The organism is Chitinophaga sp. S165 (assembly GCF_003182155.1).
Classification (GTDB): domain Bacteria; phylum Bacteroidota; class Bacteroidia; order Chitinophagales; family Chitinophagaceae; genus Chitinophaga.
On sequence record NZ_QGTG01000001.1, the window covers coordinates 1,835,348 to 1,893,018 of the forward strand.

42 protein-coding genes and 2 riboswitches (2 of these 44 running past the window's edge) are annotated in these 57,671 nt (G+C 44.7%); of the genes, 22 read left to right on the top strand and 20 right to left on the bottom strand.

All coding sequences use genetic code 11. The annotated features are described in order from the left end of the window. Positions 1 to 22: riboswitch (cobalamin riboswitch) on the bottom strand (it extends 176 nt beyond the left edge of the window). Positions 23 to 110: 88 nt separating this feature from the next. Continuing rightward, a riboswitch (cobalamin riboswitch) is annotated at positions 111 to 315 on the top strand. Between the two features lie 102 nt (positions 316 to 417). Further along, positions 418 to 2,430: a TonB-dependent receptor gene (locus tag C7475_RS06720; RefSeq protein ID WP_110052523.1), complete on the top strand. Its 2,013-nt coding sequence runs from the start codon at positions 418 to 420 to the stop codon at positions 2,428 to 2,430. A 26-nt stretch (positions 2,431 to 2,456) separates the two neighbouring features. Beyond that, a complete protein-coding gene (locus C7475_RS06725) occupies positions 2,457 to 3,608 on the top strand; it encodes a YncE family protein (protein WP_110052524.1) in 1,152 nt (383 codons plus the stop codon). A 13-nt stretch (positions 3,609 to 3,621) separates the two neighbouring features. Here the strand turns inward: C7475_RS06725 and C7475_RS06730 are convergent, their stop codons facing one another. After that, on the bottom strand, positions 3,622 to 4,539 hold the full coding sequence (locus C7475_RS06730) for a VOC family protein (protein ID WP_110052526.1): 918 nt from the start codon (positions 4,537 to 4,539) through the stop codon (positions 3,622 to 3,624). A gap of 118 nt (positions 4,540 to 4,657) precedes the next feature. Here C7475_RS06730 and C7475_RS06735 point away from each other — a divergent pair, with 118 nt between their 5' ends. The 5 genes from C7475_RS06735 (at position 4,658) to C7475_RS06755 (ending at position 10,819) form a co-directional block, all read left to right on the top strand. Beyond that, positions 4,658 to 5,491 carry an ion transporter gene (locus C7475_RS06735; protein WP_110052529.1) on the top strand — a complete coding sequence of 278 codons (834 nt, stop codon included), beginning with the start codon at positions 4,658 to 4,660 and terminating at the stop codon, positions 5,489 to 5,491. Positions 5,492 to 5,733: 242 nt separating this feature from the next. Continuing rightward, positions 5,734 to 8,025 carry an FG-GAP-like repeat-containing protein gene (locus tag C7475_RS06740; RefSeq protein ID WP_233259776.1) on the top strand — a complete coding sequence of 764 codons (2,292 nt, stop codon included), beginning with the start codon at positions 5,734 to 5,736 and terminating at the stop codon, positions 8,023 to 8,025. A gap of 141 nt (positions 8,026 to 8,166) precedes the next feature. Then, positions 8,167 to 8,742, top strand: a complete 576-nt coding sequence (locus C7475_RS06745) for a Crp/Fnr family transcriptional regulator (RefSeq protein ID WP_110052533.1) — start codon at positions 8,167 to 8,169, stop codon at positions 8,740 to 8,742. Positions 8,743 to 8,808: 66 nt separating this feature from the next. Beyond that, complete coding sequence (locus C7475_RS06750) at positions 8,809 to 9,645, top strand: acyl-CoA thioester hydrolase/BAAT C-terminal domain-containing protein (RefSeq protein ID WP_110052536.1); 837 nt, start codon at positions 8,809 to 8,811, stop codon at positions 9,643 to 9,645. 112 nt (positions 9,646 to 9,757) lie between these two features. Continuing rightward, on the top strand, positions 9,758 to 10,819 hold the full coding sequence (locus tag C7475_RS06755; protein WP_146217497.1) for a DUF5700 domain-containing putative Zn-dependent protease: 1,062 nt from the start codon (positions 9,758 to 9,760) through the stop codon (positions 10,817 to 10,819). Here C7475_RS06755 and C7475_RS06760 read toward each other — a convergent pair whose 3' ends face one another. Continuing rightward, positions 10,820 to 13,213, bottom strand: a complete 2,394-nt coding sequence (locus tag C7475_RS06760) for an ABC transporter permease (RefSeq protein ID WP_110052540.1) — start codon at positions 13,211 to 13,213, stop codon at positions 10,820 to 10,822. 199 nt (positions 13,214 to 13,412) lie between these two features. Here C7475_RS06760 and bla point away from each other — a divergent pair, with 199 nt between their 5' ends. Then, positions 13,413 to 14,291, top strand: coding sequence for a subclass B3 metallo-beta-lactamase (gene bla, locus C7475_RS06765; protein ID WP_110052541.1), 879 nt, complete (start codon positions 13,413 to 13,415; stop codon positions 14,289 to 14,291). Positions 14,292 to 14,327: 36 nt separating this feature from the next. On the opposite strand, the gene C7475_RS06770 is transcribed toward bla, so the two are convergent. Continuing rightward, the gene (locus C7475_RS06770; protein ID WP_110052542.1) at positions 14,328 to 15,419 is read right to left on the bottom strand and encodes an endo-1,4-beta-xylanase; all 1,092 of its coding nucleotides are present in this window, start codon (positions 15,417 to 15,419) and stop codon (positions 14,328 to 14,330) included. 326 nt (positions 15,420 to 15,745) lie between these two features. On the opposite strand from C7475_RS06770, the gene C7475_RS06775 reads away from it, so the two are divergent. Continuing rightward, positions 15,746 to 16,288, top strand: a complete 543-nt coding sequence (locus tag C7475_RS06775; RefSeq protein WP_110052543.1) for a glycosyl hydrolase family 28-related protein — start codon at positions 15,746 to 15,748, stop codon at positions 16,286 to 16,288. A gap of 31 nt (positions 16,289 to 16,319) precedes the next feature. After that, the gene (locus C7475_RS06780) at positions 16,320 to 16,796 is read left to right on the top strand and encodes a hypothetical protein (RefSeq protein WP_110052544.1); all 477 of its coding nucleotides are present in this window, start codon (positions 16,320 to 16,322) and stop codon (positions 16,794 to 16,796) included. 68 nt (positions 16,797 to 16,864) lie between these two features. On the opposite strand, the gene C7475_RS06785 is transcribed toward C7475_RS06780, so the two are convergent. Beyond that, positions 16,865 to 18,631 carry a RagB/SusD family nutrient uptake outer membrane protein gene (locus tag C7475_RS06785; RefSeq protein WP_110052545.1) on the bottom strand — a complete coding sequence of 589 codons (1,767 nt, stop codon included), beginning with the start codon at positions 18,629 to 18,631 and terminating at the stop codon, positions 16,865 to 16,867. A gap of 8 nt (positions 18,632 to 18,639) precedes the next feature. After that, complete coding sequence (locus tag C7475_RS06790) at positions 18,640 to 21,654, bottom strand: TonB-dependent receptor (protein ID WP_110052546.1); 3,015 nt, start codon at positions 21,652 to 21,654, stop codon at positions 18,640 to 18,642. 444 nt (positions 21,655 to 22,098) lie between these two features. Here C7475_RS06790 and C7475_RS06795 point away from each other — a divergent pair, with 444 nt between their 5' ends. The 4 genes from C7475_RS06795 to C7475_RS06810 all read left to right on the top strand — a co-directional run bounded on the left by C7475_RS06795 (position 22,099) and on the right by C7475_RS06810 (position 27,526). After that, positions 22,099 to 23,406 (top strand): GLUG motif-containing protein, encoded by a 1,308-nt coding sequence (locus C7475_RS06795; RefSeq protein WP_158286440.1) that lies wholly within the window; start codon positions 22,099 to 22,101, stop codon positions 23,404 to 23,406. Positions 23,407 to 23,734: 328 nt separating this feature from the next. After that, positions 23,735 to 24,535 (top strand): hypothetical protein, encoded by an 801-nt coding sequence (locus C7475_RS06800; protein ID WP_110052548.1) that lies wholly within the window; start codon positions 23,735 to 23,737, stop codon positions 24,533 to 24,535. 185 nt (positions 24,536 to 24,720) lie between these two features. Next, positions 24,721 to 26,058, top strand: coding sequence for a GLUG motif-containing protein (locus tag C7475_RS06805; protein WP_110052549.1), 1,338 nt, complete (start codon positions 24,721 to 24,723; stop codon positions 26,056 to 26,058). A gap of 154 nt (positions 26,059 to 26,212) precedes the next feature. Then, positions 26,213 to 27,526, top strand: a complete 1,314-nt coding sequence (locus C7475_RS06810) for a hypothetical protein (protein WP_110052550.1) — start codon at positions 26,213 to 26,215, stop codon at positions 27,524 to 27,526. A gap of 75 nt (positions 27,527 to 27,601) precedes the next feature. Here the strand turns inward: C7475_RS06810 and C7475_RS06815 are convergent, their stop codons facing one another. The 6 genes from C7475_RS06815 to C7475_RS06840 all read right to left on the bottom strand — a co-directional run bounded on the left by C7475_RS06815 (position 27,602) and on the right by C7475_RS06840 (position 39,021). Next, on the bottom strand, positions 27,602 to 29,041 hold the full coding sequence (locus tag C7475_RS06815) for a TolC family protein (protein WP_233259777.1): 1,440 nt from the start codon (positions 29,039 to 29,041) through the stop codon (positions 27,602 to 27,604). Then, positions 29,028 to 32,201, bottom strand: coding sequence for an efflux RND transporter permease subunit (locus C7475_RS06820; protein WP_110052551.1), 3,174 nt, complete (start codon positions 32,199 to 32,201; stop codon positions 29,028 to 29,030). Before C7475_RS06820 ends, C7475_RS06815 begins: the two co-directional genes overlap by 14 nt. Before the next feature lie 27 nt (positions 32,202 to 32,228). Continuing rightward, positions 32,229 to 33,311: an efflux RND transporter periplasmic adaptor subunit gene (locus C7475_RS06825; RefSeq protein ID WP_110052552.1), complete on the bottom strand. Its 1,083-nt coding sequence runs from the start codon at positions 33,309 to 33,311 to the stop codon at positions 32,229 to 32,231. A gap of 164 nt (positions 33,312 to 33,475) precedes the next feature. After that, positions 33,476 to 33,871 (bottom strand): hypothetical protein, encoded by a 396-nt coding sequence (locus C7475_RS06830; RefSeq protein ID WP_146217498.1) that lies wholly within the window; start codon positions 33,869 to 33,871, stop codon positions 33,476 to 33,478. Positions 33,872 to 34,091: 220 nt separating this feature from the next. Further along, the gene (locus tag C7475_RS06835) at positions 34,092 to 35,903 is read right to left on the bottom strand and encodes a RagB/SusD family nutrient uptake outer membrane protein (protein WP_110052554.1); all 1,812 of its coding nucleotides are present in this window, start codon (positions 35,901 to 35,903) and stop codon (positions 34,092 to 34,094) included. 10 nt (positions 35,904 to 35,913) lie between these two features. After that, entirely contained in the window at positions 35,914 to 39,021 is a 3,108-nt protein-coding gene (locus C7475_RS06840; RefSeq protein WP_110052555.1) for a TonB-dependent receptor, read from the bottom strand. A 460-nt stretch (positions 39,022 to 39,481) separates the two neighbouring features. Here C7475_RS06840 and C7475_RS06845 point away from each other — a divergent pair, with 460 nt between their 5' ends. Beyond that, positions 39,482 to 40,117 (top strand): DUF4157 domain-containing protein, encoded by a 636-nt coding sequence (locus C7475_RS06845; protein WP_110052556.1) that lies wholly within the window; start codon positions 39,482 to 39,484, stop codon positions 40,115 to 40,117. A gap of 57 nt (positions 40,118 to 40,174) precedes the next feature. Here C7475_RS06845 and C7475_RS06850 read toward each other — a convergent pair whose 3' ends face one another. The 5 genes from C7475_RS06850 to C7475_RS06870 all read right to left on the bottom strand — a co-directional run bounded on the left by C7475_RS06850 (position 40,175) and on the right by C7475_RS06870 (position 45,251). Then, the gene (locus C7475_RS06850) at positions 40,175 to 40,969 is read right to left on the bottom strand and encodes an ATP-binding cassette domain-containing protein (RefSeq protein ID WP_110052557.1); all 795 of its coding nucleotides are present in this window, start codon (positions 40,967 to 40,969) and stop codon (positions 40,175 to 40,177) included. Next, complete coding sequence (locus C7475_RS06855; protein WP_110052558.1) at positions 40,966 to 41,742, bottom strand: ABC transporter permease; 777 nt, start codon at positions 41,740 to 41,742, stop codon at positions 40,966 to 40,968. The genes C7475_RS06850 and C7475_RS06855 overlap by 4 nt, the downstream gene beginning before the upstream one ends. Positions 41,743 to 41,809: 67 nt before the next feature. Then, entirely contained in the window at positions 41,810 to 43,576 is a 1,767-nt protein-coding gene (locus C7475_RS06860; RefSeq protein WP_110052559.1) for an OmpA family protein, read from the bottom strand. 44 nt (positions 43,577 to 43,620) lie between these two features. Further along, a complete protein-coding gene (locus C7475_RS06865; RefSeq protein WP_110052560.1) occupies positions 43,621 to 44,610 on the bottom strand; it encodes an MFS transporter in 990 nt (329 codons plus the stop codon). An 11-nt stretch (positions 44,611 to 44,621) separates the two neighbouring features. Continuing rightward, positions 44,622 to 45,251: a hypothetical protein gene (locus C7475_RS06870; protein ID WP_110052561.1), complete on the bottom strand. Its 630-nt coding sequence runs from the start codon at positions 45,249 to 45,251 to the stop codon at positions 44,622 to 44,624. Between the two features lie 696 nt (positions 45,252 to 45,947). Here C7475_RS06870 and C7475_RS06875 point away from each other — a divergent pair. The 7 genes from C7475_RS06875 (at position 45,948) to C7475_RS06905 (ending at position 51,020) form a co-directional block, all read left to right on the top strand. Further along, positions 45,948 to 46,523: a Crp/Fnr family transcriptional regulator gene (locus tag C7475_RS06875; protein ID WP_110052562.1), complete on the top strand. Its 576-nt coding sequence runs from the start codon at positions 45,948 to 45,950 to the stop codon at positions 46,521 to 46,523. A 120-nt stretch (positions 46,524 to 46,643) separates the two neighbouring features. Next, positions 46,644 to 47,162: a YceI family protein gene (locus tag C7475_RS06880; protein ID WP_110052844.1), complete on the top strand. Its 519-nt coding sequence runs from the start codon at positions 46,644 to 46,646 to the stop codon at positions 47,160 to 47,162. A 32-nt stretch (positions 47,163 to 47,194) separates the two neighbouring features. Beyond that, entirely contained in the window at positions 47,195 to 47,413 is a 219-nt protein-coding gene (locus C7475_RS06885) for a 4-oxalocrotonate tautomerase family protein (protein WP_110052563.1), read from the top strand. A 4-nt stretch (positions 47,414 to 47,417) separates the two neighbouring features. Then, on the top strand, positions 47,418 to 48,152 hold the full coding sequence (locus C7475_RS06890; RefSeq protein WP_110052564.1) for an SDR family NAD(P)-dependent oxidoreductase: 735 nt from the start codon (positions 47,418 to 47,420) through the stop codon (positions 48,150 to 48,152). Between the two features lies 1 nt (position 48,153). After that, positions 48,154 to 48,606 carry a nuclear transport factor 2 family protein gene (locus C7475_RS06895; protein WP_110052565.1) on the top strand — a complete coding sequence of 151 codons (453 nt, stop codon included), beginning with the start codon at positions 48,154 to 48,156 and terminating at the stop codon, positions 48,604 to 48,606. Between the two features lie 9 nt (positions 48,607 to 48,615). Continuing rightward, the gene (locus tag C7475_RS06900; protein ID WP_110052566.1) at positions 48,616 to 49,704 is read left to right on the top strand and encodes a nitronate monooxygenase family protein; all 1,089 of its coding nucleotides are present in this window, start codon (positions 48,616 to 48,618) and stop codon (positions 49,702 to 49,704) included. A 131-nt stretch (positions 49,705 to 49,835) separates the two neighbouring features. Further along, positions 49,836 to 51,020 carry an acyltransferase gene (locus C7475_RS06905; protein WP_110052567.1) on the top strand — a complete coding sequence of 395 codons (1,185 nt, stop codon included), beginning with the start codon at positions 49,836 to 49,838 and terminating at the stop codon, positions 51,018 to 51,020. A 67-nt stretch (positions 51,021 to 51,087) separates the two neighbouring features. Here C7475_RS06905 and C7475_RS06910 read toward each other — a convergent pair whose 3' ends face one another. The 4 genes from C7475_RS06910 to C7475_RS06925 all read right to left on the bottom strand — a co-directional run. Next, on the bottom strand, positions 51,088 to 53,487 hold the full coding sequence (locus tag C7475_RS06910) for a discoidin domain-containing protein (protein WP_110052568.1): 2,400 nt from the start codon (positions 53,485 to 53,487) through the stop codon (positions 51,088 to 51,090). Positions 53,488 to 54,000: 513 nt separating this feature from the next. Then, a complete protein-coding gene (locus C7475_RS06915; protein WP_233259778.1) occupies positions 54,001 to 55,233 on the bottom strand; it encodes a CehA/McbA family metallohydrolase in 1,233 nt (410 codons plus the stop codon). Between the two features lie 486 nt (positions 55,234 to 55,719). Continuing rightward, complete coding sequence (locus C7475_RS06920; RefSeq protein WP_110052569.1) at positions 55,720 to 56,460, bottom strand: SDR family NAD(P)-dependent oxidoreductase; 741 nt, start codon at positions 56,458 to 56,460, stop codon at positions 55,720 to 55,722. 193 nt (positions 56,461 to 56,653) lie between these two features. Further along, on the bottom strand, positions 56,654 to 57,671 hold the 3' portion of the coding sequence (locus C7475_RS06925) for a M48 family metallopeptidase (RefSeq protein ID WP_110052570.1). 59 nt of this gene lie beyond the right edge of the window; only the last 1,018 of its 1,077 coding nucleotides appear in the window; its start codon lies beyond the right edge, outside the window — the gene reads right to left on this strand; the stop codon is at positions 56,654 to 56,656.

Consider the following 57,671-nt stretch of genomic DNA (forward strand, 5'->3'; position numbering starts at 1 on the left):
AACCAATTGCAGGCACGAACTTACACCAAATTTATATAACACACAACTTAATGGATGAACAGCACCACTACGAGCTATGAAACACTGCTCTCCTTTTAACGAAAAAAATATACCTTCGCCACGTCTTTGGTTCCGTTCTCTGCCCGGGAGAACAGGATTAATAGGGAATCAGGTGTAAATCCTGAACAGACGCGCTGCTGTAAGCTCAATCAAAACGTCTGGAACAAAAATATCCACTGTAAGCCATAGGCGGATGGGAAGGATGTTCCAGCACGGGAGTAAGTCAGAAGACCTGCCAGAAACATGAATACGAGGCTTTCGCGAAATGAAGCCAGGGTATAACGATCTGCTTGTGTTTACACAATCTGTTTTGTTTTACTGTACCATCCTTTTGCGATAGCCGTACAAACGGTTATTATGAGGTTTTTAAAAGCTGTTTCCTGTTTACTTGTATCGCTCGCGCCAGCGAGGTCTCTTATTGCGCAGCAGGCTGATACCAGCAAGATCAAACAACTTGGTGAAGCAGTCATATATGCAGATAAGATATCGAAACAACTTATCCCTGTCCAAACTTTATCAGGCACTGCTTTAAAGCAACTCAGCGTCTATTCTGTAGCTGACGCCATCCGCTATTTCTCCGGCGTACAGGTAAAAGACTATGGCGGTATTGGTGGTTTAAAGACCGTAAACATCCGCAGCCTGGGCACGCAACATACAGGAGTGTTTTATGATGGTATCGAATTAGGAAATGCACAAAACGGCACTGTGGACCTCGGCAGGTTCTCTCTTGACAACGTGGAAGCTGTATCGCTTTATAATGGTCAGAAAAGTAACATATTCCAATCGGCGAAAGACTATGCCTCTGCAGGTGCAGTGTATATGGTATCGCGCGTGCCGGCCTTTGATAACGTGAAACGTGATAATTACAAGGCTACTTTCAAGACAGGCTCCTTTTCATTGATCAATCCTTCCATTCTTTGGGAACATAAACTGAGCAGGAATGTCAGTACGTCCGTCAATGCTGAATACCTGTATACTGATGGCCGCTATAAATTTAGCTACAGTAAAAAAGACGGCTATGATACAACAGAGTACCGCAAGAATGGTGATGTGACCACTCTGCGCCTGGAAGCAGGGCTTTTCGGGAAGATCAAAGATGGTGAATGGAAAGCCAAAGCATACTTCTATAGTTCTGAAAGAGGATATCCAGGGGCTGCTGTACGGGAAGATCCGGGAAAGTTCAGACACCAGGACAGGCAATGGGACCAGAACTTCTTCGCACAGGGCAGTTACCGCAAAAGCTTCAGTAAGTTATACAGCCTGCAGCTGAGTGGTAAATATGCTTATGACTACCTGCACTATCTCTCAGACCCACGACAGGATGTTACTACCATGTATGTTGACAACCACTACCATCAACAGGAAGCCTATTTTTCATCGGCTAATTTATTTTCTATACTACCATCCTGGAGCATCAACGTTTCTACAGATATATTGTACAATACCCTCCGTGCTGATCTCGTGGACTTCGTTTACCCCAGCCGTTATACGGAATTGGCTGCTATAGCCACATCCCTGCAGCTCGGCAGACTGAAGATGCAGGCCTCCCTGCTGGGCACCTTCGTACATGAGCGTACAAGAACAGCCGCAGACGCTGCGAGCGACAAAAATGAATATACGCCTTCATTTATCCTGGCCTTTCAGCCGTTCAAAAATCCTGACTTAAGCTTACGAGCTTTCTATAAACGCATCTTCCGGATGCCCACCCTCAACGACCTGTACTATACATTCATCGGCAATAAACTGCTGGACCCGGAGTATACAACCCAATACAATACAGGCGCTACTTACATCCATCAATGGGAAAATGGTACTCTGCAAAAACTCGAAGTACAGACAGATGCTTATTTCAACCAGGTAAAAAATAAGATCGTAGCAATGCCTACTTCTAATCAGTTCCGGTGGACAATGGTCAATCTCGGGTATACAGAGATACGTGGACTGGATGTAGCCGTACAAACGGATCTCAGGCTGGGACAGGCAGGGTTACTAGCTTCCCGGTTAAGCTATACTTACCAGCGTGCGCAGGACTTCACAGACCATACAAGTCCTTACTACGGGGGACAGATCCCTTACATACCGTGGCATAGCGGCTCTGTGGTGATAAGCCCTGCGTATGCCGGATGGGGTATTCATTACAGCTTTATCTATACAGGAGAACGTTATGAATCTGAGGCCAACATTCCGGAAAATTATTCGAGGCCATGGTATACACATGATATATCATTATCAAAAAACCTCCGTCTCAAACAGGGCGAATTAAGGCTGGCGGCAGAAGTGAATAATCTACTTAACCAGCAATATGAGGTTGTGCAATGGTATCCTATGCCGGGAATTAACTTCAAAATAACGGCAGGCATAACACTATAGTACATTACAATACAATAACCATAAGCATGAAACATACATATAACATTTCCTTTCTGCTCCTAATGTGCGCATTGATGCTTCATGCATGCCGCAAAGACGAAAAAGCTGTACCTCCTACCGTTACTCCTGTTGCACCAGGCATAACAGGACAGGTAAAAGGGTTTTATCTGCTTAATGAGGCCAATATGGGCAGCAACAAATCAACGCTTGATTATTTCGACTATGAGACCGGTATCTACCATAAGAACATCTTCCCTACCGTCAATCCCGGCGTAGTAAAAGAATTGGGAGACGTGGGCAATGATATCGAGATCTATGGTAGCAAACTGTATGCAGTTATCAATGTGTCCCACCTTGTAGAAGTGATGGACCTTACAACAGCCAGACACATCGCGACAATTTCCATTCCCAACTGCCGGTATATCACCTTTGATAAAGGATATGCCTACGTCAGTTCTTATGCAGGTCCTGTGCTGATCGATCCTAATGCGCGTCTCGGTTATGTGGCACGGGTGGATACAACTACGCTGACCGTAAAAGATACCTGCGTGGTGGGCTATCAGCCGGAAGAAATGGTGATACGGGATAACAAACTGTATGTCGCCAACTCCGGTGGTTACCGTGTTCCCAAATATGATAATACTGTTTCTGTGGTCGACCTTAACTCTTTTAAAGAAACGAAGAAGATCACCGTAGGTATTAATTTACATCGCATGGAAAAAGATCATTACGGCAATATTTACGTCACATCGCGTGGCGATTACAAAAACACCCGTTCCAATACCTATATCATTAATGCAGCAGATGAAGTATCAGATGTACTGGACCTTCCTGCCAGCAACATGACACTTAGCGGTGATTCAATTTATATGTACAGCACAGAATGGAGTTATGTTACAAACAGCAATACTATCAGTTACGCGATAGTCAACACCAAAACTAAAAGCATTGTGACAAGGAACTTCATCACGGATGGTACCGATAAAAAGATCAAAATACCTTACGGACTCGCCATCAATCCGGAAACGAAAGAAATATATGTAACTGATGCTAAGAATTATGTTACGCCTGGCAGGCTGTATTGTTTCACTCCTGATGGAAAATATAAATGGGACGTAGCGACAGGCGATATTCCCGCGCATTTTGTATTTACGACAAGGAAAGTGACAGGCCTGTAGGCCTGTCTGTATTTCATCTTCCTTCAAAAGCCGCTTCCAGCCTTTCAAGATCAAACTTTTTCATCTGCATAAAAGCTTTCATCACACGTTCCGTTTTCTCCTTATCCGGGCTTTTCAGCATATCGATCAGCTGTACCGGCTCTACCTGCCAGGATACACCAAACTTATCTTTCAGCCAACCGCATTCGCTTTCCTGGCCTCCACCTGCTGTCAGCCGATCCCAATAATAATCTATCTCCTCCTGGTTTTTGCAATGTATTACGAATGATATCGCCTCATTGAAAGAAAAATTATGTGCTGCGGTGCTATCCATTATCATAAACTCCTCTCCTGCCAGGTTAAACTGTGCGTGTTTCACCATGCCTTCCGGATTCTCTTCTCCCGGCCCGTTCCTCAATATGCCACGCGTAACGGAATCTCTGAAGACAGCAGAGTAGAACCGGATAGCTTCTTCCGCTCTGCCTGCCTGCTCTTTGACGAACATCAACGAAGGCGTGATAATCTGTCCGTTAGTGTCAGATAATTTCCCCAGGGAGACCTGCCAGGAAAATCCATACCGGTCCTGTACCCAGCCATACTTTTCACTCCAGGGATATTTATCTATCTCCATCAGCACCATCCCTCCTTCCGCCAGCTTTTTCCAGAGTGCCTCTGTCTCAGCCTCCGTTTCACAAACAACGAAGTAAGAGATCGAAGGATTGGGCGTGAATACCGGACCACCATTTAACCCAAGAAAGGGCGTACCACCCAAACTGAACTCAACGGTCATTACAGTGCCTTCTGGTCTTTTGTGAATTTCATACCCTTCCTTGCCATACTTTGTAATATCACCTATACCTGATTGCGGAAAGATGGAGGTATAGAATTTCGCTGCTTCTTCAGCCTGGTTATCAAACCAGAAACAATTAGTGAATAATTGGTGGTTAGTCATAACGGACGATTTAAGTGATAAATTTAGTATTATAAATTTAAGCTTGTTATAGATAACAACGAGCATCCTTTGCACTTTACCTTTAAACTAAGGTGACAGAAAAGATGTATATTCAGGTATGGAACAAAAAGCCCCTGATAATGATGAGCTGCGCCCCTGGCAATCCAGGCTGCATGAGGTTATTTATGAATCTCATACCACTGCGGGAAAAGCATTCGATATCACGTTGCTTGCTTTTATTCTTTTAAGCATTGTTGTTGTAATGCTCGACAGTGTAGCATCGTTACATGCACGGTATGGCATGATCTTTTTCATACTGGAATGGTTTTTCACGCTGACCTTTACGGTGGAATACATCCTGAGACTGATCTGTATCCGAAAGCCTTTAAAATACATGTTCAGCGTATTGGGCATCATAGACCTGCTGGCCATTATTCCCAGCTATCTCAGCTTTGTTTATATTGGTTCTCAGTCATTGCTGGTATTCCGCGCGCTGCGCTTACTACGTGTATTCCGGATCTTCAAGCTGGTTCATTTCCTATCGGAAATGCGCTTTTTATATATTGCCATTCTTAACAGTATCCGTAAGATCAGCATTTTCATTTTGTTTGTAGTAAGCACAGTTGTTATTCTGGGCTCCATCATTTACCTGGTAGAAGGCCCTCACAATGGCTTTACAAGCATTCCACAATCTGTTTACTGGGCGATTGTCACCATTACCACAGTAGGTTATGGCGATATAGCGCCGGTTACTCCTTTGGGCAAGTTTATCGCCAGTTTTATCATGCTATTGGGATATGGCATTATTGCTGTTCCAACAGGCATTGTTACGACCGAAATGGCGCTTGCCGCCAAAAGTCAGAAACAGGATAGTCAGGCATGTCCGTCTTGCGGAAGAGAAGGGCATGATCATGATGCCCGTTATTGTAAATATTGCGGCACTGCACTTTAATAAACAGATAAATCACTTTAAATCACTGGCATATAAAACACCAGATAATAAGTCCTGACCTATAATTCAGGCTATCGCGAAAATATTGCCGGTTCTTCACGTGGAGGGTGCAACAGGTATAAATAAAATACATTATCTTGTCTTGATAGCAACCTATAAACTGTAAACATTTCCTTATACCCTCAAATACTATGTAAATATTCTATAACCCAAAATCCCTTTTGTTTATGAAAAAACGCTACATGAAAACACTACTTTTCTTTGCTTCCCTATTTCCCTCATACCTGTCGGTAGCCAAAACTACAGATCCCGTTATTGAAAAGGCAAAGCTGGAAAGCATTAAAAAAGTTATTACACGAAGTGAATACTTCATTCGCTGGCAAAATACAGCCGCCGCCTACCAGAGCCCTAACCGCAACAACAATTTAGATGCTACTTACACCGGACAGCAAATGAGTGTCGTACCCGCCGGAAGCAACACTGACTGGTCTTTCGGACTCACCGTACAAAATATCACCGCTGATGGAAAGCAGATCGGCAGTCTGGTAAAAGACCCATTGATATCTTTGAATGATAATACTATCCGGTTCAACCACAACGGAAAGTTTACGGTTGAATATTCGAACAGCGAACAGGGTATACGGCAGAATTTCATCATACAACAGCCTTCATCTGCAACCAGGAAGATAAGTGTCCAACTGGATGTTTCCGAAGGATGGATTGCAGAAAAACATAGCAACACCAGTTTGTTGTTTAAAAACGGAAAACAACAGCTTTCTTACAGCGGTCTTGCTGTCTGGGATGCAAAAGGGAATTGCCTGCCTGCTTATTTTTCTCTGGTAGATGATCGTATCCGGATAGAGGTCGATGTACAGCATGCGACCTATCCTGTTACCATCGATCCCTTACTGGCTAATTCCACTCCACAAAATGCCAATTCCTTTTTGCAGAGTAACCGTCCGGAAGCACTGCTTGGCTGGAGTGTATCTGGTGCCGGTGATCTGAATAATGATGGCTACGATGACGTTATTGTGGGCGTACCACGTTATAAAAACGGGCAGGAAGAAGAAGGTGCCGCATTCATTTATTACAGCAGTTCAAATGGCATCAATCCAAACGTTTATACCATACTGGAATCCAATATTGAACACGCCCAATTCGGGTATACTGTAGTAGCGGCCGGCGATATCAATGGAGATGGATCTCCTGATATTGTGATCGGTGCTCCTCAATATGATCAGGCGCCTTTGTCAGGCTTCAGAGGACGGTTTTATGTTTACAAGGGAACACCGGTTGGGTTGACGACAACACCTTCCGAGATCATTGATGGTTCTACCGACAATGCCTTCCTCGGTGAAGTTTTGTCGGCCGCAGGAGATGTAAATGGTGACGGTTATGATGACATCATCGCCGGTGAATATTATGCCATAAACCAATATGGCGATCCGGGTATCGTCTGGATCTATTATGGAAGTCCTTTCGGACTAAATGGAATGGCCCCTACAATGCTTGAGGGATCTGTACACAACGGTACATTCGGCAGAAGTGCATCGGGTGCTGGTGACGTAAATGGCGATGGTTATGATGATATTATACTTGGATCAATTCATGCTTTAGGGCCGCTGCCATTCCAGGGAAACGTCCAGATCTACTATGGCAGCATTTACGGGATAGATATGAATCCAAATGTTGTACTGAACGGACATACAGAAAACTTTGGCTATAAAGTAGCTTCTGCCGGTGATATCAATCATGATGGTTTTGATGATGTATTGGTTAGCGCTCCCAGATTTTTTCTTCCGTTCGGAGATACTGTCTTTGTTTATCATGGCAGCGGCAACGGCGTTGATGCTATTCCTGAAGCTGCACTCCCTAGTCCCCAGGACAATGTTGGCTATGGCGCAAGCATTGCCGGTGCAGGAGACCTGAACGCTGACGGCTTTGCTGATATTGTTATTGGTTCCTGGCTCGAGTCAAACGGACAAAGTATGGAAGGAACGGCTTATGTTCACTATGGCCGCGCAATAGGCCTTAATCCAATACCAGGAGCCACCATCCAGAGTAATCAGGTGAATGCGAACCTCGGTACAGGTGTTGCGTGCGCTGGTGATGTTAATCATGATGGCTTTGATGATCTCATTGTTGGCGCTCCCAATTATGCCGTACCTGCAGCCCAGGTCCGCGAGGGAGGCGCCTTTATTTATCATGGCATTTCGGTCAATCCAGGTCTGACAGCCGGCAATCTTGCTGCTGAAAGCCTCCTGCCGTCAACTGCTTCGGCTATCGCTACAGTCAAAGCGTTTCCAAACCCTGTCGTTGATAACCTTTCCATTCAGTTCGATGGATTAGACACTAAACATAACACCACCATACAGCTATTAAATACACAGGGAGCTACTGTTAAAAATATCTCTGTTGGAAAAATAAAAGGTGGCAGTGAGCAGATAAATATTGATGAACTTACGCCGGGATTATATTTAATGATCGTACAGAATGGTACTAACACATTCCGCGAAAAGATAATCAAGCAATAAACTTATATACATACTTCAACAGAAAAGGCGCTATCGATCGCGCCTTTTCTGTTGGCATAAGCCCCTACGACATTTACCCATATTCCATTTTCAAATGCTGGTGTCGTTTAAAATTGTACATTTAAAGAAACAGCCCCGGCAATGATGGACCAATTTGAGACTATCCTAAGTCATTTCAGACAATATATCAAAGTAAGTGAGGAACTAGAACAGGACCTGCGAAGCAAGCTTGTTTATAAAGCGTCCCACAAGGGCGACATTATCCAATATGCAGAGAAGGTTTGCACCAAAAGCTACTTTATTATAAAAGGCCTGACAAGGACATACTATCTCAAAGACGGCGTGGAAATCAGTGAATACTTCTCCTGCGAATCAGAATGGGTCAATTCTCCGAAGAGTTTTATTGAGAGAACAACAGACATTTATAGTATCGATTGCCTGGAGAACACTGAGGCATTCTGTATCGATGTTAACGACCTTGTGTATCTTTTCAACGACTACCCTGAGATGGAACGGTATGCACGTCTATCAATGGGAAGTGTATTCGGACATCTGATGGAAAGGATCACCTCATTGCGGTTCACCTCTGCAAAAGAAAAATACGACCACTTCATAAAGGTATACCACGACATTCACCACAGAATACCATTGGGAATGGTTGCTTCCTATTTAGGGATTACACAATCCACATTGAGCAGATTAAGGGCCGGGAAGTAAGTTTTTGATCCAGGACAAAATTTCCCTCTACCCCTTTCCGGAAATTTGTCATAAATTAAATGAGATATGAAACCGTTCTGTAAAATCCTGTACATCCTTTTATTCATTGGCAATAATGTTTACGGGCAGGATACCTTGAAACTGAAAAACATAGATGCTATTCTATATACCGGAGGGAACAGTCGGCAGCCGCTGGTCGTGGGGCTGGGAGGATCTGAAGGAGGTAACGCATGGGCAAGCAGGCACTGGAAAAACACCAGGGATTCCTTCATTGAAAAAGGCTATGCCTTTCTGGCTATCGGATATTTCAAAACAAAAAACTCTCCACCGCTATTAGAGAAGATCGCTATTGAGGATGTTTACAATGCTATCTCAACAGCAAAAAAGAACAAAAAAGTAAACCTGGGAAAAATTGCCATCATCGGCGGGTCCAGGGGTGCTGACCTGGCATTGCTTGTTGCCAGTTGTTATAAGGACATTTCCTGTGTTATCGGGCTCTCGGCAAGTCATGCTGTTTTTCCGGGAAATACCTCCCATTTGAGCACTTCCAGCTGGACATATAACAATAAAGAGTTGCCCTTTGTACCGGTAAATGAAGACGCGGTCCCCTATATGATGAATGGCAAGCTAAGAGGCGCTTTCGAAGCCATGCTGAAAGATACTGTTGCTGAACAACTTGCGCTGATCAGGGTCGAAAACATTAAAGGGTCCATCCTGCTCATTTCAGGAACAAAAGACGAAATATGTCCTTCGAGTGAGATGTGCGACCGGATGGTACGGCGGCTAAGAGATAAGCATTTCCCGTATCGTTTCGAGCATCTGAAGTTTGAAGGAGGCCATGGCGAGCCGTTAAAACATTTTGATAAAGTATATGAGTTCCTTGAAACAAACATGAAGAACTAAATGCGTCGACTAACTAAAATGATTCGGCCCGGAATTAAAATCTGTATCAGACAATGTAAAAAATATCGGTCAAATTCATTAAACTGCAGATGTTATCCTTACCTGATCTAAGATGAAAACATTTGCCGGCATCATTTTATTCATTTGTTGCAGCACTGTATGTATGGCTGCATATAACGTCCAGTCCTGCTATAAATTCTGGGATATAACAGAGATGCTAAGAAAGGGTACACTACCCTCTGATGCGGATTGGTCGGCACTGAAACAATCAGAAGGTTATAAAAGAAAAAATATTCCAGACGCCAGGTGGAAGGAGTTTGTTGATAATGTAATCCTGGTGTATTCAGCCGGCAATGAAGAAAAGATCCGGGAGAAAATGGGCAATGACATTTCTCTCCGATGGATCGTGAGGTTTGCAACAGAAGAGGACAAGCTGAAGCGATACATAGCTGATATTGCAAAGACAGATCTGATGGATATCGCACTGGTGCACACCAGGAGAATGCTCCCTCAAAGCTATAAAAACTGTTTTCCGGAGCCCACTGTTTATTTCATACTCTTCGACTATGATGCGAATGGAAACAGTAATGGGGTTGTCATGGACCTGCTGGTATCCTTCGACATGGACACATACAAACCCGGCATATTTCTCGGGCATGAAGTTTTCCATTATGCGCTTGCGTACTGCAGAATTAAACTGAAGAGATTCAAGTACATACCCGAACAATACGCCGCAGTCTTTACTTCCATAAACGCCATCAGCGAAGAAGGAACTGCTGATCTGATCGACAAAGCGTCTTTGCTCTTTGAACAGCACTCGCCCTATCTGTTAAAAGATACTTTCTTTAATATCTACACTTCACAGTCCACGGCATGCATCTTAAAAATAAATGAGACGTTAGAGCATTTATCTGATAAGCAAATTGAACCTTATACCCAGTATAATTACTGGCGGCAATTTATGCCCGTATCCGGGCATATCCCTGGTTTGTTTATGAGTAACGTCATCAGGCAACGAAATCTGGAGAATGAATTACAGGCCAACCTCAGTAATCCTTTTTCTTTCTTTTACCTATACAATGAGGCAGCTAAAAAGGACACCACCGGTTTGCCCATGTTTTCAAAAAAATCAATCAGGTTCCTACGCTCACTGGAACATCGTTACCTGAAATAACTATTCACTCTTTAACGATTGCACAGGGTTCGCCAGTGCAGCCTTTATAGCGTGGAAACCAACGGTAGCCATGGCTATGAATATTGCTATAGCACCCGCCAGCAGGAAGATCCACCAGCTTATATCAATACGGTATGCAAAATTATCGAGCCATCTGTTCATCAGGAAAAAGCTAAGCGGCGATGCTATCAGTAATGCAATAACCACCAGTTTCAGAAACTCTTTTGATAACAAACCTGCTATACCAGCAACACCTGCACCTAATACTTTACGTATGCCTATTTCACGCGTACGCTGGCGGGCCGCTAAATAAGACAGCCCAAATAGCCCCAGGCAGCAAATAAAGACAGACAATACTGTAACGTAGCCGACAATCTGTTGCCAGCGCTTTTCTTCGCCATACTGCCTGGTTATATCATCATCCATAAAGCTGAACTGGAAAGGACTGTCAGGCAAATGATCTTTGTAGATCCTTTCAATTGCCACTAATGCCTCTGGCAATTTGCCTTGTTGGGCCTTTACGAGGATCTTTTCATAATGCCTCATCACTAACACCTGTGGTCCGATCTCTTGCTTCAACGAATTATAATGGTAATCTTTCACTACTCCTGTCACCGTCATATGCAGATCTCCTTCCCATTCGCCCATCAGTTGTACCCGCTGCCCGATAGGGTCCGTCCATCCGGCTTGTTGTACGAATGCCTCGTTTACAATAACAGACAGCGAATCTGATCCGAAGTCGGCCGAGAAATTCCTTCCCTGTTTCAAAGGAATTTCCAGTCCGGGAATATAAAACTCGTCTACCCTGAATTTCAGACTGGGTATCGTCTTATCGCCCACTTTCATCATGTTATTATCACCCCAGGAATTAAAACCGGACACCTGTGCAACAGCAGTTGATGTTGCCAGTTCGGAGCGGAAAAGCCGTACTAACTGATCAGGATTCCGCTGCGGAGGCAGCTTGATACTGATCATATCAGAAGGGTTATAACCCAGTTCTTTATTCATGATAAAATTCATCTGGAGATAATACACCAGCGAAGCGGTTACAAAACCAATAGCCAGCGTAAACTGGAAAACCACCAGGCTTTTACCCAGCCAGCCCTTTCCTGTACCTGTTTGCTGTTTGCCATACAAAACGGCTACGGAATTAAAACGGGAAAGTACAAATGCAGGGTACAATCCTGTCAGTATTATGCTTAAGGCGATAACCGCTATTCCCGTAGCCCATATCATCGCATCTTTTATGATATCCAATTCTATGTGCCTGCCGGTCAAAGAATTAAATACAGGCAATAACAACCAGCTAAGAAGAGCTGCCAGCAGGAAGGCGGCTGCACACAACACAGTCGCCTCAACCAGGAACTGTGCAATGATCTGCCACCTGTTACTGCCATTCACTTTTCTGACGCCGATCTCTTTCGCTCTTTGTAAGGAATGTGCAATGCTGAGGTTCACAAAGTTAATGCAGGCCATAAGCAATATAAATGCTGCTATACCTGACAAAATATATAGTGTGGTATTCAGGCTGCCATCGAATATGCCTGTTTCACTTTGTACGCTTCCGCTATGGAGATGTACATCGGCTAATGGCTGCAGGCCGAACGACAGCTGTGTTGGAATATCATCCTTACCCTTTGCATCGCGGATCTGTTCCCTTGCGCCTGCCTGAAAAACAGTGGCAAACTTTTGCTCTACCTTTTTCGCGTCCGATAACGGATGCAGCAATACAAATGTGCTCAGATATTGATTGAGCCAGCTACCATCTTTAAAGAATGTTTCGACAAACCGGAACGGCAGCACCACATCAAAGCGAATGGAAGAATTCGCCGGTATCGCTTTTGCCACTGCTGTTACGGTAAGCGTTTGAATACCTTGTTCTTCTATTTTCAATGTTCTTCCTACTACGTCTGTTTTCCCGAAGTATTTCATCGCAGTTTGCTCTGATAAAACTATGGAATGTGGGTCGGCTAATGCTGATGACGCATTACCATGCAGTAGCGGAAAAGAGAAGAGGTTGAAAAAACCGCTATCGGCAAATAGCCCTTGTACATTAAGCGCCTTTTCATCACCGATGATATTAAAGCCCCCTACATTCCAGAAACGTACATAATCTACTATTTCAGGGATAGCGGCTTTAAAAGCAGGCCCTTGTACCTGTCCGGAGGCGTTTATGGTTTGCCTTTCTCCCCGGTTATCCTTGATCGTGGTAGTAATACTATATAATTGCGCCCCCTTTTCATGGAAGCGATCAAAGCTCAGCTCATTTTTCACAAAGAGCACGACAAGCAGCACACAGGTTAGCCCTATGGCCAGTCCGGCTACATTAATAAACGAAAACAGGGGATTCTTGCGGAAATTCCTCCAGGCCAACTTGAGGTAGTTGCTTATCATGATATAAGGTTGATACTGTTAATATAACGAAATCCCTCAGAACATCCGGCTCCATTTATTTATTCGGTTTAATTAACCAATAACAGGCAAGCATTCAATTAGTCCGGCGTTCAACGTCTTCACTTGATAACGACGCCCGGAAAATATCTCAATGATATTAACTGATGAAATACCTTTGCACTTCAACTTATATCAAATAATGAACAGCTTATTGAAAAACACCTTCCTCGCCGCTGTTTTGTCGGCATCCACGGTGCTGGCCCATGCGCAACACGTACACGAGCCCAACTTGAACAAACCCGAATGGTCCGCAGCGTACCAGCCTTTCAGGATCGCCGGTAACCTCTATTACGTAGGAACATATGACCTTGCCAGTTATCTTATTACGACCAGCAAGGGCAATATTCTTATCAATACCGGTCTGGCGGCTTCAGCACCTATGATCAAGGCTAATATAGAAGCACTTGGATTCAAATTGGCGGATACTAAGATCCTTCTCACCACCCAGGCCCACTTTGACCACATGGGTGCAATGGCAGCTGTCAAGAAGATGACCGGCGCTAAAATGATGGTGGATGCGGGCGATTCTGTCGTATTAACTGATGGGGGAAAATCAGACTATGCAATGGGGAATGACACAATGCTTTACCAGCCGGTAAAAATTGACCGTATCCTACATGATAAGGATGTGATAAAACTGGGAGATATGCAGCTCACGATGCTGCATCATCCTGGTCATACAAAAGGCTCCTGCAGTTTTATCTTTTATGTAAAGGATGATCAGCGTTCGTACAAGGTCCTGATCGCCAATATGCCGACCATCGTTACAGAAAAAAGCTTTTCAGCTATACCGGCGTATCCGCAGATCACAAGCGATTATGCCTACACGCTGAAGTCAATGAAAAGTCTTCAGTTCGACCTGTGGGTGGCTTCACATGCCAGTCAGTTTGACCTTCATAAAAAGCACAAACCAGGCGATGCCTACAATCCGGCTGTTTTCATGAACAGAAAGGAATACGACGAACAACTGGATTATCTGCAAAAGGAATTCGACAAGAAAATAGCTTCAGGAAAGTAATTACATGAGGGGCACAATTACGATTGTGCCCCGTCCTTAAAAACTCACAACTTCCTTAAAGGCCTTTTTAGGCTGAAAATCCCTGTCAAACAGCAGCGGATAATCCTTCCTGCCCCGCACGGGGAAATCGTCCAGCCAGCTATGCCTGTCTGATACATTCCAGAAAGTCACGCCAGTCAGTGATGCTTTATACTTACGAAATATTTCAAAGACGGCCCTGTATTGAGCTGCCTGGGCATTTTCCCGTTCGCTGGTAAAACTGGTGTCATTATCACCAGCGCTCCGCGTCCTGGCCTCATGTTCTTTTGGATAAACAGAAATATCCAGCTCTGTGATCTGTAATGGAAGTTTCAATGCAGCAAAATCGGCGAAGGTATTTTCCAGCTGTTCCGTCGTAGGCTCGTTGATAGCCCAGTGCCCCTGTAACCCAACCGCTTGTACCGGCACTCCTTTACCTCTCAGTTCTTTTATCATCCGGATGATCTTTCCTCTTTTGACAGGATTTATCTCATTATAATCGTTGTAAAAAAGCACTGCCTCCGGGTCTGCGGCATGCGCCCATTGAAAAGCCTTTTCTATAAACCCGGGGCCGCATATACGCAACCATGCCGAGTTACGGTAAAACTCATCCTTCTTGTCGCTGATCGCCTCATTGACCACATCCCAGGCATATATCTTTCCCTTGTACCTTGTAACAACTGTGGTAATATGCTCTTTCAGCCGCTGTAACAGTATTTCTTTGGATACCGTATCGCCCTTCTTATCTGTAAACATCCAACCCGCCACCTGGTTATGCCAGCAAAGCGTATGACCTCTCATCTTCATCCTGTTCCGCACCGCGAAATCGACAATAGCATCCGCCTTCCTGAAGTCATATTCATCCTCTTTAGGGTGAATTACGCCCATTTTCATATCGTTCTCCGGCGTCAGGCTATTGAATTGCGTAACTATAAATTGTCCTTCATTTCCCTGTAGTGCACGGGGGGAAACAGCTACGCCGATGGGAAACAGAGAACGGTAGTAATCCTTTAAGCCTTTCCCCGGTTGATCCTGACCTATACAGGACCCGGCAAAAAAAACGCCTGTAACAGCTGGTAACAGTAGCTTCGTTATCTTTTGGAAATTCATTTGTTTAAGTTTTAAAGCATTATGCAGCCGACCAGCACCGCCCGGAAAAGGACAATGTCGGTGCAGTTAAAATATTAATAGCTTCGTCTTTGTGGTTGCGATTATACAGGCGAACTTTCAGGACAATCAAACAACGTGGACTAGATACATGGCGGGTCAATCCATAATAAAAATGGCACATAATTTCTTAATTGTCAAATTTTCCGGTGATTATTTTAGCAGTATTTACTACCAGTCAAACCCATCTTGTTTATTACGCAGAACCACTGCGTGGTGATGCCCTATTTTTGTATCATTCATTGATTTTTTAACAGTGTATTTGCATCATGGCAATTATTGATTTAACCATTAGCGCTCTCAAAAAGCTCAACCCTCCATCTTTAAACAACACTTATTATGTAACAGACAACGGCCGGGAAAGCGAGTGGAAATGTACGTCGCTGACCGGCAATCCCCCCGGCGAGAATACTACAGATAATATACTTATCGGCGATCACGGCGCAAAATTCGTCCGCATCTATTCAGGCGGCGTAAACATCTTATGGTTCAAAACCACCAGAAATACGTGGACAGATGCGATCCAAAAGGCCGTTAATGTATCGGACGAGATATACTTTCCTTATGGCACCTACCAGGTATCCCGTACCATCACCATTTCGGGCAATAAAAGACTGTTTGGAAGCGGCACCATTACCAGGGAGAAAACCGCTAACGGCTTCTTTGAGTTCCTTAAAATTACAGGATCAGATACCAATGTAAAGATCGAAGGATTGACGTTCTACGAAGATATCAATCCCGATATTGCTGAAGATGACTTTTTTACGGTTAACTTTGGTTCCGATTCGATAACATATGAAACTACGAGATGAACTCCTAAAAGAACATAGCAAAGCAAACTGTATGCGCATCGTAGCATGGATCGGCAGTTCAGAAAAAAGGTTTGCCCAGCTGGTCCATATATTCATTCACGATGAATACCGCGTTGTACAAATGGCTGCATGGCCCTTAAGTTATGTATTGGAGACACATCCTGAACTGGCTGAAAAACATCTGCCGGTATTGCTGGACAACCTGGAAAAGCCAGATCTGATATCAGCAGTGAAAAGAAATACCATTCGTGCTTTACAATCGGTGCCTATACCGGAAAAGTATCATGGCATGGTGATGAACCACTGCTTTAACTATATCAGCGATCCGACAGAGAAAGCAGCAGTGAAAGCGTTCTCGCTGACCGTCCTGGAAAATCTTTCAAAGATCTATCCGGATATTAAAGGAGAGCTCAAACTGATCATTGAGAGTAATATAGAGAACGAAACGCCGGCGTTCATTTCAAGAGCCAAAAAGATCCTGACCAGAATGGCCCGCGGCCGATGGTAAAAAAATATCTTGTTATAAAAGTAAAGGTCCGCCGAGGCGGACCTTTACTTTTATAACATTCAGTATTATCAGTATTTATCATTCTGCGTGAACGCATCTGATGCATCCATTGCAGACTGCGGGATCGGGAATACCCTGCGGAAAGGCTGGGATACAGGTTTAGCTGTACATGCAGCCTCAAATTTTCCAAAGCGGATCATTTGTTTCCTCCTGTACATCTCCCAATACATCTCGAAACCTATTTCATTATAAAGTACCTGCTCGTTAATGGCAGTCAGCGCCTTACCTGGCACTTCATTGTAAAGCTTCTCACGGGTCCTGCTGGTACGCAGTTTATTCATGTCTCCCAGTGCCAGATCGGTCTGACCTTTGCGGAAGTAAGCTTCTGCACGCATACAATAAATACCCCCTAAACGGTAAAGCGGAATATCTACGCTGCTGAAACTATTTCCTCTTCCGGGATCATATTCATACTTGAACACGCGTACGCCCTGATTGATCTGTGCCTGTGTAAAAATAGCCTGTGCCGGGTTGTCGAAATGAATTTCCGGTGTGTAATCTACTGGCTGTGCAGCATACTTGTCGCAGAACAGTTTGAATACTTTGATACGGCCGTCCGGCGTTCTTTCGAAATCAGTTGTACCGATTTTCTTAGGTCCGTATTGTTGGCCTTCCTGGAAACCGCGGTTAAAGTGGAACCACAGCAACGCCGGACTAATGTTTGGCACAAAACTGGTTGCAGGTACGCTGACATCGCTACCGTCATTCATGAACCAGGTACCATCTTCATACTGATATTTTCTGGAATAACGCGGGTCATCATGATTACCATCCCAGGTATGATAATACTCTGGTGTTATACAGGAAGCGTTAGTTCCCCTCGTTGCCGGAGAAGGCGTCTGGCTTCTTTCCATTGACATATAAGCGAAGTCGTTATCGCTGTTACGTCCGATGTTGACATCCTGGCTTACCACGAAGATCAGTTCCGGTCTACCGTTATTTTTTATACTAAAGTTCTCGAAGTAGTTGCTTTCCAGGTGGAACCTCGAATCGTCAATGATCTTGGATGTATAGGAGATCACCTTGTCCATATCGGTACCCTGATTGTCTACCGCTGTCTCCAGGAAGTTGAAGGTAGCAGCATAACGGTTTTTCAATACCGCACGGTTCAGGTACATATCGGCCAGCATCGCATAAGCAGCCTGCTTGGTGAAACGTCCGTTGTGGGTATTTTGCTCTTTCAGATCAGCCAGATCAGGCAGGATCGTTTCCACTTCTTTGATCAGCTCATCGATAGCAACATCCGCTTTCTTTACTTCCAGCTCTGCATTTGGATTATAAGGGTCCTTATATGGCGCCTGTCCGAAGAGGTCCAGCGTATGATAGGTATAAAAAGCCAGCATAGCTCTTGCCTCGGCAAGGAAGAGTTTCTTGTTGGTAAAATCAGGCTTATTGTTAACAGTACTGATAGCAGTCAGCGACTTAATAATACCTGCGTTCAGTGCATTCCAGGCCTCGTTCACCCTGCCGTTGTCCGGTCCCCAGGTAAACTCATGGAGCGCACGCCAAACACCACCATCTCCCCAGTCACTACCACGGGTCGGGAGGAATGCTTCATCTGTCGAATATTCCTGTAATGCGAACACGTTACCATGATCAACAAAAGTAGCGTCGCCCATTTGGCCATATGCCGCAGCCAGGGCATTTTCAGGGCTGGCGTTGTTAGAACCCAGCACCTCGTCGATCACCTGTTCTTTCAGGTCTGTACAGCTTACCATCGCTACCGTGAGCGCGACGCAAGCTAATTTATGTAGTTGTAATGATTTCTTTCTCATGGTCTTCACTAGAATTTAATTGTAGCACCTAACAGGAATGTTTTTGCAGCCGGATAAGTGGTATAGTCAACCCCCAGGGACTGGTTTCCACCCACCGCTTTAGCAGTATTCACCAGCGGATCAAAACCGGAATAGCCAGTGATGGTCATCAGGTTCTGAGCGCTTACATAAATGTTAAATGATCTTACCCATGCCTGCTGGCCAAACCCGAAGGTATATCCCAGACGCAGGTTGTTTAAACGGATGAAGTCTGACTTCTCCAGGTATAAAGATGACAGCACCACCTGGTTGTCAGGGCTGGAACCATCTTTATAATATTTCGCCAGTACATTACGGTCAGATTTCAGGCTGTTGATATTCAGGTCCAGCGCTGTATTATTAACCAGGTAACCGCCCGTTTGTCCGATGAAGGAGAACGCGAGGTCGAATTTCCTGTAACGCAGCTGGCTGTTCAGACCAAAGTTGAAGTTAGGGATAGCACCTTCGAAGATCTGCCTGTCGTCCGGATTGATTGAACCGTCGTCGGTTTTGTCTTCAAAAATATCTTTACCATCCTTGTCATAACCCAGGTGTTTATACATATAGAAGGAACCGGCTTCGTAGCCGTTCTTATAGATGTTAGCATTCACACCGGAAAGACCAGGACCGGAGATGCTTCCTGAGAAAAGCTCAGACACCGGAAGGTCTTTAATAGTGTTTGACAGTGTTGATCCGTTCACATCGAGCGACCAGCTGAAATCCTTCGTGCGAACCAGCTGTGTACCCAGCATGAACTCAAAACCTTTGTTCACGAGCTGCGCATCTACGTTCTTCCATATGGTGGTGGTAGGGCTGAGCGGACCTGAAGGAAGGTTCAGGATGGGGTTTTTAGTGGTCTTGTTATAATATTCCAATGAACCATACAACTTTCCTTTCCAAAGCTCAAAGTCCACACCGATGTTATACTGCTCTACCAGCTCCCATTTCAGTTCCGGGTTAGCGGTACGGTTTACAGTAACACCGTTTATCAGCGTCAGGTCATCGTACAGGTAATAACCGGAACCTTGCGCCAGGGTGTAGCTGGCCTGTGTAATTTTGTTCGGCACTTCCTGGTTACCGGTCTGCCCCCAGCTGGCACGAACTTTCAGATCGTGAACAACGGAGATATCTTTCATGAAGCTTTCATTGGACATGTTCCAGCCCAATGCGAATGACGGGAAATATCCGTATTTATTGTTTTCACCGAAACGAGTTGAACCGTCAGCACGTAAAGAGGCTGTAACGAGGTACTTGTTATCGTAGTTATAGTTCACACGTCCGAAGTAGGATTGCAGCTCGTTTTCCTGCGCAAAACCACTTGGCGCTACCGGCTTTCCGGAATAGCCTGGATTGTATTCAGGATCTACACCGGAACCTTGTTGTGCAAGGTCCTGTGTACCAAAAGAAGTTCCTGCAAATTGGAATTTCTGATAGGAGAAACCACCTAATAATTCAACCTGATGCTTGTTGAAGGACTTATTGTATGTCAGATAATGCTCCAGCAAAGTGGTAAGTGAAGACAGGTTATTCTGTACATAAGCACCAGTCGCTGAGTTGTCTGTTTTATTCGGATATATGGTTGTATTACGTTCGGAGGTAGATTTGTCAATACCGTAGTTTACACGGTAGTTCAAACCTGGCAGCAGTCTCAGTGAGGCTTCTACGTTACCCAGTACGCGGAAGGTACCTGTTTTATCGTTATAGATGTGCAACAGATATGCCGGGTTATAGTGTGCAGGTATCCCGAAGTCGAGATAGTCACCGGTTGAATCGAATACAGAACGTGTCGGATTCGCCATCAACGCATGTATAATAACCTGGCCATTCGCGCCGGCGGTGTTACCATTGGGAATACCGGTTTCGTCGATATTGCTGGCAGTCAGGTTCATTTTAACGGTCAGGCGTTTATCGTCGAGGAATGACTCTTCCGCATTCAGCCTGGCAGTTGTTCTTTTGAAACTGCTGTTCTCAACGATACCGTCCTGGTCCATGTGTGACACAGATGCCAGAAAGCTACCGGTATTGGAAGTTTTGGCAAAAGACAGGTTATGGTTCTGAACTGTTGCATTGCGGAAGATCACATCCTGCCAGTCGGTGCTTGCGCCACGATCGAAGATCGGATCTTTTATCGCCTTACGGTATTCATCAGCAGAAAGTACGTCCAGTTTCTTGATGACAGAAGAAGTACCGATATAGGTATCGTATGTCAGTGTAGGACTTCCTTTGCTACCACGTTTAGTTGTGATCAGGATAACGCCGTTGGAACCTCTCGCACCATAAATAGCGGCAGCAGAGGCATCTTTCAGTACGGTAACAGTTTCAATATCACTGGTGTTCAGGAAGTTCAGCGGGTTTTTAGCCTCAGAACTACCCTGACCGAGGTTAGGAGCACCGGCACTCACGTTATCATTACTTAACGGAATACCATCCACTACGAAGAGCGGGGTACTACCGCTACGGATAGAGCCGACACCACGGATGAATACATCCACGCCTGCACCTGGCTCACCGCTGGATTGCGCGATACGTACACCGGATACCCTACCCTGCAGCAGGTTATCTACGGAGATAGTTGCGCCCTGCTTAATATTGTCAGCTTTCAGTTGCGTCAGCGCACCTGTTACGTCGGCTTTGGTCTGGCTACCGTAACCTACTACGACAACTTCACCCAGCTGACTGTTGCTTCCCTGCAACGTTATGCGCATTAATGAGCTGGAAGCAGTTACTTCCTGTTGCGTGAAACCGATGGAAGAAATGACTAACTTCTCGCCGGCGGCTGCCTCCAGGGTGAATTCACCCCGCTCGTTCGTTACCGTCACCCGTTTGGTAGAAAGCGATTTTACAGAGGCGCCGGGTATAGGGCTGCCGTCTGCTCCGATCACCACACCTTTGATAGGTTCCTGACGGATTAACCGGTCATAGTTAAGATGGCTCGCCGTACTGGCCATAGAAGGGCTCATGGCGGACAGCCATACTGCTACAATTAAAAGAAACTGCTTGTTCATTGGCAATCTTACTATTATGCTTGATGTAAAAAGAAGTACAGAATTATGACCTGCCGGCCATCCACTCTCGATGGTTGTATTGTCCTGTCTTATGGCTCACGTAACGTGGTTTCGTCGGGATACTGTCTGTATGCTACTAATGTAATATATGGGTTTTATTACAAATTCCTCAAAAATAACATAGACAGCACGAAACTGGCTTGGTTGTACGTAAAAGTCCCCCATAGGCTGGCATTCTTTGAAATTGGGTGCAATGATAGCCCCCTTTTTGGAATTTGTTGTTAATTCAAGGTTATGTTTGTTTTAACAGATAAGTTAACGGGGATAGTTTTTCCTTTTGTTACCCCATCTGTTATACTACCGGTCAATTATCTTGATAAGTATATTATATTTAATTTATATACTTTTGCCCCGGGGACCTATCAAATAAAAACCCGTTATTCAATGAAGAACCTGTACCTGTACACTTTAGCAGCGATGGCAATATTTGCGTCCTGCCGTAAAAACGATGATGATACTGGCAATCCACCACCAACGCCGCCGGGAACACAAGACAGTATCCAAGTAATCTTTTCCGGCGGTAAGATCAGCCTTTCAGCACTGTATGAAAGCTTTGAGCAAAAAACGCCAACTTTCGTAGTTAGGAAAGGAAAACCCAATAAACCATTTAATTATCAGCTAACCGGCAGTAATGGGTTGAAACGAACAATTGATACCATTGCAAAAGGTACCGGCACACTCGACGCCAATGGCAATGCGGCACTCTTTGTTCCTGCCCTGAACAATTATAAAGATGGTGAGATCACGGTAACGGTCACACTGGCCAATCCCGATACAGTGATCACAGCCAAAGCCCAGAAGGCTGAGTACGAGATCTCAAGCTATCTGGACTTTATGCGCATTGGCTTCTATATTCATGGCGATACGGCTGCCCATTATATTCAGACACAGGACTTCGCATTTCCTGATACCGTATTTACAAGCTCTCCGATGTCAGGTTACCTGTATGGCAGTTACGACGGACAGGGACACAAGATCACCAATCTGACCATCAGATCTGCTGGTACGCCTCCCGGCACAACGTCGGATGTAGGTTTATTCATAGCAAGCTATGAAGGCAGTGTGCTGAAAAACCTGAGAGTTGAATTATCTGAAGCAGGCGTTACTTCAACCGGACCAGGAAATTTTGGTGGTCTGATAGGACGGCTGTATGAAAACAGCACCGTCATTAACTGCTCTGTGAAAGGTAAGGTCCAGGTAGCCCTGAATGCTGCAAATGCTTATGCTGGCGGCATAACCGGCTTTGCTGAAAAAGCGAAGATCATTGGCTGTTCTTACAGAGGAGATGTATCCGGTCCTGTTGCCGGTGGTATTGCCGGATTATTGGGTAATGGATCAGTGATCAATATGTGTTATGCCTATAGCGCATTTGGCGGCACTAATGTTGGAGGGATCATTGCTGTACGCGCGGGTAATGTAAATATCTCCAACTGCTATGTAGTGCCCACTGCCCACACCATGCCATTCCAGGCAATTGCACCTGTGGCTACCCAGGTAGTCGTGGCCAATTGTTTCGCCAATATGGGTACCGAACGTCCCGGACTTACCATAGCGGATCTGGGCACTATTAATACCAGCCTTGCGGCAATGGTAATTAATAACTGGCCGGTTGGCGTTCCACAGCCAGCTAATAACAAGCCTTATAAGAGTGATACTGATCTGAACTCTCCAATGAAGTTATGGTGGGAGTAAAAGATTATTTCATATAGCAGACAATGAAGGGGGTTGTATCATAAGTAACTCGATGGCTCTGAGAATTTCTTATACGGAAATCCTTTCCATCAGGTACCCGAACAAATTTGGGTAAAAGTTATTTATGAGACAGCCCTTTTTTATTCTGAATAATTCTGAAAGGGACTGCTGTATATTGTAGGACACGTCTTCAACAGTATATTAATTAGAGTTTAAACTACGGCTATACACTTTTCAAATCAAAAGTTAGCAACGAGTTCGGAAGAACACTAGCCAGATATATTTATTTGCCATATCTTGCACGGCTTTTCAAAACAAGCAATCAAATATGAAGATCCCTTACATTGCATTGTTCGCACTAACATTGGTAATTTCCTGTAAAAAGGAAGATAAGCCCGAAGAAGAAATATCCAATGCCCGTTATATAAGCAGCGTTGTCACTACAAATGATAGTACTGTATACGACTATAATGCAGATCATACGTTAAGGCGCAGCGCTCAGTTTTCAGATGGCAAGACAGATTCCGCTAATTCTTACATCTATTTCCTTCAGTATACAGGAGGAATGGTAACTGGCGTCAACTTTACACATAACATCAATAGCGCCAACGGCACTCCGGAGTATTCCATCTTGTATAATGCAGCTAACCAGATAGGAACGATTATTCCTCAGAATGGCTTGGGTTATGATTCGATTGTATATAATGCTCAAGGACATGTATCTGATTATTACTATATCCAGATTCCCCGCTCTATAAAGCACCATATGGAACTGACCTGGAAAGACGACAATCTGGTGAAGATGGTACGGAACCTGGTGCAGTTCGACAGCTATGATATCCTGACCTATGCTTATGATAATAGCCCCAATATGTATGTTCATTCAGCCGCTTTAAGCCTGACAAACATTAATGACTTCCATTATTTATCCAAAAATAATGTCACCAGGATAGACTACGATCTTGCAGGTGATCGTGACCGCGGGCTGATACATTCAATAATGTTTACTTATACATATGACACGCTCCATTATCCCGTAAAAATGTTATCTGCGAGTGAGTTCATAGAGCACGGGGATACAACGGATTATTATTTAGAGGACAGTGCAAGAATCACCTACCTCCCGTAAGCTGTGAATTTCCCAGTTTAGTCCTTTATCAGGGGATTCCCTTCAACTTCTCTCGAAACAGCCGGTCTATACCAGACCGGCTATTTTGTTTAAATGTAAGCGTGACTTTGTGTGACGCCTGCGAATACATTAAACTATATCTATATATTTGCGCCGGGCAAAACAATCAATAGCCCTGTTAAACTATGAAATACCTGTTTATGTACACCTTTGCAGCGATGGCTCTATTTACATCCTGTAGTAAAGACAATGGTAACCCTCTGTCTAACGACAGCACCATTGTAAGTTTTCCTAATGACAGAATCGGGCTTGCGGAACTTTACGAATTTAGCTTCGACCGTTTACCTGCTTTCACAATCACCAAAGCAACCCCTAACCGGGCATTTAGTTATTCTGTAACCGGCAGTAACGGGATGAAAAATCCAACCGATACCTTGTTACAAGGTCATGGATCGATTGATGCCGACGGGGCCGCGGCGGTATTTCTTAAGGGGCTCATTAATTGCAAGGATGGCGAGATCACGGTAGTGATCAAAATGGAAAACCCCGCCACCACGATCACAGCAAAAGTTCAGAAAGCGGAGCTCGAGATCAGGAGTTATAAAGACTTTATGCACATGGCTTCCTATAATGGTAATGATACCACGTATCATTATGTTCAGTTAAACGATTTCGCTTTCCCTGACACAGTATTTTCATACTCTCCCGCACCATTCATTATGCGGACCCATTATGACGGCCAGGGACACAGGATCACAAATCTTACCATTAAAGCCAAACCATTAACGCCTACTTCCGAAACAGCAACTGCGGCTTTATTCTCATCACTCCTTGATGGCGTTTCAATCAGAAACGTAAAACTGGAGTTATCTGAAGAAGGTATATCATCCGATACAGACGGTTTCTTAGGTGGATTAGTAGGAGGCTTAAATGAGACCAGTTCAATCATCAATTGCTCCGTTAAAGGAAATGTGCTCGCCTCCAAAGATAAGGAGTTCGCACATGCAGGAGGTATAGCTGGTTACGCCCACGGAGCGAGAATTATTGGCTGCTCCTTTAGAGGAAAGCTCTCCGGCCGTATTCTTGGCGGTATCGTAGCGGCATCGTCAAGTGAAGCAAGTCAGGAAAGTAAAGCTGATGAAACAGTGATTGACATGTGTTATGCCTATGCCGAATTTGATGGAGCCTCTGGCGGAGGTATCGCCGGCGATGTAGGAGACGTACGTGAAAACTATCCGGCGCATGTAACTATTACCAATAGTTATTTATACGCAACAACCTTTCCTGCAACATTTGAGGCAATCGCACCTGTAGATCCGATCCGGGTAGCCGTGAGCAACTGCTTTGCCAATACCGGCGGAACACAAAATGGTGTTACAATAGCACTATTGGCTAATATGAATACCCTTCTTGCTGCTATGGAAATAAGCAACTGGCCGCAGGGTGTATCCCGTCCGGCTAACAACAAGCCTTACAAAAATGATACAGATCCTGCCGCTCCAATGAAGTTGTGGTGGGAGTAAACAATGTTGCATAAACTAAGGGAGCCGGCCTGTTATGAAAGACCGGCTCCTTTAGTTTATATGAGAGATAGCCCAGGCCCCGCTATAGCATACTATATTATCATCTATTATATTTGCACCGGGCAATAAAAAAGTAAAGGCCCTCCAATTAGCTATGAAATATCTGTATCTGTGCATTTTAACAGCGGCAGCATTGTTTGTATCCTGCAGAAAAGACAATGATAGTAGTACCCCGCCGTTAACAATTCCGCGTGACAGTATCCAGGTAAGGTTTTCCGCCGATAAGATCGGTCTTACTGAACTGTATGAAAGTTTTAATCAAAAAACACCTACGTTTACGGTCACGAAAGGCAAACCAAATAAAACTTTCACCTACGAACTTACTGGCAGCAACGGACTCAAAAGAACGGTCGATACGATCACAAAAGGGATTGATACACTCGATGCAAACGGCAACGCTGCACTTTTCCTTCCAGGCCTCAACCGCTACAAGGATGGAGAGATCACTGTAAAAATTACGCTGGATGGTCCTGATACCATCATCACTGCCAAAACGCAGAAGGTTGAAAATCAGATCAGAGACTACAGAGACTTTATACATATGGGCTTCTATATCAGCAGCGATACTTCTGCTCATTATGTTCAGCTGAATGATTTTGCTTTCCCTGATACGGTATTTACCGCTGCTCCTGGCTTTGCGGCACTATATGGCAGCTATGACGGACAGGGACACAAGATCACTAATCTTACCATTAAGTCTGAAGGTGCACCACTCGGCGCAAGGGTGGATGTAGGATTGTTCAGGAGCGGCGCCGCCGGCAGTAAGTTGCAGAACATCAGACTGGAATTATCTGAAGAAGGAATCACATGTAAAAGTTTTGCAAACATTGGCGGCATAATAGGGAGTATATCAGGGAATAAATCCTCAAATACCTCGATCATAAATTGTTCAGTTAAAGGAAACATCCTCGTAACTGCTGATGCTAAAGGTACAACTACAGGTGGAATCGTGGGTTATACCGGCAGAATGAAGATCATTGGCTGTTCCTTCAGAGGGAATACATCCGGCTCCGTTACTGGTGGCATCGCGGCAATTCTGGGAAGCGACTCAAAGATCGATATGTGTTATGCTTACGGCAAATTTGATGGTGACCTCGCCGGAGGTATCATTGGCGAAACTTCCTTTAACCTGAATATTTCCAACAGCTATGCATTTGCGATTGCCTCTTCCGGTCAATTCTATGCAATTGCGCCTGCATTCCCCGAATATGTGACGGTCACCAATTCTTTTGCCAATGCCGGTATACCAAGTGATGGCGTCACCATGGCAACGCTGCCCGATATGAATACGCATCTTGCGGAAATGGAAATAACTAACTGGCCACAGGAAGTTACGCCTCCGGCTAACAACAAGCCTTACAAAAATGATACAGATCCTGCCGCTCCAATGAGATTGTGGTGGGAATAAAATGAAATGATATAAAGACAACGAAGCCGGTCAATAGACCGGCTTCGTTGATTTAGATTGTGGTGTAAGCTTCTCTTATTTCCATCCACCGCCAAGATCTCTGTAGATATTCACGACGGCATTCAACTGATTCTTCTGCGTTTCCACCATCTCCAGTTTCGCATCTAATGCGTCCCTTTGCGTCAGCAGTACCTCGAGATAATCGGCCCTTGCTGATTTGAACAGGTCATTAGAGATCTCGATCGACTTCGTCAGCGCATCCACCTGTTTAGATTTCAGCTCATAACTTTTCTTCAGATTATCGATATTGGAAAGCTGTGTAGATACTTCCAGAAACGCATTTAAGATAGTACGTTCATAATTATATAACACCTGTAACTGACGGGCATTCGCTGTATTGAATTCAGCACGGATCGCATTACGATTGATAAGCGGTGCAGCAAGATCGCCTGCTATAGAATACAATAACGACTCCGGAAGTCTGAACAGGTAAGATGGCTTGAACGCCTGGAACCCTACTCCAGCTGAAATACCCAGTGAAGGATAAAACTCGGCACGCGCTACTTTAACATCCAGTTTCGCAGCTGTCAGTTCCAGTTCCGCCTGTTTAATGTCCGGGCGATTAGCCAGTAACTGTGAAGGAATACCACTGCTCACCATCGCCGGCATAATGTCCACAAAGTTACCTTTATCCCTCGGTACATCCTGCGGATAACGGCCTAAAAGGAAGTTGATCCTGTTCTCTGTTTCTTTGATGTTCTGCAACAGATCATATTCCATGCTCTGTGACTTCGCTACTTCCGCTTCGAATTTCTTCACAGCCAGCTCGGTCACTCTGGTCGCTTCCTTCTGAATTTTTACTACCTCCAGTGCGTTCTTCTGCAGATCAATGTTCTGCCTTACGATTGCGAGTTGGTTATCCAACGCTAACAATTCGTAATAAGACCTGGCTATTTCTGCGATCAGGTTAGTCACTACGAAGTTCCTGCCTTCTACAGTTGCCAGGTACCTGGTAACGGCTGCTTTCTTTGAGTTGTGCAGTTTATTCCAGATGTCTACTTCCCAGTTTGCATATGCACCGATGGTGAAATCTGCCAGCGGGTCCGGTACTTCTTCTCCAGGAGTGATCTCTGTAGAAGCATCACCTGCACCCTGGCTTGTATACCGTCCTACTTTTTCGAGACCGGCACCGGCTCTTACACCAACGCCTGGCAGTAACAGCGCCTGCCTGGACCTGATATCATTTCTTGCTATCTCAATTTCCTGTAACGTGATCATCAGCTCCTGGTTGTTTTTCAGCGCCGTATCGATCAGGTTTACAAGGTCTTTATCTTTAAAGAATTCACGCCATTGTACTGCCGATGTATTCGTTGTATCCTGGCTGTTGCCATAGGCTTCCGGAACCGGCTTAGCCGCAGGTGGCGCAACGATCTTCGGGACCTTACATCCCGCTATCACCAGGCAAGCGCCCAGTGCTCCAACCCATCTGTTCTTCCTGAATTTATACATATACATTGTGATCAATTTCTTCGGTTAAAGGATTCTCTTCTTCTTCTTTAACAAGCATGCGCCTTTCGGCGATCTTGCCAAATATGTAATACAATCCGGGTATGATCAGTACCCCGAAGATGGTACCGAACAACATACCTCCACAAGCAGCTGTACCGATCGTGCGGTTTCCTATCTTACCTGGTCCTGTAGCCAGCACCAGTGGTATCAGACCTGCAACGAAAGCGAAGGATGTCATCAGGATCGGACGGAACCTCACCTTCGATCCTTCCATGGCAGCTGCCAGTACGGTCGCCCCTGAACGATGTCGCTGCACCGCAAATTCAACGATCAATACGGCGTTCTTACCCAGCAAACCGATCAACATTACCATTGCTACCTGTGCATAGATGTTATTTTCCAGGCCCAGTAACTTCAGCAGGAAGAACGCCCCGCAAATACCGGCAGGCAGGGACAGGATCACCGCCAGTGGCAGAATGAAGCTTTCATATTGTGCTGCCAGGATCAGGTAAACGAAACCAAAACAGATCATAAAGATGTAAATGGCCTGGTTACCCTGCGCCACCTCATCTTTAGAGATACCTGCCCAGTCAATACCAAATCCTCTCGGCAGGGTCTTTTTCGCTACTTCATTAATAACCTCGATAGCCTGACCACTACTATATCCAGGAGCCGCGGAACCACTGATCTCTGATGCGTTGAACATATTATGCCTGGTGATCTCAGATAAGCCATATACCTTTTCCATTTTCATGAAAGCAGAAAAAGGTACCATCTCATCACGGTCATTCTTTACATACAACTTCAGGATATCTTCCGGCAATGCCCTGTACTCAGGTGCTGCCTGGATGATCACCTTATACGGACGGTCAAATTTGATAAAGCTGATCTCATAGTTACTACCTATCAACGTAGAAAGCGTATTCATGGCATTATCAATGCTCACGCCTTTCTGCTGGGCGATGTCGTTATCGATCTTCATCATATATTGCGGGAAGCTGGCACTGTAGAAACTGAATACGGATGACAGCTCCTTACGTTTAGTCAGCTCCTTCACAAATTCATTGCTCACTGTTTCCATCTTCTTGTAATCACCGGAACCGCCTTTATCCAGCAAGCGTAACTCGAAACCACCCGCAGCACCATAACCAGGTACGGCCGGCGGCTGGAAGAACTCAATGTTAGCGCCCGCGATGTCTTTCGTCTTCTTCTCAAGCTCTTCGATAATTTCAAGTACAGAATGTTTACGCTCTTCCCAGCTCTTCAGGTTGATGAGACAGGTACCGGAGTTAGCGCCCGTACCTTCAGTCAGGATCTCATAACCTGCCAGCGCAGAAACGGATTGTACACCATCGATCTCTTCACAGATCTTCTGTAGTTTTTCCGCTACTTCATTCGTCCTTTCGAGAGAAGAACCCGGAGGCGTTTGGATAATAGCATAGAGCATACCCTGGTCCTCATTCGGAATAAAGCCCGCAGGTACAGTGCCATTCAGATACCATATACCGGCACAGAAAGCGGCTAATAATCCGAAGGTGACAAGTCTTCTGTTAACAATCGCCCTGAGTATTTTCATGTACCAGTTGGACATGTTTTCAAATCCACGGTTGAAGCTATCCAGGAATTTATCTACCGGTGATTTCTTCTTATGTTTTCCGTGATTATTCTTCAGGATCATGGCACAAAGTGCAGGTGTGAGCGTCAGCGCCACTATACCCGAGAGCACAATAGCTGTCGCCATCGTAATGGAGAACTGGCGATAGAAGATACCTACAGGTCCGGACATGAAAGCCACAGGCACGAATACTGCAGACATCAGGAAAGTGATCGCAATGATCGCTCCCGCTATTTCATGCATGGCTTTTTTCGTAGCCTTGATCGGCGATAGATGTTCTTCTTCCATTTTAGCATGCACCGCCTCAATTACCACGATAGCATCATCCACTACGACACCAATTGCCAATACAAGGGCAAATAAGGTGATCAGGTTGAGCGTAATACCAAAGAACTGCATGAATACGAATGTACCGATCAGGGATACTGGTACCGCCATTGCCGGGATCAGCGTAGAACGCCAGTCGCCCAGGAACAGGAACACTACGATACCTACCAGGATAAAGGCTTCAACCAAAGTATGCAGCACCTTTTCAATAGAGGCGTCCAGGAATTTGGATACATCGTAGCTGATCTCATAATTCATTCCTTTAGGGAAGGAATTGGCTTTGATCTCCTTCAGTTTTTCTTTTACGTCTTTGATAACCTGGCTGGCATTACTGCCGTACGACTGCTTCAATACGAGCGCCGCAGACGGCTTACCATTCAGGTTAGAGTAGATGTCATACATAGAGCTTCCGAACTCCACATTGGCTACGTCTTTCAGACGAAGGATCTCACCATTTGGACTGGACCTCAGAATGACATTTTCATATTGTGACTTGTTACTGAACCTTCCTGAATATTTCAATACATATTCGAAAGACTGAGACCTTTTACCGGAGCTTTCACCGGTCTTACCGGGAGAAGCCTCAAGACTCTGTTCTGCCAAAGACTTCATCACTTCTTCGGCAGAGATCTTATAGGCCAGCATACGGTCAGGTTTCAGCCAGATCCTCATGGCGTATTCCCTGTTACCAAGGATATCCGCGTATCCGACACCATCCACCCTTCTCAGTTCCGGCAGGATATTAATATCCGCGAAGTTGAAAAGGAATTTCTGATCGGCATTAGGGTCCTCACTGTAAAGGTTTACGTACATCAGCATGCTGGATTCCACGCGGCTTACCTTCACACCTTCACGCACTACCAGCGGAGGGAGTTTGTTCACCACAGAAGCCACACGGTTCTGTACGTTCAGTGATGCCTGGTTAGGATCGGTTCCCAGGTTGAATACTACCTGCAGGGTAGCTTCACCATCGTTACCGGCATCGGAGGTCATGTACTTCATTCCCGGCACACCATTGATGGCCCTTTCAAGGGGAATGAGCACTGATTTTACCATCAGCTCACCGTTTGCACCGGGATATTCCGCGGTAACGTTCACCTTAGGCGGTGATATGGACGGGAACTGCGTCACCGGTAACTGGGTGATCGCGATCGCACCCAGAAATACGATGATGAGTGATATTACTATTGAGAGAACGGGTCTCTGTATAAACTTATTAAACATGGAGCTTCACTATTAGTGTTTAAACTGCTATTCCGCTTTTAACCGCAGGTGGCTGATCACCTCTTGCGGCGCCAGATATTCATAGCTGATCTTATCGTCATCTTTTACCTTCTGAATACCTTCCAGCAGTATACGGTCACTTTCAGACACACCACTTTCAATCACATACAGGTCGGGTATTTCACCCTTGATCGTGATATTTTTTGATTTCAGTACATTGTTCTTGTCAACCACAAAGACATACTTCTTATCCTGAATTTCGTAAGTAGCTTTCTGCGGAATAACCAATGCGCCTTTCAGCGGCATGCTCATCATCACCTTACCGGTTTCACCGTGTTTTAACAGTTTGTCCGGGTTCGGGAATTTCGCCCTGAAGGCAATATTCCCTGTTTCATTATCAAACTCACTTTCAATAACCTGTACCTCGCCTTTGTAAGCCAGCGGGCGGTTATTGGCCAGCAACAGGTTGACATGGTTATCACCACGGCTTTTGGTATTGGTCTGATATTCCAGGTATTCCGGCTCTGATACGTTGAAGTAGGCGAACATCTCGCTGTTGTCGGAAAGACTGGTCAGCAATTCTCCTTCATCGATCAGGCTTCCCAGCTTTTTGGGAATGCGGTCGATAGTACCGGCAAACGGTGCTTTAATCTCAGTAAATGACAAGTGAAGTTTGGCAAGTGCTATTTCGGCATTTGCCTGATCAAGCTTGGCCTGGGCCATTGCCTGCTCATTCTTGGAAACGATATTTTTGTCTGCCAGGGTTTTGGCATTCTGCAGTTCTATCTCTGCAGCTTTCGCTTCGGCCTGTGCTTTCAGCAACTCGGCTTCATACAGTTTAGGCATGATCCTGAACAACACCTGACCGGCTTTTACGAACTGGCCTTCGTCTACATAGATGTTTTCCAGGTAGCCTTTTTCCTGCGCGCGAAGCTCAATGTTCCTGACAGAACGGATCTGCGAAACATATTCCTTCGTGAAAGAAGTATCCATTACTATCGGACTGGTAACGGTATACTTATTCACTTCTTCTTTTTCTTCTTTGTGTGGTTTGCAGCTGGTGTGCCATAATACTGCACACAAGCCCATAAGCATGACGATTCTCTTCATGATATTAGATAATAAACGATAGGATGCCCGGAAGCAAAAGGTTGAAGAATTAAAAAACATCAGCTGTGGAGCTGGCGCAGAACTGCTACGTGCGGGTTAGTACAGATATACATATCCGGCTGGCATGCAGGAACACACCTTCATGAACTGATGTATATCATTGATCAGATCCGTAATACCCCTTGTAAGAGATATCTGTAAGATGCCTGATCTGAAAAAAGTGCGGAAGATATTAGATATCCACGAAGATATTTTGAAACAGATATAGCGGATAATCCCGGCCAACCTCTGGCCAGTAATCTGTATTTATAGGCAAAACTACTATTCGGGTCCTCGTCCTCTACATCCTCTCCGAGGATATACTGTTCTTCTGAAACCGGACGGGTATCCCTGAAAACGGAACAATCCCAATGAGCACCGGTAATACTTTCCCGGTGTTTTTCTTCCTCATGCGCGGTAAGCGCGTAGCCGACACCACTATAATAAGTACGTCCCAGGGGATTATCAATCCCCTTCAGCAGCATTAAGCACAGACATACAAAAAATACAATGAGTCTCATTTGGGCACCAAAGCTAGGAAAACTTTAAAATGAGTAAAGCCTGATGGCAAATTTTAAGGATTTTTTAAAGTACGATGCAGTCCCATAGCCACATGCAGGAAATATCACATATTAAAAAGAGCTTAAAATCAGCCTACTTAAAGTAGTACGAACAACCGTTCGCCATAAAAGGAAAAGCCTGGCACACCGGCCAGGCTCCCTCCGAATCTTTAGAATATTCTTAGTAACCAGGATTCTGATAATAACTTCCTCCTGCCTCCAGTGTGTTCAGGAAAACAGATGGAATAGGCCGCACTGCGTGCTGATTATCGTTAAAGAATTGTCCGACGTCAGGATTGGTATTCATGAGATAGGATTTATTCAGTTTCTTCGTCCGTTTCAGGTCATAGAACCTTACGTATTCGCCACACAGTTCCCGCGCCCGTTCGTCAAGTACGGCTTCAACCGTTGCTGCTCCCGCCAAAGGGGTCGCCCCTGCCCTCGCTCTGATCTTATTAAGATATTGGGCTGCGTTTCCTCCTCCGTTGGCATAAATGTCAGCTTCCGCAGCAATGAGATATACTTCTGACATCCGCATCATAAAGGTGGCGTTTAAATTACCGTAGCGATTATTAGACGGATTGTTTGTGTAATAATTGCTGCTGTTATGTTTTGTCAATGAAGGATAGAAACTGAAAAAAGGATTGGTGGTCTGCGTGCCACCGCCATCCAATGGCCTGTTTACACGGTTGTACTGCATTTTAACAGATTTCTTAGCCGCATCGTAAACATCCGCATAATCCACTACCAGGTAAGGTTGTGAAAGTTTACCTGCCACTTTCGCCGCATAGTCCGGATCATTGGGATGAATAAAATCAATTGCCAGATTATCCGTAGATAATGTAGTACCTGTTGTTACGTCCTGTGTACGGTCAAATATTTTCAGTGCTGCGTCTGTCCACGTATAGGAAGGTTTGTTGACAGTCCATGACGTCTGGAAGGACTTATGATACCGGGGGTCCAGTGTACCGTCCTGCTGTACAAATAAACTCAGTAAATGCGCACTTGGCATGAACTGTCCGCCGGAACGGCGTCCCCAGGTCGTATAATCAGCGCCCATCTGCTGCATAGCGCCGAAGTCGGTCACAACACAGTAGAACAGTTCATTGTTCATATTCATAAACCATGCATTGTTACTTACACCTCCCACGACAAAGCGATGTGACCATAACGATTCTTTATTCGTGTAGTTATTCGCTTCCAGGAATACATCATCAAAAGCAGGATACATAAAAGTGTTGTATTTGCCGCCACCGCTCTCACAATCGTCAATAAGCAGCTTCGCTGTTTCAAGTGCTTTCGCGGCAAACTGTTTTGACTCATCATATTCAACTGTTTGCAGGTAAGCCCTTGCAAGGAAACCCAGGGCAGATTTCTGAGATGGCTTGGTTGTACCGTTATTTGCCGGTAACCATTTCACCGCAAATTCCAGGTCAGGGATAATGACATTCTTATAAACATCCAGCGGCGCAGCTCTTTCGGGATGCAGGTCCACCGTAGCAACAGGCGCTGTAGTAATGGTCATAGCGCCAAATTGTTCTACAAGGTTATAGTAATACATGGCCCGCAGGAAATAGGCTTCCGCTACCACCTCATTCCTTTTCTCCGGTGTTGCGAAAGGAGCAACGTCAGCGTATTTTATAGCAGTATTGCATGAGCCGATCCCATCCCAACAGGCAGACCATACGCCATTCCCCATGGTAAGAGGCAGTGCCGCCCCTGCGCTGTACTTAAAGAACTGGGAAAAGCTAGGGCCGTTCTTTTGATACGTCCAGAGGTCTGTACCACCTTCACACAGCATCATCCATTGATTGTAGCCGTATAACTGGCGCTCCATACCAAAGTAACAATTGTTTACCAGGTTCCTGTACCCTTCAACAGAGGAAGCGGCTACCGATTCGATCACAAACCCGGAAGGATTCACTTCTTCCAGCGAGCAGGAAAAAAGCGCGGTACATATTGAAAACAGTAATGGTAATATCTTATGTTTCATCTTTTCAATTTTAGAATGTGAGGTTCATACCAAATACAAAGGTGGCAAACAGCGGGAAGGTATCAGAGCCGTCTGTTTCAGGGTCAGTACCTCTGAGATCCTTATTCCTTGTATAGATCAGCGGATTATATGCAGTAGCATAGATACGTCCTTTCGACATGTGTGTATGTTTCATCACACTTGCCGGTAAGGTATAACCTGCTGTAATGGTCTTCAGTTTAATGAAAGAACCGTCTACATATCTGAGTGAAGCGATACCTGTTGTGGTGGCGATGCCGGGACGCGGATAACGGGCGGACTGGTTTTCGGGCGTCCAGTAATTGATACCGGCAGGTTGTCCGTCGTCCGTAGTGGAATACCAGCCTAACAGACTGCTGTTGATCATCTGCCCCCAGCGTATCATCGTGAATAAACCCACATCAAAGTTCCTGTAAGTGAAATTATTATTAATACCCAAAAGCCATTTAGGAACAGAAGAACCCAGTATCCTTCGATCATTATCAGAATAAGGATGCACTCCCTTATCTCCTACCCCATTGGCATCAAACTTTTCATTAGTGGCAACTTTTACAAAGCCAGGTTTAGCGCCATATAATGCAGCAGTTGCCTCATCTGCGGTAGACCAAATGCCTTCATATTTATAGTCATAGTGTGCATTAATTGGCTGGCCAATAAACAGCTTTTCCAGTATGACGTCGCCATCCGGCAGACTAACGATCTTCTCTTTATTCTTTGTGAAGGAGAATGAAGAGCTCCATTCGAAATTACGTTTAACGATGTTGCGGGTGCGAAGATTGATCTCCAGCCCCTTGTTATTCGTCTCCCCTATGTTCTGCCACATTGCCAAAGCAGAAGCCCAGGAGGTAAGCCCGGAGGTAATGGGCAAAGTGCGCTTGAACAGTAATCCTTTCGTAGTAGTATTGTACATATCTACTGCAAGGTCCACACGTCCCTTCCATAATGATATGTCTACACCCAGGTTCAGATTATAACTTCTTTCCCAGCTGATGAGCGGGTTCGCATAAGTACCAGCATACTGTACGTTGGGCACCAGTATACCATCGAGAGAAACCACCTGGAACATATAGGCCTGCGTTTTGGATGAATATGCAGCCATGCCGCCGGAGTTACCTGTTACGCCATACCCTGCGCGCAGCTTCAGATCATTCAGCCAGTTGGTTGTTTTACTCATGAAAGGCTCATCTGAAATACGCCATGCCACAGCAGCAGCAGGGAACGCGCTCCACTTATGTCCTTCAGCGAGGTGAGAAACGCCATCCCAGCGATTCGTAAGGGTTAACAGGTACTTCCCGCGATAGCTATAATTAATCCTGCCTGCAAAAGACATTCTTTGCTTTTGCTCAAAGGAAGAAGCATTGCCCATCTTCTGTGTGCCGTTCGCGATGTTGTAAAACAGGTAAGAATCCAGCTCCTGGCCCTGGCCAAGCGTATTGTTATAGTCAGCGCTGTTCTTAGCCCAGGAAGTGATACCTGTAAGAGTGAGTTGGTGATCTCTAGCGATTGTTTTATTGTAAGTGGCGATGTTTTCCCAAATATATCCGTAGGCGAATCCGTTATAGATACCAGCAAGCGGCGCGGCATATCCTGATACTACATTTGACACAGCCTGCTTACCAAAGTATTTACCGTTCCGATAGTTATTCAATGTAACACCGATTGCCGAACGGAAAGACAGATCTTTCAGGGGCTTCAACTCCAGGTAACCGTTCAGATTTGCAAAGGTAGTACGTGTATTGTCAGCGTACTGGTTAGGAAGCTGATCTCCCAATGGCGTTGTTTCACCATCCACAAATACGGTCTTGATATTCCCGTGTTCGTCATATGCATCTCCCAATGGCAGCGCAGACAGGGACTTTGTAAAGATATTTTTTCCACGGGCGTTCTGGATGGTATAGTTCACGTTGATGTTGGTCCCTATTTTCGCCCATTTGGTAGCATCATGGTCCAGGTTCATACGAACACCGTACCGTTTCTGATTTTCGTTGCTCAATAACCCTTCTTCTTTCGTATAGGTGAACGAAGTGTAAATCTTAGTCTTTGCACCACCATCTGTAAATGAAAGATTATACTTCTGCTGGGTAGCTGCATCGTTTGTGATAAGCCCTACCCAATCAATCCATTTATTGTTATTGTAAGCATCGAGTACTGCTTCCGTGGTAAAGATCTGGGACATATCCTGCGGATATTCTCCGTTTACCGTACGATACAATTCCCTGCGGTATTTCACATATTCGTCGCCCGTCATACCATGAAAGAAATGGGGGTTTCCACTCAGACCATAAAACACATCCAGGTTCATGCTTGATTTATTGGTCTTGCCTTTTTTTGTGGTAATGATCACCACACCGTTCGAACCGGCGGAACCGTAGATAGCGGTGGAAGACGCATCTTTCAGAATGTCTATTGAAGCGATGTCGGAGGGATTGATCTGATCGTAAGTACTTTGAATACCGTCTACGATAAACAGCGGTGAGTTATCGCCATAAATAGAACGGCTGCCCCGCAATAAGATATCAGGATTCGTACCAACGGCGCCTGAGCTTCTCATGATATCCATACCTGACACTTTTCCCTGTAAGGCCTCCATGACATTATTTACCGGAGTAGCAGTGATATCTGCCTCCTTGATAGACACCACGGATCCCGTCAGATCCCGCTTTTTAACAGTACCATAGGCGATGACCACATTCTCATTCAACTCTTTTACCGACGAGCTTAAGGTGATGCTCAGATAAAGCTGTTCACCTCCGGAAGCCTGTAAGTTACTGCCGTCTACGTCTTTTACAGTGGCCGCAGAATATCCTTTTTCAGAATGGCGCACAATGATCTCCAACACATTATATCCTACACTGGACACGACCAGTAAAGTATTTTCAGCAATAGAAGGAAGCGTGAAAGTGCCATCTGTACCGGTCAGCACGCCGGTATTGGAACCCTTTACACGGACAGAAACGGCAATAAGCGGGTTACCGTCTTTGTCAATGATCTTACCCTTAACAGTTACAGGAGGATCTGATTGATTTTTAAAGAGTGGTTGACCGGCATAAGTGCTCAGAAAGCAAAGTGCCGTAACAAGCAGCATTGTTAGTTTTTTCATAAACGTTATTTTATTACTAGCATGATTTATTCAGCATGGACAAACGTATACATATAGTATAGCAGGTTGGGCTATTCCGTGGAATGATAGCAATAGGTTTTCTAACCCTTAGTACAGGCAAAGCTTGGAGAACATGGAATTTCTAAGTGGCTTAATCTGTCAAATGGTTGTTCTGGCAATAAAAGTAATAAATTAGGTGTAAAAGTGACACTCTTCTAAAATAATTTTCCGCAGGTATAATGTTTCTTCCCAAGATACAATGAGCAGCGGATATCACCTTGCAAAAATTATCAAGTCAATATATGTTGCAGCTATGCGGAAAATGGAACTACCCGGAAAAAGATTGGCGATTAATACTTGATGATCAATCAATTATAAACTTGTCCAAATTAACTTGAGAATAAATCCGGATATTTCTTAAATTTCTGCTGTAATTCTCTTCTGAGATAATCCAAACGCTATGTCACAATCCTTTCATACCCTTCAAAGAGAACAGGCTTCCCGCCGTTCTGCTGCAGAAAACACCTCCCAAAATGGTATACAGCTTAAGGCTGTAACATCACCCCTTCAAAAGAAAAGCAGTGATGCGCCCGTACAGGCCCAGGAAGATGAGCTGTTGCAGGGACGTTTTGTAACGCAGCTGGAGACTGGTATGGAAGAAGAAGAGCCCAAACAGTTCGTATTGCAGAAAGCGACATCACCGGAAGAGGAACAACCGGTAATGGGCAAATTTGTAGCACAGCGAAAGGACAATAATACCGGCATGCCAGACCAGTTAAAATCGGGCGTAGAGCAGCTCTCCGGCCATAGTATGTCTGATGTAAAGGTACACTATAACTCTTCTCAGCCTGCACAGTTGAATGCGCTGGCATATGCACAGGGAACAGATATTCATGTAGCACCGGGCCAGGAACAGCATCTGGCTCATGAAGCATGGCATGTAGCTCAACAAAAGCAGGGCCGCGTACAGGCTACTACACAAATGAAAACCGGTACTCCTGTAAATGACGATCCGGGACTGGAAAGAGAAGCGGATGTGATGGGTGCAAGAGCTATGCAGGTAGGCGCGCAGAGTATGCAGAGTATAGCGGAATAATCAATTCCGGAAAGATAAAAGAAAAGGCCATCTCCTGATCCGGGATGGCCTTTCTGTTTATAAGTTGGCTTTGATCTCGTCCAGTGTATCAATAAAAGCCTGTTGCCTCCGCACATCCTTTTGCCAGGCCAATCCTCTTTCCAGCAAGTCTATTTCCTGTTTAATCGTAGCACCTTCCTTTCCTTCTTCTTTTCCGAGAATGAACACAGTATCGGAAATAGCTACACTTGTTTCGATATCATGAGAGACGATCACCAATGTTTTCAACTCATCAGATACAGATACCTGCAGTAACATGTCCACTACCTTATCAAGTACGCAGACGTCCAATCCAGAGAACGGTTCATCAAACAAGAGGAAATCCGATCCTTTCAGCAGTTGCTGCAGAATGCTGGCACGTTGCCGTTGACCGCCCGACAAATGATGGGGATATTTATGGAGTGAATCCGTGATCTCAAATGCGTTGGCCCATTTTTCAATCGCCTCCTTTTCATTCCCTTTTAAAGCAGAATTCTGCCGGGTAGCCATTAGTAATGACTGGTGAATGGTTTTCCATTCAAAGAGGTAATAGTGCTGGAATACCACTCCCATATCACCGGCTTCTACCTCTTTGTTACCATATATGGTTATCTTCCCTGAATTTTGTTTCTGTAAACCGGCCATCAGGCGGAACAACTGTGTTTTACCAATACCACTTCTACCAAGCAGGGAAATCACTTGTCCCTGACTAATACCTGGTCGTACGATGTTCTTTATGGTAAAATTAACGTCCCTTAAAACCGACTTATCACCATAGTTAAGGCACACGTTTTCCGCCTGCAAAAGCACCTGTTCTTTTGTATAGGGTGTCATACTGTTTTATTTGATCTTGTGTAAGGAAATAACCAGCTGCGGATTACCGCCAGCAGGTAGTCAAAGAATAACCCTAACAGGAAAATAAGCAGCTGTAATGCCAGCACGTTTGTTAAGTCGTTATACTTATTATATTTGATAAGCAATGCGCCAATCCCTCCTTCACTCATATTAAGACCCTCTACCATTGTGATCATCAACCATGCTATTGCAAAGTTATGTTGCAGTATTTCCAGGACTTTGTCGGCCTTACCAATGATGATCACCTCGTACAGGGTACGCCACTTATTATAACCAAGCACCTTACACAGGTCATACTCCTGGCGGGGAATATGTACGATCACGGAAAGGAAAGATGTAACGAAGAACGGTACGATACCGAAAATCAGCAGCCATAATTTGAGCGCACTACCGTTTTGTGTAAGCAGGGTAAATACGAAAATAAGCCCCGCCAACGTAAGGTAACGGCATTTTACAATGAACAATGCGATACCTTTAAAAAACGGCAGTACAGATAAATAAGCTATCACCAGGGTAATAACAATAGCGTATAACATCGCTTTTACAGTAAGTGCAAGGCTCACCAGCACGTTATCTATCAGTGTTTTTGTTGCAGACAAGCTTGCCAGTGCAGCAAGTACTTTACCTGGCTGCGGCATCAATCCATCAGATGCAATATGCCACAACCCAAGCGCCAGCACCACCTGCAACAGCACCATGATCAGGAAGGTTTGTTTGTTGATGATGGCGAACGGCTGGAATATTTTTTTCATACGAACAATATTTTAGGACTAGGGAAAAGGATAGCCCCTGTTTTTACAGCGGCTATCCTGATAGTTATTACTGACCTAACACTATTTCAACCCTTCTATTCTGGCTTCTTCCAGTTTCTGTGTTGTTGTTAGCTATAGGCTTGGTGGCACCATAACCTTTCGCTTCCACGCGGTTTGCGGAAAGCCCTTTCTTCATCAGATACTCCTGTACAGCTGTTGCACGTTTTTCGGATAAAGGGATGTTTGTTGCATCCGAACCAACATTGTCAGTGTGTCCATATACTCCTACTTTCAAACCTTCCGCTACTACAGCAGATTCGAAGATCTCATCCAGCAGTTTGAAAGAAGAAGACTTGATAACAGCAGAACCGGTCTCAAACTCTATGCTATAAGACTTTGATGACACTTCTGAAGTGATCTCACTGGCATATTTCGTTTCAATAGCCTTTCCTTCCAGCAATTCCGGGTGGTTTGACAGTACGGAGAACAGGAATGACTTGTCTACCGCTTTCTCATAAGGCATGAATGATGGCATCAGCGTCGGGTACATTTTCACCATCAGGCCACCAAATGTGTTGTACACCGCTTTATACCTGTCAATTTTGTCATCGCCTAATCCGAACGTATTAGCCATATCCTTCAGGTTAAATACCGCGGATCCACCTAATAACACCTTCATACCCTGAACATCTTTCTCTTCCACGCCATTGAAATACTTCAGCCAATAAGCAGCATCCTGCTCATTATAAACTTCAGCACTTACTTTAGCGGCGAAAGCCTTTGCTTCATTGAATGAGCGTACCTGATCGCCAGCCTGGGCAAGCGCAATGATCATATTCTCCACATCGGTCCTGTGATCATTTGCCCACTTTTTGATCGCGACAGTCTGGTTAGGCATTTGCGATGCATACTGTTTGGTGTTGGCGATAGTCACCAGGCCACCTTTTTTTACAGCAATGTTCACGTCGCCGGGAGTCCAGGTAGCAACCGCATCCACTCCTACAGTAGTGTCCTTACCGGTAGTCTTACCGTTTACTACTACTTTACGGCTTTCGGTATAACCGGCTATATACTTATTAGGCGCATCCAGGAAGTCGTTGGCCGCAATAATATTGATAGCGGTAGCATCATAGGTGGTTTCATCAGGGTTTACCTTTAAACCATTATCGCCTGCCCATTTCAGCAGGATGTTGATGTCACCATCGCGCAGTACGCCGGCCACACATTTACCGATAGCATTCTTAGGGTCTGCTTTCCACTGCTGAGGCCCCATTACCTGGTCTTCACCGTATGATTTACCGTGTGTTACCGGGATGATCACAGGCTGATATTCATTACCGAGGGCTTCCAGTTCTTTTGACAGGGAAGTCATGAATGCGGGCATACCATCTCCCATGAACGTGATCAGTACACCAGGTGTATTGGGATCCTTCTTATAGTCCTGCGCGAACTTCACCAGGTCAGCCATCTGCTTGTTACAGTCATCCTGGCGTACATAAGTAATGTCAAGTTTTGCATTGTCAAACAATGAACCTTTGGTAGTTCTTACACCACCGTTCGCATACATACCCGAAAACTGGCTGTTCCATGCCATACGTAACCAGGTGATCTGCGTACCGCCATTTCCTGCCGGCTCGTTGCCTGGTAAAGGCAATTGCTTGCCGGCACCACTAAAAGACGCTTCAGGTGCGTCCGGTAATACTACCTTTCCTACTTCCAGTGACTCGCTCACTTGCTTTGGACGTCCCTGGTACCATCTTACGCCTAAGATTCCGGCTGCTACCACTGCAGCAATAATGAACAGTTTTCCTGCGGGTTTTAATTTGATTGCCATCTAATGTTGTGTTTAGTATATTTTAAAATTTCGTTTATAAAGTATTAATCCAGTAATCCTCTGTACCTATCAGTTGGCTGCACACCTTTCAGTCTTCCGCTATCACCATCCCTGTTCAGGGCAGACTGCGTATAGTTAAAATCGGACCTATCGAAACTGTTGATCAGTTCCACCGCCTGTGCTGACTTGGCTTTATCTTCCAATACCTTGTCGTCCATAAAGCGTGATGTAACATCTATGGCCGATTTGATATGTCCGATCTTCTCACCGATGCGCACCTTCAGTATTGCCAGTGCCTTTTCAGCATCCTGGTTCAAAGCATCGTCTCCCTTGAACGCCTTCATAGCACTACTCACTGCAGACAGACCTGTGGTAACGGAGTAGTACAGGTCCTTTTTAGCTTCCAGGTCAAGTTTTGCGTCTTCCAGCATAAGGCCACTTTCTTCATAAGCTGCATCTGCGAAAGACACCAGTTTGTTCAGATCTCCGACTATAGGTGTTACATTGTCTATGTACTCTTTGCAACGGATCACATTGTTGGCGTACAGGTCTATCTGCCTGCTGTTCTTATTTTCACTCTGCAGGATCTTCACTTTCTGAATATTCAGCTGCAGTTCCTTTTCCTTTTCGGAGAGTTTATCCATCAATTCACTCTGCTTTCCTTTCAACCTGCCAGTCTGTTTGAACAGTGTATTCCTGTCCTCATAACCCTGATCGATCTTCGCCTGCAAAATGGCAAAGGGGTTCAGTTCGATAGCCAATCCGATAGTGTAGTTGGCGATGAACTCCGAAAAATATTTCAGTGCCCGCCAAAACTTTTTGTTGGTGAACAGCAACAGCAGAAAACCGAGTATTACACCGCCGATAATCAGGTTAATCAGGTTCCAGGTAACAGTTACCAGCCATGGTAAGATGTAGGTAGCAAATGCATATCCCAGTCCAGCGAAGAGGGAGATACCCACTATTGCGGTAGCGAGATTTTTAGGCTCAGAAAACCAGTTGGTTTTTACGGCCTTATTCATGAGTTCATTCATTTTTAGTTATTTTAAAGTATGTATTGCTTGATCTTTTCTATATCCTGCAGCAGTTTATTTCTGCTAGCTGCCAGGGCAGCTTCGTAACCGGAACTGTTACTTTCGATCTTCGCCTCATTCTCTGCTACTTCTTTCGTAAGCACACCTATCTGTTGCTGCAGGCTGACTATTTCCTGCGACAGCTTCTGTATGCGCTGTTGTACTTCCTCCATCTCCTTCTTCTTATTCTGCACTTTATCAAGCAAAGCCTGATCTACAGTATTGTGAAAAGCCGCGGCATCAGCATCAAGAATTTTTACGTACTCCTGGGCTGAAGACAGGAGTTTTTGTTTGTCCAGGCCCTGAGCCTGTAAACCTGCAAAGGCAGCACTAAAGCGGGCGCCTTCGTCTTTGATGACATGCATTGCGTCCGTCATCTTAAAAAACTCATAATAGTCAGGACCAGGCAGGTTGGCGTCGGCAAACAGCCTGTTAAAGTGGTCGCTGAACTTAGCATCAATGCTTGTTGCAGCTCGTCCTTCCTGGCTGCCGGCAGGCACGTGGGATGCCGGCAGCGATGGTGCTGCTGCATCCTCATTTTTTGTTGTCTTATCCTCCATCTCTATGAAAGCGGATAAGATCTTTTTACCCAAAGAGGCCATAGTGTGTGTGATTTATAAGGGTGAATAAAATAATCTGTGCAAAGGGCATAGCTCGGTCGACTATTCGTCGCGTTTTTTCTTAAGTCTTATCAGGGAACCCCGGCAGGCCTTGCCGGAAATACGTTGTATAGGGCTATTTAATCAGCCTTTAACTGACACTTAGCTTGCTGTTTAATTTGACATAAGAGCGCCTGAATGAGGTGCAATATTGCCAACAATTCATTTCTGTTACATTCTGAAAGGAAAATTAGTACGAGTGAATAAAACCCAGGCCCAATGCCTGCTGAGCCGCAATCGCAACTCCGTTAAATTCTTGTACTGTATGTGTTTTACAGGGTAGGAATTTCCGGTAGTCATAGCTCTTCAATGAAGGCGAGCTATCAGGTGATCCAGAAACAGTTTCATATAGTATAGAGATTAACTCTTGTTTAGTTTGATAGAGTAAAGGTATGAAGCCGTTAACACTTCCTTTACATAATCCAATATGAGCGGTGAATTTTGTTGTAGAATGGATGAAAACTATTATGAACGGCAATATTTAAGGATGAAGGCAAATATAAGCGGTTGAAAGGAAAAAAAGCATGATCAACGGTACATATAACAATAATATCTTTAAAATCAAACAATTAGAAAGGAAAATCGACGACTTGACCTGCAATTTGTCCAGATTTTCAATGAGTTTCATACCTTTAAAAAATGAATGCAAGGGAATTACTAAAACAGCATGTTTTCAAATCAGCGTCGCTAACCGACGAACAGTTTGATTATTTTTTCTCCCATTTCAGCCAACAATCCTTTAAAAAAGGTCAAACCATCATTAGTGAAGGTGATGAAGTAGAATGCGAATACTTTGTGCTTTCCGGTTGTCTGAAAGCATTTTTTATTAACGACGACATTAAGATGTACATCCTGCAATTTGCAATGCCTACCTGGTGGACATCTGACTACAATGCACTTTACAGCCATTCCCGGGCAACCATCAATGTCGATTGTATCACTGATGCGGAAGTGCTTTGCCTTAGTAATGCCGACCGTGAAAAACTCTGTTCCGAAATACACCAGGTGGAACATTTCTTTCGCTGGCGAACAAACAGGGGGTATGTAGCTTCACAGAAAAGGCTCCTGTCTTTTATGAACAATGATGCCAAGAAACGTTATGAAGAGCTGTTAACCCTTTACCCCGAACTATACAACCTGGTCCCGAAACACCTGATAGCCGCTTACCTGGGCATTACCAGAGAGACATTAAGCCGGCTCTATAACGGCCGTTAACCCCCTCGATGTGATGTAGGTCACATAATTATTGAATGTGATATACGTCACGTAACCACCTTGAAATTCCTTACGTCCTTTGTGTTGTAAATGAAACGTAAACAATTAAACATACACAAAATGGAAACGAAAAAATTTCAGATCGTAAACGCACAAAGTAATATTGATTGGACCGGTCGTAAAGTAACTGGTGCACATAATGGTACCATTGGCATTAAAGAAGGTACATTAGTGGTTACTGACGGTAAATTAGCAAGTGGTAAGGTCATCATAGACACTACTTCCATTAAGATCCTGGACGTAACAGATCCGGCAACGAACGCTCAGTTTGCAGGTCACCTGGCTTCTGACGACTTCTTCTCTATCGACAAATTCCCTGAAGCTACGCTGGATATTACATCCGTATCAGGTAATCGTGTTGAAGGTAATCTGACCATCAAAGGTATTACGCATCCTGTCTCTTTTGACGCTGCTATCAATACCAATGGCGAGACCCTGACTGCCTCCGGAAAGATCGTTATTGATCGTACCAAATACGATATTAAGTTCCGTTCCGGTAATTTCTTCAAAGATCTGGGCGACACGCTCATCTACAATGATTTTGATCTTGAGGTAACTATCACAGCGAAAGCTGCCTGATAATCCAATTCACCCTCTAAAAAACAAAAAAAATGCCTTACGTAAAGATTGAACTCACCCGTGAGGGAGTCACCCGTGAGCAAAAACAACAACTGATCAAAGGCGTAACAGACCTGATCACCGATGTGCTGAATAAAGATCCCCATCTGACGCACGTTGTTATACAGGAAGTAAACCTGGACGATTGGGGGTATGCGGGCGAACAGGTATCTGTTCTCCGTGAAAAAGGAATCACAGCAGATAAAAAATAAAACAATGAAAAAGCAAACAATTATAATAACCGGTGCATCATCCGGTATAGGTAAAGAAGTAGCAAAATACTTCCTCGAAAAAGGAGATAATGTAGTTATTAACTCCACAACACCAGAAAAACTGGAGCAAGCTTTTCAGGAACTTGGAGCAGGCAGTAACCTGGCCATGGTAGCCGGTAATATCAGCGACAAAAAAACAGGTGAAAAACTGGTTGCTACCGCAGTTGAAAAGTTTGGTTCTGCAGATGTGCTGGTAAACAATGCCGGTATATTCGAAACCAAGCCATTCCTGGAAGTAGACGAAGCTTATCTGGACCGCTTCCTGAACACCAACCTGAAAGGTACCTACTTCACTACACAGGCAGTTATCCCTCAGATGCTAAAACAACATGGCGGTGTGGTGATCAACATAGGTACTCCGCTGGTACATCATGCCCTGGGTGGTGTTCCTATTACTGCACCAATGTCCAGTAAGGCCGCGATACATTCCCTGACACTTCAGCTGGCCGCTGAATTCGGCAAGGATAACATCCGCGTTAATACCATAGCGCCAGGTACCATCCGTACACCGATGCACGGTGAAAAGGCTGACGAAACTGCGGGACTGCACTTGCTGAACCGCGTAGGTGAAGTAGAAGATGTAGCTGAAATGGTTTACACAGTTGCGAAGAGCAATTTCATCTCCGGTGCCATCATCAACGTTGACGGTGGAGCAGGCGCCGGGCATCATCTGAGCTAATATGAAACTATTATTAATACTCGCTTTTATGGCCGGCGTTCCGCTGGCCATAAAAGCTCAAAAGGCAAATAAGATGGACACGCAAAAAGCTGATATAGCCGCTATTTCCGATGTACTGGAAAACTATTATTTTAAAGGCATCAACGAAGGCGATACCGCCCTCCTGAAACAGATATATCATCCGGGCACACTCCTGTTCGGAGATGTGAAAGGACAGCCTTATGCTAAAACACTCGAGCAATATCTTGACGGCGTAGCAAATCGCCAGAGCCCGAAAGATTCGGGTAAACCACTTAAAGGGGAGATCGTATCAGTAAGAGCGGTCAACTCTATTGGGGTAGCCGAAGTAAAGGTAAAAATGTACGATTTTAATTATCATGAGTTTTTATCTTTCCATAAGATTGATGGTAAATGGTTGCTCGTCAATAAAATGTTGACGGACGTCCAACAATAACTAATCACCATGTGGCACAACACAAAAGTAACGGAGATACTGGGTATAGAATATCCGATCATGCAAGGCCCGTTTGGAGGCCGTCTTTCATCGGTAGAACTGGTGGCGGCAGTATCCAATGCAGGAGGTCTCGGCGGCTATGGAGCCTACACGCTTACCCCACAAGAGATTATCGATATAGATCAACAAATAAAAGCGGCTACAGGCAAACCTTATAATATCAATTTGTGGGTTTCAGACAGTGATGCGATCGGCGGTACAGTTAGCGATACTGTATACGAACAGGCAATACAACAGTTCAGGCCTTACTTTGAGGAACTCGGTGTTCCACTGCCACATAAACCAGCACCATTCAATACCAGGTTTGAAAACCAGGTCCAGGTGTTACTTGATATACGTCCAAAGGTATTCAGTTTTGTGTTTGGCGTACCATCGGCAGATATATTGGAACAATGTCGCAGACAAGGTATCATTACCGCCGGTGCTGCTACCACGCTGGACGAGGCAATAGCATTGGAAAACGCGGGTGTAGACCTGATCATTGCTTCTGGTTTTGAAGCCGGCGGACACCGGCCCTCTTTCCTGGCATCCGCAGAAACATCAATGACCGGTACTTTTGTGTTGCTTCAACTGATCAGGGAAAAAGTAAAAATACCTGTTATTGCTGCCGGTGGCATTGCAGACGGCAAAGGCATTGCGGCGGCTATGATGCTCGGCGCCAGCGCAGCGCAGGTCGGCACGGCTTTCCTCGCCTGTGACGAATCGAATGCTTCGCCCGCTCACCGGCAGATGTTATTCTCTGATGCAACAAAGTATTCTACGCTTTCCAGAGCTTATACCGGCAGGCTTGGCCGGGGAATAGCCAACAGAATAACGAAAGAAACATCCGGAACTGATCTCCATTTTCTTCCTTTCCCTTTACAAACGACATTTATATCATCATTGAGAGCTGCCGCCGTTGAACAGCAAAAGTGGGATATGGTATATTTCTGGGGTGGACAAATAGCACCGATAATTAAACATAGACAGGCTTCAGCGCTGATGCAATCGCTGATCGAAGAAACAAACGCATGTTTCAACAGTTCGAGCACCAGATGATGTAAACAGAAAAAAGGCTACGTGTGTAGCCTTTTTGTCGTTTTATTACAGACTGCATGCAACTTTCTCATTCCACCTGCAACCTTATTATAAAGCTGTTCTGTATTTTATGGTCTCAATCACTATCCTGCATGGTTAAAAACGAAGAACGTGACAAATGGGTGGATTACCTGCGAGCTACGATCACCGTACTGGTTGTTGCTCACCATTCATCACTTGCCTATACTACATTCGCAAACTTTAATAAGGAGGCATACATCACCTCCACACATCCGCTCGTAGATAGTAAAAGATGGATAGGACTGGATATTTTCGAGAACTTCAACGACATATTCTTTATGTCGCTTATGTTCTTTATCGGAGGACTGTTCCTTACCAAAAGCATTGCTAAAAAGGGAGCTATGATTTTTATTAAGGATAGATTTTTACGCTTGTTCCTCCCCTTTCTGTTAATCGGCACTTTGTCAAATCTTATAGCCCATTTCCCCGCATTTTGTGTAGCCCATAATACACTCGATATCAAAGCATATATCATCGACTTTTTTACTACCGAAAAATGGCCTGTAGGCCCACCGTGGTTTATATGGGTACTTTTCCTCTTTAACATGTTGTTTGCGTTGACATATGCGTTCATGAAAAGGACCTATAAAAATACAGGGGACCAGCTGCACGGTTTAGGTAACCAGCCTATGCTGGTATTCCTATCATTGGCTGTGCTGACATGGGTATTATATGTACCGGTAGCCTATAATACCGGCGCGGGCAAATGGACGGGATGGGGACCGTTCGACTTCCAGCTAAGCCGCATCCTGTTATACTTTGGTTACTTTATGCTGGGTGCCTTCATTGGAAGTTCCGATTTTCACAATGGCATTTTTGCAAAGGATTCCCGGCTGGTCAGCAACTGGAAGCTATGGGGTTTGCTGGCATTGGCTGTCTATCTGATACTAACGGTCTCCGGAGAAAAAGCGGTATTGAAGAATATGGTCATACAAGGCATTATCCCCGAGTTTTCGGCATGGATGATCTATTATACCGTGTATGTTTTATCGTGCACCCTAACCTGTATTGCATTCGTTACAACCTTCAGGGCCACGGTAAACACGCCGAAACCCTGGCTGGACTCATTATCCGCCAATGCATACCTCATGTACCTGATCCACTACATCTTTGTTATATGGACACAGTTTTTCCTATTGGATATTGATACACCGGCGATTGTCAAATTCACCATTGTATTTTTGAATGCGTTGATCGTCAGTTGGATGATCAGCATTTTACTCAGAAAATCCTCTTTCGCAAAGAGATACCTATAATGCAACGAGGCCGTCCCAGATTTGAGACGGCCTCGTTCAATAAGGATTCGTTGATTCGGTATTACTACTATTCTACAACTACTTTCTTACGGCTATCGCCGATTGAAATGATATAGATACCTTTAGGCCATGAAGAAATATCTACCTGCAGCTGGTTAACATTACCGTTAACTTTAGCCTGATATACTCTCTTACCAGCGATGCTGTAAACTTCTAAAACAGCAGCTTTAGCAGCACCTTTCAGTTGAATGTTCATCAGGTTTGTAGCCGGGTTTGGCGATACATTCACAGAGAATGCATTTTCAGTTCCTTTTACAGAAGTAGCCATTGTAAGTGTTCTTCCAGCTACAGGTGCAGCAGGATACACTTCAAATTCCCAGATGGAGAATCCATATGGAGTAGCTCTCTGCAGACCATGAACCCTTACATAACGGGCATTCACTGTTGCGAAGCTCAGATCAGCAGTACCACCGGTGCCGTTAGTTACAGATTTCTGTACGGTCCAGTTGATAGTATCATTAGAAGTTTCGATAGTATAAGATGTTGCGTAAGCATTTTCCCATTTCACTACAACTCTTGAGATATCTTTTGCTGTGCCCAGATCAACCGCTAACCATTCGTTATCAGTATAAGCGGAAGACCAGCGTGTTGTTGTAGCGTTGCCATCAACAGCAGCAGTAGCGGGGAAATCTGGTGTTTCGATAGAAGACGCCCAAACGGTTTTGTTAGCCGCTGCGTTATCAGATTGAGATTGCAGGGCAAAAGTAAACGAAGTGAAGTTGAACTCGTTAGCATCAAACACTACACGCAGTACTTTCTGACCTGCAGTTAATGCTGATGTAGTTACATTTACATTAGCCCAGGTCTGCCAGCCACCTGTATTTGGTACTGTAATAGTACCGGAGATGTTCTGACCGTTCAGTTCCACATGGAATGTTTTTCCTGCAGCTATTGCAGCTACTCTTGCCTGTAAAGTATAAATACCGGCCTGACCGATGTTCACTGTGTATTCCAGCCATTCGCCAGTCTGGATAGTACCTACATTGTATCCGCCTTCAGTAGCAGCTTCAATATCTACTCCTTCAGTAGTGCGGTACTGTCCCTGTGTATTGGTAGCTGTCAGATCATGATAAGCTACACCTTCACCGCCATTGTCGAAGTCTTCCGCTTCAATTTTGCCAGGAATAGCCCATGCAGTTCCACCGTGAGGAGCCTGTGGTGCTGCACCATATACTTCCAGTTCAAATATAGAGAAACCATATGTAGTTGCTCTTGTAGCACAATTGATCCTTACATAACGGCCATTACCTGATAATCCTGTCAGATCATTAACCAGTGTAGTATTACCTGTAACAGATTTTACCGGTGTCCAGTCGTTAGTATTTGAAGATACCTCTACCTGATAAGCAGTTGCATAAGCAGCTTCCCAGGTAATCTTCACCCTGTTGATATCGTAGTTAGCGCCCAGGTCAACGTAGATCCACTGCTGATCAGCAAAAGTGGAAGCCCAGCGGGTTCCGTAGTTACCGTCAGTAGCATTCGCCGCTGATACATTCACAGGTGCATTTGCTTCAGTTGAAGATACGCTCACTGGCTTGTTGGATGCCAGGTTCTGCGGAACCGGATTACCAACACCACCTTTACAAACGTTACCCAGTGTGTTGTAGATAGCGTTGATATCACCATATTCTGTAGCAATATCCCAGATCATGATACCAGCTGAAGTAGATTTTGCAAGATTGGCCTTTCTGATATGCTCTGCAGTATTGTTATGTTCCTCATAGAATGGAACACCCAGCATTCTTTTATTCTGTGGCACACCACGTGATGTCCAGTAAGCGATAGAACTGCTCGCAAGGGCATCGCCACCATAACACATAATGTTCACCAGGTCTAACATGGAAACGTTATCATAATGGTCACCGTTATTGCTGGCGCTTTCAGAAACCGCCGCAGTGAACAGCTTACCCATGCTATGGAACCTGTTACCGAGTACAGTAGCAACGCTATTCCATCTGGCTTTTGTAGTAGGATATTCCCAGTCCAGGTCAATACCATCCAGGTTGTACTTCGTGATCAGATTAGCACAGGCATTTGCCAGGTTGTTGATCGCAGTAGGATTAGTTGAAATGGCTTCAAAAGGTGTGTTGCTTGGTGAAGACGTCAGCCAGCCACCAATTGACAACAGTACTTTTACATTCGCGGCGTGAGCCCTGTTTACGAGGTCAGTCAGCGTAGCACCACCGTCTACACTGCCTATGTTACCGTCGCTGCCTGGAATTGCAAACGCATAACAAATATGGGTGTACTTACTGTAATCAACTTTTGAAGGACTGTCGATGTAAGCACTACCACCGGCTACCCATGAGGGATAATAACCCACGATATTGTAACATGATACCTGGGCAAAACCGGCCCCTGATAACGCCAGGAGCGCAACGAGAAATAGTAGTTTAATTCTCTGCATAATTAGAGTTTTAATGATTATATGAAGGATATATCTAAAAAAAGAGGGAAGGATCCCGGAGGCAGGATACTTGTAGTCATAAGTATATTACATATCCCTGGCTACACCTTGAAGGATCAGGTATAGTCACAGCGTGATATGAATGATTTGCATCAATGTAATTGTCCTGTGCTGAAAGCTACAGGCTCATTGTAATGGTCAAGAATTTCTTCAAATTGTAATGGAAGTTTAATTGGTTATTCTGATAGGTTTTCCGGATGACTGATATCGTCTTTTAATAATATAAAGATATATCTAATTAGTATCCCCACCAATAGGATATTGATCCTATTGTCATTTTTTTCAACGATGCAGACACACCGGATTGATAATTAACGTAATAAAAAAAGGAACTTTTTCAATTTACCGGTTATTATACCGGAATCAATGTAATGAGGCTGGGAATGGGGAACAAAAGGAAAAGTGATTATAACGCAGAAGCAGCATACGAAAGCTGCTTCTGCGTTAAATAAATTAAAAGTCAGGGTCGAAATTGAAGAAAATTGGATTAGACAAACCAACCATATTCCCGCTCAGTTTCATTGATTCCGGTACCTGTGGATATGGTGTAGGCGGTCCTTCTACAGTCACCCTGTAATAGGTCCTTCCTGTAGTTCCCGGAGTATCGGTAAACTCGGCAACAGGTGTTTTACCCGTTACCTTTAAGGTATCAAACTTATTTCCGTTCTTCACGACATAGATCGTATAGGTTTCTTCCGGTACAGTTTTTCCGCTTAGTTGTATACTGAACTTCACCGGCTTACCTGTCGGTCTGGTATTATCTCCCATCATCATATCCATCTTACCGTCCTGGTCCAGATCTGCATAGAATTCAACACGCGGCGCATAAGGATTTGCACTGACTGATACACGGCCATTCGTAAGCGCATCCACTACTGCCTGTGAAGTCCGCGAGGTAGCATAAACCCACGTTGTTGGTGTACCTACGTAATTTGCTGTAGCCTGTACACTATTCTTTGTTGCTTTATCGGGCGTGTCGGGTGTACCATGATGCGCATCACTTCCTCCCCTGCCGGTCAACTTACGACCAGACGAAAGCATATCGTCCCATATCATGATCGCATTTTCATTCTTAGACCAGATAGCGGAGTTCCATACTTCGATAGATTCTATCATGTCATAGGAGTATCCGAAATGATCTTTGCCACTGGGATGATTGGCAGACAGGTGAACACCTAATTGTTTCTTCACAGCGCCAATTACAATATCACGCTGATCGCGCACATCATACAACCGCTGGTGATCGTATGGTTTCGCGGAAAAAACATTGCCATGCCCGCGGGTAGTCGTCCATTCAGCACCATACAACAACAATACTGAATCTGATTTAAATTCAGGGTCCGCCCAGGTATTATGGGCTACATCTCCCTCTACATGGTTATCATGATCTGTTATAGCGACATAATCAATGCCCGCGGCTTTGGAAAAGGCGATGATCTTTGAAATGGGATTATTGGAAGACTCCTTGCTATGCCTGGAGTGCAGATGCAGGTCACCCTTTAGCCACACACCACCTTTGAGGTTTGCCACTGGCGGCAACGTATTGAGTTCAGCCGGCGCCCATGGGTTACTGTGAGTTGCCTGCGCCATCACAGCATAGTTAATAAAGCTGGTCATACCTATTACCAATCCGGTACAGGCTACGCCTTTCAACAGCGTTTTTTTTCCATTGTTCTTGAACATCATATTAAAGTTATTATGGTGGCAATTAAGCAGCGTATCAAACAGCGGTAATTGGTGTATGCGCCCGCAAAGGTATATATCGGCAAAAGCTGACGATGTTAAATTTAGATCAAGAGATCATTAAATGTGATGACTGGTTTGGCTATTTAAGCCTCATTACGGGCGTTAACAATAAATAACAGTCTCGGATAGGGTCTGGCACAGTTTTGTCATTATTCAAGCTGAAAAGAAGTTTAAACGGACTGCAGAACGCTTAACTAAATATTCATCACGCTAAATTAAACTTCACAACATGAAAGCTTTAAAGTATTTTATCATAATAGCAGTAGTTGTTTCCGGATTAAGCAGTTGCCTGGTTGTTCGTGACAGGCCGGGTTATCATCATCCACGCCCTCACCATCATTATCATGGGCATGGACATCACAGATATTAATAGAAAAAGCCCCTCTGAAATGAGGGGCCTTCTGTTTACGTATTACCCAACCGGCATCAGGTAATCGAAAGCCCGCCGTCAACAGGCAATATAGTACCCGTTACCCATGTAGAGTCGGCAGTAACAAGCATTGCAACATGCGCTACTATGTCTGATACATTGCCTCTTCTCTGTAAAGGAATGGATGTTCTTTCGCTTTCATGAATGGCCTGGATGATCTCCACCGGCAGTCCTGCGTTATCCAGGACCGGCGTGTTGGTAGGACCCGGCGCTATTGCATTTACGCGGATACCATGCAGCGCCAGCTCCAGCGCCCATACCTTCGTCAGCATATTAATACCGGCTTTTGCAGCGGCATAAGCGCTGAGCTCCGGATAGACCTTTATTCCATGACTACTACTGATGTTGATGATATGTCCTTTAGTTGCTGTAAGGAATTCAATACAGCCGGAGCTAAGCAGTGAAGGAGCTATAACATGCGTGCGGTACATATCCGCCATTGACTTACTTTTGATCTGTTTCAACGGCGTCAGTTCCACATGACCAGCATTGTTAACAAGTACATCCAGTTTACCATCCCAGGTTGAACGGATGAACTGAAATATTTTTAATTCATCACCTTCTATAAGTGTGTCATACTCTAATGCATGCAGCCCGGGCATAGCGTTTGACAAAGCAGCAAGTTTCTCTTTATTTCTGCCTGTTATCAAAACCTGCCATCCTTCTGCATAAAAATATCGTGCAATTCCCTCTCCTATACCGGAAGTTCCTCCTGTGATCAAAATGCTCTTTTTCATAAAACTCACTGATTTTGATGCAAAGGAAGGCAGCAATGAGGGACTTTTCAAGAGCTTACCGCAGGGTAAGTGAATATAGTCAGGGTTGGTTTTAGCTATTTTGAAGCTTTTTCAAAAACGGATCCTGGGGCTTATAACAGAAAAATGACATTAGCCTTTTGACAATTATTCCAACTGGAGTTGACACCGGAGATTATTTATGATATCGCTGCTGCAATTGTTTGAACAAGGCATCCATTTTTTCATTGCTTTCAGCGCTGGCTGGATGTGCTTTAATATCCTGCTGTACGTAGCGGATGCGGTTATCGGTCAACGGATGGGTGCTGATAAACTCAGGGACCTTTATCTTCTGGTCCAGCTTCTTCAATTCCTGCATTAACCGCAGCATGCCCTGTTGGTCCAGGTGATTGCTGCGCATGGTTTTCAGGCCGGTGATATCTGCCTGTTCCTCATACTTGCGGGAATACGTAAGGCTATATATAGAGCTGGCATTAGCATACAGGATACTTGTAGCGTCTCCGACATTACTAAGCACTACAGACAACAACATTGTTGTACTCATGTCACGGCATAATTTTCTGACAGAGTGACGATGAGCGACATGGGCCACTTCATGAGATAACAGCGCGGCCAGTTCTTCTTTGGTTTTTAATTTCTCCAGCAATCCCGTATATACCATTACATAACCACCAGGAAGCGCATATGCATTCTCTATATTGCTGGGCACTACAGTAAAGACAAGTGAGTCAGGAGTATCCCATTTCATCTCTGCAGCAAATTTCGTCAGCAGTTGGCTGCCTGCTGTATCAATCTCTTCCAGCATACTCTGACGGGCCGTTTCACCGATCTTTTTATCAAAAGATCTTGGCAGCTGATCAACAATCCTGTCGGCACACCAGGGCAGTATAAAGAAATGTCCTGCAAGCAGGATACCGATCACTATGATCAATGAAATCAGACCGACCTTATAGCCACCACGCAATGCCAGTTCATGTAAACTGGCACCGCGTGTGTGTCTGTAAATCTGAAGGAATGTTTCTACAAAAACAGGGTCATGCACTTCCAGCGTACCCGCATCGTCTCCCGTAGAAGTGATACGGATAAAATTGCGGTCGCTTACCTGAACAGTGATCTCTGTAAAGAGCCATTGCAGCTTTTTAGCAGGCATACCTTCGCGGGCATGATCCAGCAACAGGCTCTCTGTGAAAATC

What these genes read in the sequence shown, in the direction of transcription:
- C7475_RS06740 (WP_233259776.1), top strand. Translation starts at nt 5,734, where the DNA reads ATGAAAACACTACTTTTCTTTGCTTCCCTATTTCCCTCATACCTGTCG.
- C7475_RS06815 (WP_233259777.1), bottom strand. Translation starts at nt 29,041, where the DNA reads ATGTATATGTATAAATTCAGGAAGAACAGATGGGTTGGAGCACTGGGC.
- C7475_RS06910 (WP_110052568.1), bottom strand. Translation starts at nt 53,487, where the DNA reads ATGCAGAGAATTAAACTACTATTTCTCGTTGCGCTCCTGGCGTTATCA.
- C7475_RS06795 (WP_158286440.1), top strand. Translation starts at nt 22,099, where the DNA reads ATGAAGAACCTGTACCTGTACACTTTAGCAGCGATGGCAATATTTGCG.
- C7475_RS06820 (WP_110052551.1), bottom strand. Translation starts at nt 32,201, where the DNA reads ATGTTTAATAAGTTTATACAGAGACCCGTTCTCTCAATAGTAATATCA.
- C7475_RS06805 (WP_110052549.1), top strand. Translation starts at nt 24,721, where the DNA reads ATGAAATACCTGTTTATGTACACCTTTGCAGCGATGGCTCTATTTACA.
- C7475_RS06770 (WP_110052542.1), bottom strand. Translation starts at nt 15,419, where the DNA reads ATGAATTTCCAAAAGATAACGAAGCTACTGTTACCAGCTGTTACAGGC.
- C7475_RS06875 (WP_110052562.1), top strand. Translation starts at nt 45,948, where the DNA reads ATGAATGCAAGGGAATTACTAAAACAGCATGTTTTCAAATCAGCGTCG.
- C7475_RS06730 (WP_110052526.1), bottom strand. Translation starts at nt 4,539, where the DNA reads ATGACTAACCACCAATTATTCACTAATTGTTTCTGGTTTGATAACCAG.
- C7475_RS06900 (WP_110052566.1), top strand. Translation starts at nt 48,616, where the DNA reads ATGTGGCACAACACAAAAGTAACGGAGATACTGGGTATAGAATATCCG.
- C7475_RS06855 (WP_110052558.1), bottom strand. Translation starts at nt 41,742, where the DNA reads ATGAAAAAAATATTCCAGCCGTTCGCCATCATCAACAAACAAACCTTC.
- C7475_RS06895 (WP_110052565.1), top strand. Translation starts at nt 48,154, where the DNA reads ATGAAACTATTATTAATACTCGCTTTTATGGCCGGCGTTCCGCTGGCC.
- C7475_RS06745 (WP_110052533.1), top strand. Translation starts at nt 8,167, where the DNA reads ATGATGGACCAATTTGAGACTATCCTAAGTCATTTCAGACAATATATC.
- C7475_RS06810 (WP_110052550.1), top strand. Translation starts at nt 26,213, where the DNA reads ATGAAATATCTGTATCTGTGCATTTTAACAGCGGCAGCATTGTTTGTA.
- C7475_RS06775 (WP_110052543.1), top strand. Translation starts at nt 15,746, where the DNA reads ATGGCAATTATTGATTTAACCATTAGCGCTCTCAAAAAGCTCAACCCT.
- C7475_RS06840 (WP_110052555.1), bottom strand. Translation starts at nt 39,021, where the DNA reads ATGAAAAAACTAACAATGCTGCTTGTTACGGCACTTTGCTTTCTGAGC.
- bla (WP_110052541.1), top strand. Translation starts at nt 13,413, where the DNA reads ATGAACAGCTTATTGAAAAACACCTTCCTCGCCGCTGTTTTGTCGGCA.
- C7475_RS06720 (WP_110052523.1), top strand. Translation starts at nt 418, where the DNA reads ATGAGGTTTTTAAAAGCTGTTTCCTGTTTACTTGTATCGCTCGCGCCA.
- C7475_RS06800 (WP_110052548.1), top strand. Translation starts at nt 23,735, where the DNA reads ATGAAGATCCCTTACATTGCATTGTTCGCACTAACATTGGTAATTTCC.
- C7475_RS06870 (WP_110052561.1), bottom strand. Translation starts at nt 45,251, where the DNA reads ATGGCCTCTTTGGGTAAAAAGATCTTATCCGCTTTCATAGAGATGGAG.
- C7475_RS06915 (WP_233259778.1), bottom strand. Translation starts at nt 55,233, where the DNA reads ATGATGTTCAAGAACAATGGAAAAAAAACGCTGTTGAAAGGCGTAGCC.
- C7475_RS06905 (WP_110052567.1), top strand. Translation starts at nt 49,836, where the DNA reads ATGGTTAAAAACGAAGAACGTGACAAATGGGTGGATTACCTGCGAGCT.
- C7475_RS06790 (WP_110052546.1), bottom strand. Translation starts at nt 21,654, where the DNA reads ATGAACAAGCAGTTTCTTTTAATTGTAGCAGTATGGCTGTCCGCCATG.
- C7475_RS06920 (WP_110052569.1), bottom strand. Translation starts at nt 56,460, where the DNA reads ATGAAAAAGAGCATTTTGATCACAGGAGGAACTTCCGGTATAGGAGAG.
- C7475_RS06830 (WP_146217498.1), bottom strand. Translation starts at nt 33,871, where the DNA reads ATGAGACTCATTGTATTTTTTGTATGTCTGTGCTTAATGCTGCTGAAG.
- C7475_RS06890 (WP_110052564.1), top strand. Translation starts at nt 47,418, where the DNA reads ATGAAAAAGCAAACAATTATAATAACCGGTGCATCATCCGGTATAGGT.
- C7475_RS06880 (WP_110052844.1), top strand. Translation starts at nt 46,644, where the DNA reads ATGGAAACGAAAAAATTTCAGATCGTAAACGCACAAAGTAATATTGAT.
- C7475_RS06780 (WP_110052544.1), top strand. Translation starts at nt 16,320, where the DNA reads ATGCGCATCGTAGCATGGATCGGCAGTTCAGAAAAAAGGTTTGCCCAG.
- C7475_RS06865 (WP_110052560.1), bottom strand. Translation starts at nt 44,610, where the DNA reads ATGAATGAACTCATGAATAAGGCCGTAAAAACCAACTGGTTTTCTGAG.
- C7475_RS06785 (WP_110052545.1), bottom strand. Translation starts at nt 18,631, where the DNA reads ATGAGAAAGAAATCATTACAACTACATAAATTAGCTTGCGTCGCGCTC.
- C7475_RS06760 (WP_110052540.1), bottom strand. Translation starts at nt 13,213, where the DNA reads ATGATAAGCAACTACCTCAAGTTGGCCTGGAGGAATTTCCGCAAGAAT.
- C7475_RS06885 (WP_110052563.1), top strand. Translation starts at nt 47,195, where the DNA reads ATGCCTTACGTAAAGATTGAACTCACCCGTGAGGGAGTCACCCGTGAG.
- C7475_RS06725 (WP_110052524.1), top strand. Translation starts at nt 2,457, where the DNA reads ATGAAACATACATATAACATTTCCTTTCTGCTCCTAATGTGCGCATTG.
- C7475_RS06755 (WP_146217497.1), top strand. Translation starts at nt 9,758, where the DNA reads ATGAAAACATTTGCCGGCATCATTTTATTCATTTGTTGCAGCACTGTA.
- C7475_RS06825 (WP_110052552.1), bottom strand. Translation starts at nt 33,311, where the DNA reads ATGAAGAGAATCGTCATGCTTATGGGCTTGTGTGCAGTATTATGGCAC.
- C7475_RS06735 (WP_110052529.1), top strand. Translation starts at nt 4,658, where the DNA reads ATGGAACAAAAAGCCCCTGATAATGATGAGCTGCGCCCCTGGCAATCC.
- C7475_RS06845 (WP_110052556.1), top strand. Translation starts at nt 39,482, where the DNA reads ATGTCACAATCCTTTCATACCCTTCAAAGAGAACAGGCTTCCCGCCGT.
- C7475_RS06860 (WP_110052559.1), bottom strand. Translation starts at nt 43,576, where the DNA reads ATGGCAATCAAATTAAAACCCGCAGGAAAACTGTTCATTATTGCTGCA.
- C7475_RS06835 (WP_110052554.1), bottom strand. Translation starts at nt 35,903, where the DNA reads ATGAAACATAAGATATTACCATTACTGTTTTCAATATGTACCGCGCTT.
- C7475_RS06750 (WP_110052536.1), top strand. Translation starts at nt 8,809, where the DNA reads ATGAAACCGTTCTGTAAAATCCTGTACATCCTTTTATTCATTGGCAAT.
- C7475_RS06850 (WP_110052557.1), bottom strand. Translation starts at nt 40,969, where the DNA reads ATGACACCCTATACAAAAGAACAGGTGCTTTTGCAGGCGGAAAACGTG.